This is a genomic window from Bradyrhizobium sp. LTSP849 (assembly GCF_000938255.1).
Classification (GTDB): Bacteria; Pseudomonadota; Alphaproteobacteria; order Rhizobiales; family Xanthobacteraceae; genus Bradyrhizobium.
This window is the reverse complement of sequence record NZ_JYMR01000004.1, coordinates 1-55,969: the sequence shown is the minus strand read 5'-3', so window position 1 is coordinate 55,969 and position 55,969 is coordinate 1. Positions and strand designations below refer to the sequence as shown.

General features: G+C 64.1%; 56 protein-coding genes and 1 other RNA gene (1 of these 57 cut by a window edge). 29 read left to right on the top strand and 28 right to left on the bottom strand.

Going from position 1 to position 55,969, the window contains the following annotated elements; all coding sequences use genetic code 11:
- The 6 genes from cysT to UB31_RS02570 all read left to right on the top strand — a co-directional run.
- Window positions 1-560 carry the 3' portion of a sulfate ABC transporter permease subunit CysT gene (cysT, locus tag UB31_RS02595; protein ID WP_082078384.1) on the top strand. 277 nt of this gene lie to the left of the window's left edge, so only the last 560 of its 837 coding nucleotides appear in the window; the start codon falls outside the window, past its left edge; it ends in the stop codon at window positions 558-560.
- 10 nt (window positions 561-570) lie between these two features.
- Complete coding sequence (cysW, locus tag UB31_RS02590) at window positions 571-1,482, top strand: sulfate ABC transporter permease subunit CysW (protein ID WP_045009697.1); 912 nt, start codon at window positions 571-573, stop codon at window positions 1,480-1,482.
- Complete coding sequence (locus tag UB31_RS02585) at window positions 1,472-2,509, top strand: sulfate/molybdate ABC transporter ATP-binding protein (protein WP_045009696.1); 1,038 nt, start codon at window positions 1,472-1,474, stop codon at window positions 2,507-2,509. The genes cysW and UB31_RS02585 overlap by 11 nt, the downstream gene beginning before the upstream one ends.
- Before the next feature lie 90 nt (window positions 2,510-2,599).
- A complete protein-coding gene (locus UB31_RS02580) occupies window positions 2,600-3,103 on the top strand; it encodes a CAP domain-containing protein (protein WP_045009695.1) in 504 nt (167 codons plus the stop codon).
- A gap of 78 nt (window positions 3,104-3,181) precedes the next feature.
- The gene (locus UB31_RS02575; protein WP_045002544.1) at window positions 3,182-4,360 is read left to right on the top strand and encodes a DUF3734 domain-containing protein; all 1,179 of its coding nucleotides are present in this window, start codon (window positions 3,182-3,184) and stop codon (window positions 4,358-4,360) included.
- A 1-nt stretch (window position 4,361) separates the two neighbouring features.
- Window positions 4,362-5,150, top strand: a complete 789-nt coding sequence (locus tag UB31_RS02570) for a 3-hydroxybutyrate dehydrogenase (RefSeq protein ID WP_045009694.1) — start codon at window positions 4,362-4,364, stop codon at window positions 5,148-5,150.
- Window positions 5,151-5,272: 122 nt separating this feature from the next.
- On the opposite strand, the gene UB31_RS02565 is transcribed toward UB31_RS02570, so the two are convergent.
- From UB31_RS02565 to UB31_RS02555, 3 genes are all read right to left on the bottom strand, one after another.
- Complete coding sequence (locus UB31_RS02565) at window positions 5,273-6,097, bottom strand: sulfite exporter TauE/SafE family protein (RefSeq protein WP_045002546.1); 825 nt, start codon at window positions 6,095-6,097, stop codon at window positions 5,273-5,275.
- Window positions 6,098-6,284: 187 nt separating this feature from the next.
- Window positions 6,285-7,652 carry an oligosaccharide flippase family protein gene (locus UB31_RS02560; RefSeq protein ID WP_045009968.1) on the bottom strand — a complete coding sequence of 456 codons (1,368 nt, stop codon included), beginning with the start codon at window positions 7,650-7,652 and terminating at the stop codon, window positions 6,285-6,287.
- 288 nt (window positions 7,653-7,940) lie between these two features.
- Window positions 7,941-8,780 carry a protein-disulfide reductase DsbD domain-containing protein gene (locus tag UB31_RS02555; protein WP_045002547.1) on the bottom strand — a complete coding sequence of 280 codons (840 nt, stop codon included), beginning with the start codon at window positions 8,778-8,780 and terminating at the stop codon, window positions 7,941-7,943.
- 142 nt (window positions 8,781-8,922) lie between these two features.
- On the opposite strand from UB31_RS02555, the gene UB31_RS02550 reads away from it, so the two are divergent.
- Window positions 8,923-9,567 (top strand): YqgE/AlgH family protein, encoded by a 645-nt coding sequence (locus UB31_RS02550; RefSeq protein ID WP_045002548.1) that lies wholly within the window; start codon window positions 8,923-8,925, stop codon window positions 9,565-9,567.
- A 139-nt stretch (window positions 9,568-9,706) separates the two neighbouring features.
- Here the strand turns inward: UB31_RS02550 and UB31_RS02545 are convergent, their stop codons facing one another.
- Both UB31_RS02545 and UB31_RS02540 read right to left on the bottom strand, forming a co-directional pair.
- Window positions 9,707-10,594 (bottom strand): TauD/TfdA dioxygenase family protein, encoded by an 888-nt coding sequence (locus UB31_RS02545; RefSeq protein ID WP_045002549.1) that lies wholly within the window; start codon window positions 10,592-10,594, stop codon window positions 9,707-9,709.
- 190 nt (window positions 10,595-10,784) lie between these two features.
- Window positions 10,785-11,564 (bottom strand): SDR family NAD(P)-dependent oxidoreductase, encoded by a 780-nt coding sequence (locus tag UB31_RS02540; protein WP_045002550.1) that lies wholly within the window; start codon window positions 11,562-11,564, stop codon window positions 10,785-10,787.
- 99 nt (window positions 11,565-11,663) lie between these two features.
- Between UB31_RS02540 and UB31_RS02535 the strand changes: the two genes are divergently transcribed.
- Entirely contained in the window at window positions 11,664-12,401 is a 738-nt protein-coding gene (locus UB31_RS02535; protein ID WP_045002551.1) for an SDR family NAD(P)-dependent oxidoreductase, read from the top strand.
- A gap of 148 nt (window positions 12,402-12,549) precedes the next feature.
- On the top strand, window positions 12,550-12,924 hold the full coding sequence (locus UB31_RS02530; RefSeq protein ID WP_045002552.1) for a CsbD family protein: 375 nt from the start codon (window positions 12,550-12,552) through the stop codon (window positions 12,922-12,924).
- Window positions 12,925-13,059: 135 nt separating this feature from the next.
- On the opposite strand, the gene UB31_RS02525 is transcribed toward UB31_RS02530, so the two are convergent.
- Both UB31_RS02525 and UB31_RS02520 read right to left on the bottom strand, forming a co-directional pair.
- The gene (locus UB31_RS02525) at window positions 13,060-14,787 is read right to left on the bottom strand and encodes an SGNH/GDSL hydrolase family protein (RefSeq protein WP_045009693.1); all 1,728 of its coding nucleotides are present in this window, start codon (window positions 14,785-14,787) and stop codon (window positions 13,060-13,062) included.
- Between the two features lie 149 nt (window positions 14,788-14,936).
- Window positions 14,937-16,265, bottom strand: a complete 1,329-nt coding sequence (locus UB31_RS02520) for a lytic murein transglycosylase (protein ID WP_502691244.1) — start codon at window positions 16,263-16,265, stop codon at window positions 14,937-14,939.
- A 252-nt stretch (window positions 16,266-16,517) separates the two neighbouring features.
- On the opposite strand from UB31_RS02520, the gene galU reads away from it, so the two are divergent.
- On the top strand, window positions 16,518-17,393 hold the full coding sequence (gene galU, locus UB31_RS02515; RefSeq protein WP_045002555.1) for a UTP--glucose-1-phosphate uridylyltransferase GalU: 876 nt from the start codon (window positions 16,518-16,520) through the stop codon (window positions 17,391-17,393).
- Window positions 17,394-17,576: 183 nt separating this feature from the next.
- On the opposite strand, the gene UB31_RS02510 is transcribed toward galU, so the two are convergent.
- On the bottom strand, window positions 17,577-19,073 hold the full coding sequence (locus UB31_RS02510; protein ID WP_045002556.1) for a GGDEF domain-containing protein: 1,497 nt from the start codon (window positions 19,071-19,073) through the stop codon (window positions 17,577-17,579).
- 146 nt (window positions 19,074-19,219) lie between these two features.
- Here UB31_RS02510 and UB31_RS02505 point away from each other — a divergent pair, with 146 nt between their 5' ends.
- Window positions 19,220-19,501 carry a DUF7662 domain-containing protein gene (locus UB31_RS02505; RefSeq protein WP_045009691.1) on the top strand — a complete coding sequence of 94 codons (282 nt, stop codon included), beginning with the start codon at window positions 19,220-19,222 and terminating at the stop codon, window positions 19,499-19,501.
- Here UB31_RS02505 and UB31_RS02500 read toward each other — a convergent pair.
- Window positions 19,498-22,374, bottom strand: coding sequence for an EAL domain-containing protein (locus UB31_RS02500; RefSeq protein WP_045009690.1), 2,877 nt, complete (start codon window positions 22,372-22,374; stop codon window positions 19,498-19,500). The genes UB31_RS02505 and UB31_RS02500 overlap by 4 nt on opposite strands.
- A 153-nt stretch (window positions 22,375-22,527) precedes the next feature.
- A complete protein-coding gene (locus UB31_RS02495; RefSeq protein ID WP_045009689.1) occupies window positions 22,528-23,526 on the bottom strand; it encodes an NAD(P)H-quinone oxidoreductase in 999 nt (332 codons plus the stop codon).
- 99 nt (window positions 23,527-23,625) lie between these two features.
- On the opposite strand from UB31_RS02495, the gene UB31_RS02490 reads away from it, so the two are divergent.
- Window positions 23,626-23,817, top strand: coding sequence for a DUF1192 domain-containing protein (locus UB31_RS02490; RefSeq protein WP_045002560.1), 192 nt, complete (start codon window positions 23,626-23,628; stop codon window positions 23,815-23,817).
- 560 nt (window positions 23,818-24,377) lie between these two features.
- The gene (gene rcdA / locus UB31_RS02485) at window positions 24,378-24,887 is read left to right on the top strand and encodes a protease adaptor protein RcdA (RefSeq protein ID WP_045002561.1); all 510 of its coding nucleotides are present in this window, start codon (window positions 24,378-24,380) and stop codon (window positions 24,885-24,887) included.
- 196 nt (window positions 24,888-25,083) lie between these two features.
- Here rcdA and rpmE read toward each other — a convergent pair whose 3' ends face one another.
- Window positions 25,084-25,311 carry a 50S ribosomal protein L31 gene (gene rpmE, locus UB31_RS02480; RefSeq protein WP_008137002.1) on the bottom strand — a complete coding sequence of 76 codons (228 nt, stop codon included), beginning with the start codon at window positions 25,309-25,311 and terminating at the stop codon, window positions 25,084-25,086.
- A 200-nt stretch (window positions 25,312-25,511) separates the two neighbouring features.
- Here rpmE and UB31_RS02475 point away from each other — a divergent pair, with 200 nt between their 5' ends.
- Entirely contained in the window at window positions 25,512-27,338 is a 1,827-nt protein-coding gene (locus tag UB31_RS02475) for an ABC transporter ATP-binding protein/permease (protein WP_045002562.1), read from the top strand.
- 43 nt (window positions 27,339-27,381) lie between these two features.
- Here the strand turns inward: UB31_RS02475 and UB31_RS02470 are convergent, their stop codons facing one another.
- On the bottom strand, window positions 27,382-28,098 hold the full coding sequence (locus UB31_RS02470) for an HAD hydrolase-like protein (protein WP_045002563.1): 717 nt from the start codon (window positions 28,096-28,098) through the stop codon (window positions 27,382-27,384).
- Window positions 28,099-28,788 carry a GntR family transcriptional regulator gene (locus UB31_RS02465; protein ID WP_050044713.1) on the bottom strand — a complete coding sequence of 230 codons (690 nt, stop codon included), beginning with the start codon at window positions 28,786-28,788 and terminating at the stop codon, window positions 28,099-28,101.
- Between the two features lie 108 nt (window positions 28,789-28,896).
- On the opposite strand from UB31_RS02465, the gene UB31_RS02460 reads away from it, so the two are divergent.
- A complete protein-coding gene (locus UB31_RS02460) occupies window positions 28,897-30,222 on the top strand; it encodes an MFS transporter (protein ID WP_082078381.1) in 1,326 nt (441 codons plus the stop codon).
- A gap of 87 nt (window positions 30,223-30,309) precedes the next feature.
- On the opposite strand, the gene UB31_RS02455 is transcribed toward UB31_RS02460, so the two are convergent.
- From UB31_RS02455 to UB31_RS02435, 5 genes are all read right to left on the bottom strand, one after another.
- Complete coding sequence (locus UB31_RS02455) at window positions 30,310-30,525, bottom strand: hypothetical protein (protein ID WP_045009688.1); 216 nt, start codon at window positions 30,523-30,525, stop codon at window positions 30,310-30,312.
- A 70-nt stretch (window positions 30,526-30,595) separates the two neighbouring features.
- Window positions 30,596-31,042 (bottom strand): GNAT family N-acetyltransferase, encoded by a 447-nt coding sequence (locus UB31_RS02450; protein ID WP_045009687.1) that lies wholly within the window; start codon window positions 31,040-31,042, stop codon window positions 30,596-30,598.
- The gene (locus tag UB31_RS02445; protein WP_045002566.1) at window positions 31,042-32,070 is read right to left on the bottom strand and encodes a peptidoglycan -binding protein; all 1,029 of its coding nucleotides are present in this window, start codon (window positions 32,068-32,070) and stop codon (window positions 31,042-31,044) included. Before UB31_RS02445 ends, UB31_RS02450 begins: the two co-directional genes overlap by 1 nt.
- Window positions 32,071-32,106: 36 nt before the next feature.
- Window positions 32,107-32,472 carry a VOC family protein gene (locus UB31_RS02440; RefSeq protein WP_045009686.1) on the bottom strand — a complete coding sequence of 122 codons (366 nt, stop codon included), beginning with the start codon at window positions 32,470-32,472 and terminating at the stop codon, window positions 32,107-32,109.
- Window positions 32,473-32,488: 16 nt separating this feature from the next.
- A complete protein-coding gene (locus tag UB31_RS02435; RefSeq protein WP_045009965.1) occupies window positions 32,489-33,511 on the bottom strand; it encodes a hypothetical protein in 1,023 nt (340 codons plus the stop codon).
- A 183-nt stretch (window positions 33,512-33,694) separates the two neighbouring features.
- On the opposite strand from UB31_RS02435, the gene UB31_RS02430 reads away from it, so the two are divergent.
- Both UB31_RS02430 and UB31_RS02425 read left to right on the top strand, forming a co-directional pair.
- Entirely contained in the window at window positions 33,695-34,504 is an 810-nt protein-coding gene (locus UB31_RS02430) for a DUF1295 domain-containing protein (RefSeq protein ID WP_045009685.1), read from the top strand.
- On the top strand, window positions 34,501-35,529 hold the full coding sequence (locus UB31_RS02425) for an SAM-dependent methyltransferase (protein WP_045009684.1): 1,029 nt from the start codon (window positions 34,501-34,503) through the stop codon (window positions 35,527-35,529). Before UB31_RS02430 ends, UB31_RS02425 begins: the two co-directional genes overlap by 4 nt.
- A 56-nt stretch (window positions 35,530-35,585) precedes the next feature.
- Here UB31_RS02425 and UB31_RS40160 read toward each other — a convergent pair whose 3' ends face one another.
- Window positions 35,586-35,762: a DUF2934 domain-containing protein gene (locus tag UB31_RS40160; protein WP_082078380.1), complete on the bottom strand. Its 177-nt coding sequence runs from the start codon at window positions 35,760-35,762 to the stop codon at window positions 35,586-35,588.
- Window positions 35,763-35,890: 128 nt separating this feature from the next.
- Here UB31_RS40160 and UB31_RS02420 point away from each other — a divergent pair, with 128 nt between their 5' ends.
- The 6 genes from UB31_RS02420 to UB31_RS02395 all read left to right on the top strand — a co-directional run bounded on the left by UB31_RS02420 (window position 35,891) and on the right by UB31_RS02395 (window position 43,014).
- On the top strand, window positions 35,891-36,235 hold the full coding sequence (locus UB31_RS02420) for a response regulator (RefSeq protein WP_045009683.1): 345 nt from the start codon (window positions 35,891-35,893) through the stop codon (window positions 36,233-36,235).
- A 284-nt stretch (window positions 36,236-36,519) separates the two neighbouring features.
- Window positions 36,520-37,713, top strand: a complete 1,194-nt coding sequence (locus tag UB31_RS02415) for an efflux RND transporter periplasmic adaptor subunit (RefSeq protein ID WP_156175140.1) — start codon at window positions 36,520-36,522, stop codon at window positions 37,711-37,713.
- 6 nt (window positions 37,714-37,719) lie between these two features.
- Window positions 37,720-40,875, top strand: a complete 3,156-nt coding sequence (locus UB31_RS02410) for a multidrug efflux RND transporter permease subunit (protein ID WP_045009681.1) — start codon at window positions 37,720-37,722, stop codon at window positions 40,873-40,875.
- Window positions 40,876-40,991: 116 nt separating this feature from the next.
- Window positions 40,992-41,243: a hypothetical protein gene (locus tag UB31_RS02405; protein ID WP_045002575.1), complete on the top strand. Its 252-nt coding sequence runs from the start codon at window positions 40,992-40,994 to the stop codon at window positions 41,241-41,243.
- A 392-nt stretch (window positions 41,244-41,635) separates the two neighbouring features.
- Complete coding sequence (locus UB31_RS02400) at window positions 41,636-42,706, top strand: Y4kA family protein (protein WP_156162899.1); 1,071 nt, start codon at window positions 41,636-41,638, stop codon at window positions 42,704-42,706.
- Window positions 42,707-42,720: 14 nt separating this feature from the next.
- Window positions 42,721-43,014 (top strand): site-specific integrase, encoded by a 294-nt coding sequence (locus UB31_RS02395; RefSeq protein WP_045002577.1) that lies wholly within the window; start codon window positions 42,721-42,723, stop codon window positions 43,012-43,014.
- Between the two features lie 15 nt (window positions 43,015-43,029).
- Here the strand turns inward: UB31_RS02395 and UB31_RS02390 are convergent, their stop codons facing one another.
- The 9 genes from UB31_RS02390 to UB31_RS42790 all read right to left on the bottom strand — a co-directional run bounded on the left by UB31_RS02390 (window position 43,030) and on the right by UB31_RS42790 (window position 52,845).
- Window positions 43,030-43,815, bottom strand: a complete 786-nt coding sequence (locus tag UB31_RS02390; RefSeq protein ID WP_045009680.1) for an inositol monophosphatase family protein — start codon at window positions 43,813-43,815, stop codon at window positions 43,030-43,032.
- A gap of 84 nt (window positions 43,816-43,899) precedes the next feature.
- Window positions 43,900-44,988: a tetratricopeptide repeat protein gene (locus tag UB31_RS02385; protein WP_045009679.1), complete on the bottom strand. Its 1,089-nt coding sequence runs from the start codon at window positions 44,986-44,988 to the stop codon at window positions 43,900-43,902.
- An 8-nt stretch (window positions 44,989-44,996) separates the two neighbouring features.
- Window positions 44,997-45,665: a thiamine phosphate synthase gene (locus UB31_RS02380; RefSeq protein ID WP_045002580.1), complete on the bottom strand. Its 669-nt coding sequence runs from the start codon at window positions 45,663-45,665 to the stop codon at window positions 44,997-44,999.
- Between the two features lie 3 nt (window positions 45,666-45,668).
- Window positions 45,669-46,694, bottom strand: a complete 1,026-nt coding sequence (locus tag UB31_RS02375) for a class I fructose-bisphosphate aldolase (RefSeq protein WP_045009678.1) — start codon at window positions 46,692-46,694, stop codon at window positions 45,669-45,671.
- Window positions 46,695-46,930: 236 nt separating this feature from the next.
- Window positions 46,931-47,998 (bottom strand): class II fructose-bisphosphate aldolase, encoded by a 1,068-nt coding sequence (fba, locus tag UB31_RS02370; RefSeq protein ID WP_045009677.1) that lies wholly within the window; start codon window positions 47,996-47,998, stop codon window positions 46,931-46,933.
- A 38-nt stretch (window positions 47,999-48,036) separates the two neighbouring features.
- On the bottom strand, window positions 48,037-49,233 hold the full coding sequence (locus UB31_RS02365) for a phosphoglycerate kinase (RefSeq protein ID WP_045009676.1): 1,197 nt from the start codon (window positions 49,231-49,233) through the stop codon (window positions 48,037-48,039).
- Between the two features lie 149 nt (window positions 49,234-49,382).
- Window positions 49,383-50,390 (bottom strand): type I glyceraldehyde-3-phosphate dehydrogenase, encoded by a 1,008-nt coding sequence (gene gap, locus UB31_RS02360; protein WP_045009675.1) that lies wholly within the window; start codon window positions 50,388-50,390, stop codon window positions 49,383-49,385.
- Between the two features lie 149 nt (window positions 50,391-50,539).
- Complete coding sequence (gene tkt, locus UB31_RS02355; protein ID WP_045009674.1) at window positions 50,540-52,525, bottom strand: transketolase; 1,986 nt, start codon at window positions 52,523-52,525, stop codon at window positions 50,540-50,542.
- A gap of 185 nt (window positions 52,526-52,710) precedes the next feature.
- Window positions 52,711-52,845: a hypothetical protein gene (locus UB31_RS42790; RefSeq protein WP_283806068.1), complete on the bottom strand. Its 135-nt coding sequence runs from the start codon at window positions 52,843-52,845 to the stop codon at window positions 52,711-52,713.
- On the opposite strand from UB31_RS42790, the gene UB31_RS02350 reads away from it, so the two are divergent.
- The 6 genes from UB31_RS02350 to UB31_RS02330 all read left to right on the top strand — a co-directional run.
- On the top strand, window positions 52,814-53,134 hold the full coding sequence (locus UB31_RS02350; RefSeq protein WP_045002587.1) for a DUF4164 domain-containing protein: 321 nt from the start codon (window positions 52,814-52,816) through the stop codon (window positions 53,132-53,134). The two genes, UB31_RS42790 and UB31_RS02350, sit on opposite strands and share 32 nt — an antisense overlap.
- The gene (locus UB31_RS02345; RefSeq protein ID WP_045009673.1) at window positions 53,131-53,514 is read left to right on the top strand and encodes a cell division protein ZapA; all 384 of its coding nucleotides are present in this window, start codon (window positions 53,131-53,133) and stop codon (window positions 53,512-53,514) included. Before UB31_RS02350 ends, UB31_RS02345 begins: the two co-directional genes overlap by 4 nt.
- A gap of 48 nt (window positions 53,515-53,562) precedes the next feature.
- Window positions 53,563-53,722: non-coding RNA, 6S RNA (gene ssrS, locus UB31_RS40040), on the top strand.
- Window positions 53,723-53,906: 184 nt separating this feature from the next.
- Window positions 53,907-54,503, top strand: a complete 597-nt coding sequence (locus UB31_RS02340) for a 5-formyltetrahydrofolate cyclo-ligase (protein WP_045009964.1) — start codon at window positions 53,907-53,909, stop codon at window positions 54,501-54,503.
- Window positions 54,481-55,305 (top strand): TIGR00282 family metallophosphoesterase, encoded by an 825-nt coding sequence (locus UB31_RS02335; RefSeq protein WP_045009672.1) that lies wholly within the window; start codon window positions 54,481-54,483, stop codon window positions 55,303-55,305. Before UB31_RS02340 ends, UB31_RS02335 begins: the two co-directional genes overlap by 23 nt.
- A 104-nt stretch (window positions 55,306-55,409) precedes the next feature.
- On the top strand, window positions 55,410-55,969 hold a 560-nt coding region (locus UB31_RS02330), incomplete at its 3' end, for an IS5/IS1182 family transposase (protein ID WP_045009489.1).

The window sequence follows — 55,969 nt, the reverse complement described above, 5'->3', positions numbered from 1 at the left end:
GCCGGCGGCTGTTCGATGCCATTGTCGACGTGCCGTTCGCGCTGCCGACGGCGGTGGCCGGTGTCGCTCTGACCTCGCTGTTCGCCGAGAAGGGTTGGCTGGGCGCGCCACTTGCGGCGCTCGGCATCAAGGTGGCGTTCACGCCGCTCGGCATCTTCGTCGCCATGATCTTCATAGGCATCCCCTTCGTGGTCCGCACCGTGCAGCCGGTGCTCCAGGATCTCGATCCCGAGATTGAGGAAGCCGCGGGCAGTCTTGGCGCCAGCCGCTGGCAGACCATCATTCGCGTGATCCTGCCGTCGCTCGCGCCTGCGTTGCTCACCGGGCTCGCGCTCGCCTTCGCGCGTGCGGTCGGCGAATACGGCTCGGTGATCTTCATCGCCGGCAATCTGCCGAACGTCTCCGAGATCGCGCCGCTCCTGATCGTGATCCGGCTGTCCGAATTCCGCTATGCTGATGCGACCGCCATCGCGGTCGTCATGCTCGTTGTCTCCTTCGTCATCATCTTTGCCGTGAACCGGTTGCAGCGCTGGGCGCAAAACCGGATTCCGGCGCGTTGAGGTCGAGACGATGACGATGCAAATCGCCGATACGGTCTCGCTTTCCCCGCCCGATGCGAAGGCACGCGCGCATGCGGCAGCTGCGCGCAACAACCTCCGCACCGAGCCCAAAGCGGTGCGCATCGTCATCATCACGCTGGCGATTCTGTTCCTCTCTGTCTTCGTCGTTCTGCCGCTCGTGGTGGTGTTCGCGCAAGCCTTCTCGAAGGGCATCGTCGCCTATCTCGCCGCGCTCGCCGAGCCGGAGGCACTTTCGGCGATCCGGCTGACACTGGTCGTCGCCGCAATCTCGGTCGGTCTCAACCTCATCTTCGGCCTGGTCGCGTCCTGGGCGATTGCAAAATTCGAGTTCAAGGGCAAGACGTTCCTGATCACACTGATCGACCTGCCGTTCTCGGTGAGCCCGGTGATCTCAGGACTCGTCTTCGTGCTGCTGTTCGGCGCGCAGGGCTATTTCGGCGGCTGGCTGCGCGATCATGACATCCAGATCCTGTTCGCGGTGCCCGGCATTGCGCTTGCAACCACCTTCATCACCTTCCCCTTCGTGGCGCGCGCGCTGATCCCCTTGATGCAGGAGCAGGGCACGCAGGAAGAGGAAGCCGCGATCTCGCTCGGCGCCTCCGGCTTGCAGACCTTCTTCCGCGTCACGCTGCCCAACATCAAATGGGGCGTGCTCTACGGTGTGCTGCTCTGCAACGCGCGCGCGATGGGCGAGTTCGGCGCGGTGTCGGTCGTCTCCGGCCATATCCGCGGCGAGACCAACACCATGCCGCTGCTGGTCGAGATCCTCTACAACGAATACCAGTTCGTCGCGGCCTTCGCGATTGCCTCGCTGCTGGCGCTGCTGGCGCTGATCACGCTGATCGCAAAAACCGTTCTCGAAAGTCATCTGGACGAAGGACACGACGCCCGTGACCATTGAAGTCAGGAATCTCGTCAAGAAATTCGGGAGCTTTGCTGCGCTGGACGGTGTCGACCTCAAGGTCGACAACGGCGAATTGCTGGCGCTGCTCGGCCCATCCGGCTCGGGCAAGACCACGCTGCTGCGCATCATCGCGGGGCTCGATTGGCCCGACTCCGGTGAAGTCGCCTTCAACGGCGAAGACGCGCTGGCGCAGGGCGCGCGCGAGCGTCACGTCGGCTTCGTGTTCCAGCACTACGCACTGTTCCGCCACATGACGGTGTTCGAGAACATCGCCTTCGGCCTGCGCGTGCAGCCGCGTGCGATCCGCAAGGACGAGGCGACCATCCGTGTGCGCGTGAAGGAGCTGCTCGATCTCGTGCAGCTCGACTGGCTCGCCGACCGCTATCCGAGCCAGCTCTCCGGTGGCCAGCGCCAGCGTATTGCGCTGGCCCGTGCGCTTGCGATCGAGCCGCGCATCCTCTTGCTCGACGAGCCCTTCGGCGCGCTCGATGCCAAGGTGCGCAAAGAGCTGCGCAAATGGCTACGCTCGCTGCATCACGAGATCAACGTCACCTCGATCTTCGTCACTCATGACCAGGAGGAGGCGCTGGAAGTCGCCAACCGCGTCGTGGTGATGGACAAGGGCAAGATCGAGCAGATCGGTTCGCCCAATGACGTCTATGAGAGCCCGGCGACCGCCTTCGTGCACGGCTTCATCGGCGAATCCATCGAGCTGCCGGTCCAGGTCGAAGGCGGCCTGGTCCGGCTTGGCGATCGGCCGCTCACTCTCGCGGCGGACGGCCTTGCGCCTGGCGCGTCAAAACTGTTCGTACGACGACATGACATGCTGATCGGCCCGCCCGGCAGCGGCGCCTTTGAGGGCGCCGTGCAGCATGTGCGGAATTTCGGTCCGGTGCAGCGGGCCGAAATCGCCTTGCTCGGCGGCGAAACCATCGAGATCGATGCGCCCCGCGACAAGGAACTCCGGGCCGGCGACACGATCGGGCTAAATCCCCGGCGCTACCGGATATTTGCGGGCGCCTGAGTCACCACGACAGCTCGAATTTTCTGCAAAATTCACCTTTCAGCCACGGTTGGTATGCAACAACGGCCCCTCATTTGGGGGCTCCTGTACATGCGCGCTGCGGCCGCGATACTCATTACTTTGCTGCTGGCCGGTTGTGCAGGCAACGAAGCGCCGGTTCAGCAGCCGTCCATGTATGCCGATATGTCCGTCCCGGGCACCAAGCTCGATGCGCAGGCCGCGGCGATCATGATCTCGCAGTACCGCCAGAACAACGGCCTCGGCACCGTCGTCATCGATCCCGACCTGATGCGGCTTGCGGAATCCCAGTCCCAGGCCATGGCGGCGGCCAACAAAATGGACCATGACGTCCGCGCGCCCTTGGCCAAGCGCCTCAGTGCCGGCAACTATCCCGCGACCGTGGCGGTCGAGAACGTCTCGGCCGGCTATCATACGCTGGCGGAAGCGTTTTCCGGCTGGCGCGACTCGCCCCCGCACCGGGCCAACATGCTCAAGAGCGGTGTCACAAAATTGGGCATAGCGGCGGGCTATGCTCCGGGCACCAAGTACAAGGTGTTCTGGACCATGATCCTGGCGTCGACGGACCCCCGATAAGCCAGACTTGATCCCGGGATGCATTGACGCCGCGGCGAACTGTCGCCACGGTCGCTCGCCATCTGCTATTGTTCCCGCATGATTGATCATAACAGCCCGGAATCCGCCAGCGTCCCCGCGAATGCGCAACGTGTCCTGGTGTTACAGGGCGGCGGCGCGCTCGGCTCCTATCAGGCCGGGGGCTATCAGGCCCTGTGCGGCTATGGCTTCGAGCCCGAATGGGTCGCCGGCATCTCGATCGGCGCGGTCAACGCCGCCATTATCGCCGGCAATGAGGGCCACACCCGCGTCAAGCGGCTCAAGGAATTCTGGGAGATGGTCTCGGCGCCGGTGCCGTGGAAGCCGTTCGGCAAGAGCGACCACAGCCGCGAGCTGTTCAACTCCACCAGTGCCGCGCTGATCGCGACCTTCGGCGTGCCGGGCTTCTTCGTCCCGCGCGTCCCGCCCGCGCCGATGTGGCCGCCGGGCCATCCCCAGGCGGAGAGCTATTACGACACCGCACCCCTGAAGAAGACGTTGGAGCGGTTGGTCGATTTCGACCGCATCAACGATCTCAAGACGCGCCTGTCGGTCGGCGCCGTCGGCGTCACCTCGGGCAATTTCAAATATTTCGACAATTACGAGTTCAAGAAACTCGGCAAGAAGATCGGCCCCGAGCACATCATGGCCTCCGGCGCGCTGCCGCCCGGCTTTCCGTCCGTGCTCATCGACGGTGAGCACTATTGGGACGGCGGCATCGCTTCCAACACGCCGCTCGACTTCGTGCTCGATGCGGAGATCGATCGCGACCTCCTGATCTTCCAGGTCGACCTGTTCAGCGCCCGCGGCGATTTCCCGACCTCTCTGCTCGAGGCCGCCGAGCGCGAGAAGGACATCCGCTTTTCCAGCCGCACGCGGATGAACACCGACAAGAACAAGCAGATCCACAACGCCCGCAGGGCGGTGCGCGACCTGATCGGCAAATTGCCGGATTATCTGAAGAACGATCCGTCCGTCGAATACCTGGCGAAAGCGTCGCGCGAAAGCACCGTCACGGTGGTGCATCTGATCTATCGCAGCAAGAACTATGAATCCTCGTCCAAGGACTACGACTTCTCGCATGTCGCCATGGTCGAGCATTGGGAAAGCGGCGTGCGCGACGTGCATTTGTCGATGCGCCACAAGGACTGGCTCGAGCGGCCGCAGTCGGACGAGACCATGGTGACCTACGATCTCACGGGGGACGTCACCGCGCCCCCGCCAAAAAGGAGCGAATAACATGGGTAGTTTGTCAGGCAAGAACGCCGTCGTGACCGGATCGACCAGCGGCATCGGGCTCGCCTATGCGCGCGCCTTCGCCGCCGCCGGCGCCAATGTCGTCATCAACGGCTTCGGCTCGCCCGAGGACATCGAGAAGGAGCGCGCCAAAATCGAATCCGACTTCGGCGTGAAAGCGGTCTACTCGCCTGCCGACATGACCAAGCCCGCCGAGATCGCCGGGATGATCGCACTCGGTGAGAAGTCGTTCGGCTCGGTCGACATCCTCGTCAACAATGCCGGCATCCAGTTCGTCTCGCCGATCGAGGAATTCCCGCCTGAGAAGTGGGACCAGATCATCGCGATCAATCTGTCCTCGGCCTTCCATGCCATCCGCGCCGCCGTTCCCGGCATGAAGAAGAAGGGCTGGGGCCGCATCATCAACACGGCGTCGGCGCACTCGCTGGTCGCCTCGCCCTTCAAGTCGGCTTACGTGTCGGCCAAGCACGGCATCGCCGGCCTGACCAAGACCGTGGCGCTGGAGGTCGCGACCAACAAGATCACCTGCAACTGCATCAGCCCCGGCTATGTCTGGACGCCGCTGGTGGAGAAGCAGATCCCCGACACGATGAAGGCCCGCAATCTCACGCGCGAGCAGGTCATCAACGATGTGCTGCTCGATGCGCAGCCGACCAAGGAGTTCGTCACCTCCGAGCAGGTCGCAGCCCTTGCGCTGTTCCTGTGCGGCGACGACGCCGCGCAGATCACCGGCTCCAACCTCTCGATCGATGGCGGCTGGACCGCCGAGTAGGGCCTCGGACCGTAGGGTGGGCAAAGGCGCGCGAGCGCCGTGCCCACCATCCTTCTCTGATTGAGGAGACGCGGTGGGCACGCTTCGCTTTGCCCACCCTACAAGACGGCGCCGCTTTCCGTTCAATGGCTCCAGGCCAGCGCCGTCACGATCGCGGATGACAGGTTCAATTCCGTGAACATGATCCTGCCGGCGACCACGAACAGGACGCTAGCGAGCGCGAAGCGCAAGACCGTCTCCGGCACGCGCGTCGCGCTGTAGCTGCCGAGGACGATGCCAGGCAGCGAACCGAGCAGCAAAACACCCATCAGGTGCCAGTCGACCGAGCCGAGCATCCAGTGCCCGGTCCCGGCTACCAGCGTCAGCGGAACCGCATGCGCGATGTCGGAGCCGACGATGGTCGCCATCGGCAGGCGCGGATAGAGCAGCAGCAGCACCGTCACGCCGACCGCACCAGCGCCGACGGACGAGATCGAGACCAGCACGCCTAGCACGATTCCGGTGACGACGGTCGCGATTGCCGTGGTGCGCGCATCGACCTGTTCCAGTCGCCGGCGATAGCGCTCCATGAGCGACTTGCGGAAGATCAGCGATGTCGCCGTCAGCATCAGCGCAAAGCACAGCACCAGGTTGACCAAATTGCGCTCGGAATCGGCTCTGAGATCGAGCTTCCACAGCACGAGCAGCGTGAGTGCACTTGCGGGGATGCTGCCGCAGGCGAGCCGCAGCACCGCCGGCCAGTGCACGCTGCGCGACCAGCCGTGCACGACGCTGCCGCCGGTCTTGGTCGCGGCCGCATAGAGCAGGTCGGTTCCGACAGCGGTGGAGGGATGGATGCCGAACAGCAGGATCAGCAGCGGCGTCATCAGCGAGCCGCCTCCCACGCCGGTCATCCCGACAAGCAGGCCGACGCCGAATCCCGAGGCGACGTAGAGTGGATCAATCATGGTCTGGGGAATCTTAGGTTTATCTCATCAGCAGGGCAATATGACGTAGAATAAACTTTCACAGAGATGCAACCGGTTGGACTGAATAAGAAAAATCATACCAATATAGGGGAATGGGCAGTCATTTTGCCCCATTCGCTGGCTTCCTGCGAAACAGTTGTTTCGGGGGGAGCAAGAGGCGGCGTGACTATTTGCCAAACGCCAGCACGTGCAGCCCGAGGCGCTGCCGCACGATCCAGAACAGCAGCACCGTCTCGAAGGTGAGCGAGATCGAGGTCGCGGCCGCGGCGCCGTGGCCGCCGAAGCGCGGCACGAGCGCGATGCAGAGCACGAGGTTCATCAGGAACGCCAGCGCGTAAGCCAGTGCGCAGATCTTCTGTTGGCCGAGCATGTTGAGCAGGCGCTCGACCGGGCCGATCGCGGCGCGCACCACCAGGCCAATCGCGGCGACGAACATGATGTCGTAGCCGATCACGAATTGCGGTCCGAACAGCCACAGCAGCGGCTTGCCGAGCGCGAGCAGCACGGCGGTCGCCGCCAGCGACGGCCAGAACGTCCAGTTGATGGCGTGCGCCACATAGGCCGACAGGCGCGCCTTGTCGCCGAGCGCGTTGTATTCGGCGAAGCGATGCGCGGTCGTCGCCGACATCGCGTAGTGAATGAAGGACACCAGCGCCAGCGTCTTCACCACCGCAAAATAGACGCCGACCTCGTCGGAGGGACGAAATTGCTGGAGCACCAGCACATCGGTGTAGGACAGCAGCAGGTAAAAGCTCTCGACCAGCAGGATCGGCAACGAAACGGCGAGCCAGCCGCTGATGTCATAGGCCTTGGGACCGGGTTCGATATGGTCGGTGAGCTTGCGGTTCAGCACCGCCATCTGCCCGGTCATCGCGATCCACACCGCGCCGGCGCTCGCGACCATCGCGGCGACTGCGCCGAGATGATAGCCGAGCAGGAAGGCGCACGCGGTGATGCCGATGATCAGCGCTTGGCGGATGATGAATTGCGGCATCAGGCCGAGCTGCATCCAGTCATGCGAGCGCGCGATGCCGTCCTGGGTGTTAGCGACAACGAAGGCCGGCAACGTCATGCAGCCGATATAAAGCGGCAGCACCTCGGCCGGATCGATCCAGGGCGAAAGCAGTTTGACGATGCCGGCAAGCGCAAGCGACACCAGCGTGGACACCGCGAAGGTCAGCCAGCGGCTGCCGGAGAGAAAGCCGCGCAGCAGCGCATGCTCGCCGCTGGTGCGGTACTCCGGAATGATTTTTTGCGCGGAAGCCGAGATGCCGAAGTCCATCATGCTGCCGAGCAGCAGCACCCAGGTCCAGACATAGACATAGATGCCGTAGTCGGACGTGCCCATCCAGCGCGCGAGCAGGACCTGCGCGACATAGGCGAGGCCCGCACTGATCACGCGGATGACGAAGATGGTGCCGGCCAGCCGCCGCGTCAGCGACGCTTCGCTCGATCCGCCCGTCAACTTGGCCCGCAGCCGCGCGATCAGGCCGGCCGGTCCGGTCGAGGCAGGTTCTGCATCCATCACGGCCAATTCGAAGAATCCCCAGGCGTCCCGCATGCTGCGGCAGCCATGTGCGGTATCCTTGGGAATTAGCAACCATTCGTTAAGATTCGGTTGGGTGGGTACGCTGCGGCGCCATCCCCGGTGTCGTCCCGGCCTAGTGCGCCATTGCGCACGGGGGGCCGGGACCCATAACCACAGGGAGAAGTTGTGGCGCGAAGCTAGCAACTCCGAATTTTCGCAAAACTATTGCTGCGGAGTATGGGTCCCGGATCTGCGCTCCGCTTCGCTGCGCTTGTCCGGGACGACAGCTCGGGCTCACTCCAAATTCGTATTGAACTCGTACGACTTCTCCGGTCCGACCAGCGTGAACTTCAGCGCTGCGCCGTCGGGCTTGGCGCCTGGCGGCAGCCCGTCGAGCTCGAAGGAGAAGCGTTTCACCCCTGGCGGGCTGTGCTCGACTGGCGCTGGGATCGGCAGTGACCAATCGGGCGTCGGTCCTTCCACGAACAGATTGACGTTGCCTTTATCCGGCGCAACCACATCGACCACCACGTATTTGGCGCCGTCGCGCTTGACGTCGCGGATGGTCAGCGGATTGGGATCGCCGATCGTGGCGGGCTTGGGCACGGTGTCGAGCGCCGCGAACAGTGCGCCGTCCTCGGTCGAGGCGACGCTGTTGAAGCCGAGCTCGGCGCTGGCCTCGACGGGAATGCAGAGCTTTTCGCACACTGCGTAATTGATCTCGGCGCGCAACGTGACCGGCTTGTCGGCCGTCTTGGGAACGATGCGGAGCGGCAGCACGATCTGGTCGTGATAGCCGATCGAATGGCCGCCCGCGCCGTCGTCGAACTTCAGCGGCGCCGGCCACATGATCGTCACCGCCTCGACATTATCCGACTTCGAGAAGTCGAATCGCGGTGGAACGCCGGAATCGCCGGGGCTGCGCCAGTAGGTCTTCCAACCCGGCTGGATCTGGAAGGCAATCCCGCCGAGCAGGACCGCACCGCTGCGCGACCCCGCCAGCAGCCGCACCGCGGAATGTCCGTCGCGCTGCCATGGCGAGGCATCGTCGGCGCGCGCCGCAAGCGCCAGCGACGACGCGAGCAAGGTTGTTGCGACGCCCATCGCCGCACGCAGGGGAACTATGCTGAGCATGGCACGTCTTTACAGGGTCACTCAGGGGCAAACCATTGAATTGCTTGTGATGGATGCACTTGAATCAGCTCTCTGCAAGCCTTGATTTGACAGCGGCCGAGCCCGACATCAGGATAGGAATGGAAACCGGAGTGCTTCACCGATGGCTCCTACTGGCAAAAGGACTGGCGATAGCACCCGGGTCGCGGGCTCGGCGTTTCCCAGTTCGGCCGGGTATCTCGACGGTCGGCTCCTGATCGCGATGCCTGTGATGGGCGATTCCCGCTTCGAGCGCTCGGTGATCTATCTCTGCGCCCATTCGGCGGAGGGGGCGATGGGCATCATCGTCAACCATCCGGCCGGCAGCATCGATTTCCCCGAGCTCCTGGTGCAGCTCGGAATCATCAAGAAGGGTGAGCAGATCAAGCTGCCGGAGAACGCCGAAAGCATGAAGGTGCTGCGCGGCGGCCCGGTCGATACCGGCCGCGGCTTCGTGCTGCATTCCAGCGATTTCTACATCGACAACGCGACGCTGCGGATCGACGACGGCGTCTGCCTCACCGCGACCGTGGACATCCTGCGCGCGATCGCCAAGGGCTCCGGACCCAAGCACGCCATCCTCGCACTCGGCTATGCCGGCTGGGCGCCGGGCCAGCTCGAGACCGAGATCCAGAGCAATGGCTGGCTGCATTGCGACGCGGATGCGGATCTGATCTTCGGCGATGACGTCGATGAAAAGTACGGCCGTGCCTTGCGCAAGATCGGCATCGATCCCGGTATGCTGTCGAACGAGGCCGGGCACGCGTAGCCTCATTCTCCGCTGTCATGCTCCGGCTTGACCGGGGCATCCAGTACGCCGCGGCCGATCGATTCAATCACAAACGTCTCGGAGTACTGGATCGCCCGGTCAAGCCGGGCGATGACCACCTCCGACGGTGGATGACGCGCTACTCCGCCGCCTGCTGCTGCACCGTCGGCTCGGTCCCCGCCACCGTCGCACGCCGCATGTCGCGGGGCTGGGACTGGTCGTAGCGGCGGACGCGGTGCATGGTCTGGCGGTTGTCCCACATCACGAGGTCATGCAGCTTCCATTTGTGGACGTAGACGAACTCTGCTTGCGTTGCGTGCTCGTTGAGGTCCCGCAGCAACAGGCGCCCCTCAGGCACGCTCATGCTGACGATCTTGCCGGCGTGTGATGAGAGATACAGCGACTTGCGGCGATGGACGGGATGGGTCCGCACCAGCCGTTGCAGCACCGGCTTGAACATCGCCTTCTCGTCGTCGGTATATTCGGTGAAGCCAAGCGAACCGCGCGAATACATCAGCGAGTGTTCGCAGACGAGTTCTTCGAGCTCCGCCTTGGTCTCGTCGTCGAGCGCGTCATAGGCTGCGCGCATGTCGGCGAATTCGGTGTTGCCGCCCTTCGGGTTCACCACGCGGGCCGAGAGCAGTGAGAATTTTGCAGGGATCGGACGGAACGAACTGTCGGAGTGCCAGAGGCAGTTGCCGAGATTGAACAGATGCGTGCGGCTGTCCTTGGCCAGCGGCTTGCCGTCCTTGCCGAGATTGGAGACGTCGTTGAGGCCGGACTGGAGCCGGTAGTCCTGCGCCTTGGTCACGGTGCCGCCGCGCGCGTCCTCGCGTTGGCCGAAATTGAGCGCGAAGGCCATCTGCTGCTCGTCGTTGATGTCCTGGTCGTGAAAGACGAGCACCGCGTATTTGTCCATGGCGGACTCGACCTCGCGCGCCTCGCTCTCGGTAAGAGGCTTTCGCAGATCGAGGCCGGAAACCTCGCCGGCAAAATGCGTCTGAAGCTGCCGGATGGCGATCGTCATGGCGTTTCTCCGCGGACCGCGAGCGGTTGGCCCGCTCTGTTGGCGAAAAAGCTACTCCCGCATCCGGCGTTGTCAACGCTGGCTGCGCATAGCAGCCCGTAGCCGGATGGAGCGCAGCGTAATCCGGGGCTCTCACTCCACGGAAAAACCTCCCCGGATTGCGCTTCGCTCCATCCGGGCTACACCTCTCTCACGCGTTGCGCGCCATCAGGCCGCCATCGACCGGGATCACCGCGCCGGTCAGGAACGATGCCGCCGGCAGGCACAGGCTCAGCGTCATATGCGCGACCTCCTCGGGATCGCCGTAGCGGCCGAGTGCGGTGCGGCGCTTGGCGTAGATGGTCTTGTGCTCTTCCGAGATGCGGTCGGTGATGGCGGTGCGGATCGGGCCCGGGCAGATGCAGTTGACGGTGATGCCTTCGCGGCCAAGCTCCACAGCCAGCGAGCGGGTGAGGCTCGCCACGCCACCCTTCGCCGCCGAATAAGGGCTGTGCAGAGCGGTGGCGCCGAGCGCCTCGGTCGAGGCGATGTTGACGATGCGCGGGCTCTTCGATTTGCGCAGGTGCGGAAGGGCAGCGCGGATGATGCGCGGATGCGCCGTCAGCATCACGGCGATGCCTTTTGCCCAGGCGTCCTCGTACGCCTCGTCGTCGATCGCGACGCGGACGGAGATGCCGGCGTTGTTGACGACCACGTCGAGCCCGCCGAAATGCGTCGCGACGTCATTGACGACGCGCTTGATCTCGCCGACGTCGGCGACGTCGAGCTTCCACGCCTTCGCCGTTCCGCCGCTCGCGGCGATCTCCTTCGCAACGGCCAGCGCGCCCTGCTCGTCGTAATCGGTTGCGGCGACGTTCGCGCCCTCAGCGGCGAACACGCGCGCAGTCGCGCGGCCCATGCCGCTCGCAGCGCCGGTGACGAGAACGGTCAGGCCCTTCACAGACCGGCTGAGCTGCTTGAAGTCGGACATGCGGTTTCCTCGCGGAGTGCTTGTTTTTTGTTATGAGATTGACGAGGCTGGCATCGATCCGCAGACAGGTCAAACAAGCAAAATAAAAGGGAGGCCGCGATGGCAAACGAGCTGGATTTCTCAGGCAAGCAGGTGCTGGTCGTCGGCGGGTCCAGCGGCATCGGCAACGGTATCGCACAGACCTTCCGCGCCAAGGGCGCGCATGTCGCGGTTTGCGGCACGCGTGCTCGGCCTGCGGAATATTCGGCGGAGGAAGGTTCTGATCTGACGGGGCTTGCTTATGTGCAGCTCGATGTCAGCAATGCCGGCGCGATCGAAGCGTTCAAGCCGTCCTTCGACAAGCTCGACGTGCTCGTGTTGGCGCAAGGCGCCGTGCTCTATCGCCGCGGCGAATTCGAGATGAGCGGTTTCCGCAAGGTCGTCGAGGTCAATCTGATGAGCCTGATGGCGTGCGCGACAAGGTTTCATTCCATGTTGCGGGATTCGAAGGGATCACTGATCATGGTGTCGTCGACTGCAGCCTATCACTCCACCATGGGCAACCCCGCCTACAACGCGTCGAAGACTGGGGCGGTCGGCTTGACGCGGACGTTGGGTGAGGCCTGGGCCGAGGACGGCATTCGCGTCAACGGCATCGCGCCCGGCCTCGTCGACACCAAGATGACGAAAGTGACGACCGACAATCCCAAGCGGCTCGAAGGCGCATTGTCGCGCATTCCATTGCGGCGATTGGGCACGCCGGCCGACATGGCGGGCGCGGCGCTGTTCCTGGCATCGCCGCTGTCCTCCTACATCATCGGCCAGACATTGGTCGTTGACGGCGGACTCATTCTGTAGCCCGGATGAGCAAAGCGACATCCGGGACTTTTCATGCACCGTTCCCGGGTATCGCTGCGCTCACCCGGGCTACGCACTCATTCTTTCGGCGATTGGAACTGCGCTGCTCCTGATCGGTTACTCCGGCAGACCCCCGAGGAGGATCATCATGGACAAGGATCGGATTGTTGGATCGGCCAAGGAATTCGCTGGCCGTGCGGAAGGTGCCGTCGGTGATCTTGCTGGCGATGCGCAGACACAGGCGTCAGGCAAGGCGCGCGAAGCTGCCGGTACCGTGCAGAATCTCTACGGCCAGGCCAAGGATGCCGTGCGTGACGCCGGCGAGACCGCGGCCGGCTATGCCAAGGATGCCTACGAGAACCCCAGCGACACTTTGCGCGATGGCTCACAGGCGATTTCGCGGAAGGTGCAGGACAATCCGCTTGGCTCACTCCTGATCGCCGGCGGCATCGGTTTTGCGCTCGCTCTGTTGATGTCGCGTCCCGCACGCCGCCCACCGCCGCGCTGGCGCTATTACGGCTGAGCGACGAACCACGCATCTCTCGTGCCCCGGACGCAATGCGGCGTGAAACGCCGCGTTGCAGAGCCGGGGCCCATTCGTTGTGGGTGTTGGTAGAGCTGGGCCCCGGCTCTGCGGCCGGGACAAGAGATCAGTGGCCTACCGGATCACTTCCGCCGATCGTCCGACATTGCCCGGCGGACGCGGGATCGCGGGATTCGGATTGCGCGGCCCCGGTGCCGGCGCCAACTGTCGCGGCGGTGGCTGCGGAGATCCGAAGCCAAAGAAATCGCGCATTGACGGCGTGGCCTGCGCGGGCTGCTGCGGCACCGCGGGCTTCTTCGGCGTCAGCTTTGGCGGCGCGATCGCTGCGGCCGCACCCGGCGTGCCGGGAGCAGCAGCACCACCATCCGGCGTCGTTGCCGCCATCGGCGTATCGCCCTTGGCCTGCTCGCGCCCGACTTCGCGGCGTGGCCAGGCATAATCATCGGCACGGCCCGCGGGCGCCGCCAGCGGCTCGCCCTTCACCAGCGTCTTCGCGGCGAGCGCATCGACGGCAGCGGGACGCGTGCCCGGTCCGCCCAGCAATTGATCGGTCGAGATCGAGGCCGCAACCAGCGGCACGATCGGGCCTGCCAGCGGCCGTGGCGCGGGCTTGCCGGGCTCGGCGCTGGTGTCGGGCGTCGCCGGCTCGCTCGGCAGCGCGATCGGGCCGGAGCGGCCTGCGAGCAGGCGCGTGATCTCGCGCTCAACATAATGCGCGAGCTTGCGCGCGCCGGGCTTGGTGAAATAGACGCCGTCATAGCTGCGGAGCTGACGGATCTGGCCTTCGAAGTCCGGGCCCTTCTGGAGGAAGCGGCCGGCTTCGTCGACAAAGCCGTCCCAGACGTCGACATAGGTGATGCCGGCCTTGGCCGCGCCCTCGCGATAGAGCGAATCCAGGAACAGCATGTCCGCGGTGCCCTTCGGCCCGCGGATCGCAGGCAGGCCGACCCAGAGCACCGGCACGCCCTTGGTCTTGAGGACGGCGGCGAGCTCTTCGATCTTCTTGCTGTAGAGCTCGACCCAGCGGTCGTCGCGGAATTCGTAGAGGCCGTTTGGATTGCGCGCAGTCTTTTCGGGGGCTGCTACCGGCGTGTCGGCGTTGTCGGCATCGTCCTGCGGAAGGTCGGTGTCGGCCGGCTTGTCGTCGGGCTTGGCGGCGGTGTCGGTGCCGTTCGGCTTGGCGTCGCCCGGCTTGCCATCTCCTGGCTTGCCTGGCGGCTTGGCGCGCGCGCCCTTGTCGTTCTTCTTGTCCTTGTCCGAAGCCTTATCCGATGCCTTGTCCGCTTTGTCCGCGACGGGTTCGCGGATCGAGATGCGGTCGTTGAGGCCGAGCATGACGACGATGATTTCGGGCTTCTCGGTTTCCAGGATTCCCTTCGCAGCGGCTGCCCAGTCCGAGGGCTCGCCTTTGGGCTGGTACTTGATCAGGCCGGAGGTGGTCTTGTGCTTGCGGATCACGCCCATGTCGGGCTGCTCGGTGTAGGCGTCTTCCAGGCCGTAGGCGAGCCAGTCCGCCATGGCGTCGCCGATCACCAGCACGTTCTTGTCCGGAATGCCGTCGTGCTTGGTCGGCGCCGGCGCGCGCGAAAAATCCTGGCGCGGGGCCTGCGGCTGTTGCTGCTGGAATGGTGCGAAGAAATCGCCGCCGAACCAGCCACCGTCGCGGCCGCCGCCCCGTTGTTGTGGAGCCTGACGTTGCGGTGGGCCGCCGAAGCCGGGGAAGTTGAAGAACTGCGCCGAAGCGGGTCCCGCGATCAGGACCAGGATCGCAAGCGCCGTCCCCAGCGCGATCAACGGGCCGGTCTCGGTCAGTGCCTTGAACAGGGACTTGTGCTTCGACATGCGATCTCGGGCACGCGCAACGGGGTCTGGAAGTAGCTCAATATAATAACGGAATCAGGCGCCAAACGGGCAAATTCTCTTGCAGATTCTTGGGGCAATACACCGGGGATCGGCCAAAATCCCGCTTCAGGGTTACTTTCGGCGCGATTTTACCGCCCGCGCAGCCGTTCCAGCACGTCCGATGAAGCAAATCCGTCCGCGGGGACCCCGATCGAGGCCTGGAAGCTGCGCAGCGCGTCCCGGGTCTGGCCGCCGAACTGGCCGTCCGGCGTGCCCTTGTAGAAGCCGCGCTGGACCAGCAGCTGCTGGAGTTCCAGCCGCTCGGTGCGGGACAGCTCCCGTTCCTGCCGCGGCCAGGGCTGCACAAAGGGCTGGCCGCCGCGCAGGCGGTCGGCGAAATGGCCGATCGCCATAGCATAGGCCTCAGCCGGATTATATTTCATGATGACCCGGAAGTTCTGCATCATCAGAAAGCCCGGGCCTTGCGCGCCGGCCGGTGCCAGCAAATAGGCTTTCTCCGCCGGATGCGGGAAGGGCTGGTTGGTCGGGCGCTTGAGCCCAAGCTTTTCCCACTGCGCGATCGTCATCGCCTTGGCGCGGTCGGCCAGCATGTAGTTGAAGCCCTGCGGCACCACGACCTCAAAACCCCAGGTCTGGCCGGTCTGCCAGCCGTCCTTCTTCAGATTGTTGGCGGTGGAGGCGATCAGGTCGGTGGGATTGTCGACGACGTCGCGCCGTCCATCGCCATCGCCGTCCACGGCAAAGCGCTTGAACGCGGTCGGCATGAACTGAGTCGGGCCGAACGCGCCGGCCCAGGAGCCGCGCAACTGCTCAGGGCGCAGATCGCCGCGGTTGAGGATTTCCAGCGCCGAGAGGAACTCGTCCTTGAAATAGGCCTGGCGGCGGCCGACGCAGGCAAGCGTCGCGGTCGATTGCAGCACGCTGCGGTCGCCCATCTGCGTTGAATAGTTGGACTCGATGCCCCAGATCGCCGCGATGATATAGCGGTCGACACCATAGGCTTTTTCGGTGGCGTCGAACTGCGCCTTGTATTTGGCGAGGACTTCCTTGCCCTTGGCGAGGCGGTTGTCGTTCACGAGGATGTCGAGATAGTCCCAGATCGACTTGGTGAACTCCGGCTGCGAATCCATCAGGTCCATGATGCGCAGATCAGGCGCGAGCCCTGCGGTGAAGCGCTGAAAATTCTCCTGGGTGATGTTTCGTCGTGCGGCATCAGGCCACATCCCGGCGACGCAATTGTTGAAATTGGAAGCCGCCTCGCGGATTGCCGCGGCGGTCATCAGCGGATGGCCGGAGGCCCCGTCCTCGCCGCTCCAAGGCTGGGCGCCCGCGGGACCGGGGGCGGGTTGCGAGGGGGCCGGGCTCGAGCCAGAGAAAATGCCGCCGAACAGGTTCGACAGGCCATTCTGGGACTGGGCTTGCGCGGCAGGCGGGAACAGCAGGGCGGCCGCAAGCATTGTTGCGCCGGTCCAAGATAAAGCTACCCCTGTCACCAATTGCCTCATGTCCCACCTGTCCGGCCGAAAATCCGCCATCAGGAGGCCTCGTTACGGTTGCCAATATCTTAACAAAGGTGAATTTTTGCTGGTGACCTTTTTCTCAAATTCCCTGGGACGGAGCCCTACAACCGCCTTTGTTGCCGGCTGCAAAACGGCTAGCAAGATGCCATTGCTTCTTTCACGTGCGCCCCAAGGTATTCGATCAATCACATGAAAATCCGCAAAGCCGTATTCCCCGTCGCCGGCCTCGGCACCCGCGTCCTGCCCGCCACCAAGGCGATGCCGAAGGAAATGCTCACCATCGTCGACAAGCCGCTGATCCAGTACGTCTATGACGAGGCGAGGGAAGCCGGCATCGAGCATTTCATCTTCGTCACCGGCCGCAACAAGAATGTCATCGAAGATCATTTCGACCGGATGTTCGAGCTCGACGCGACGCTGGCCGCGCGCGGCAAGAAGGCCGAGCAGGACGTTCTGGCGCAGAACCAGCCCGAAGCCGGCGCCGTCAGCTTCACTCGTCAGCAGGCGCCGCTCGGCCTTGGCCACGCGGTCTGGTGCGCGCGCGACATCGTCGGCAACGAGCCGTTCGCGGTCGTGCTGCCCGACGAGCTCGTGCTCAATTCGCCGGGCTGCCTGAAGCAGATGATTGATACGGCCAACAAGCTCGGCGAAAAGTCCAACGTCATCGCGGTCGAGGCGGTGCCCGATCATCTCACCCATCAATATGGCATCTGTGGCGTGGGGAAACGCACCGGCAAGATGTTTGAGGTCGACGGTATGGTCGAGAAGCCGGCCAAGGGCACCGCGCCCTCCAACCTTTCGATCACCGGCCGCTACATTCTTCAGCCCGAAATCTTCAAGATCCTGGAGACCCAGGAGCGCGGTGCCGGCGGCGAGATCCAGCTCACCGACGCCATGATCGGGCTCGCCAAATCGCAGAAATTCTACGGCGTCGAGTTCGAGGGCGAGCGCCACGATTGCGGCTCCAAGCCCGGCTTCCTCCGCGCCAACATCGCCTACGGCCTGAAGCGGCCTGAGCTGCGCGACGGGTTGATCGCGGAGATGAAGAAGTATCTGGGGCAGTAGCGTCGCCGATGTCGTCCCGGCGAAGGCCGGGACCCATACCGCGTGATCTATCGATTGCGAGCGGTAGGCGTACCGAACTGCGAGTCTTCGCCAAACCACTCCCTGTGGTTATGGGGCCCGGCCTTCGCCGGGACGACACCTGAGGATTTGGTGAGTTGTTCACCGCCCAATCGCAGCGCAGAGCTACGCCACCAGCGACAGCCTCGGAAGGTTTGCCACCACGGACTGGTTGCGGCCGCCGGCTTTTGCGGCATAGAGCGCCTTGTCGGCGGCGGCGACCAGGACCGTCCAGTCCAGGCCGGCGGTGGGAACGAGGCTGGCGATGCCGCAGGAGACGGTCGATCCGGCCCCGTCGTCCGACCAGCCCTGCACCTTGCCGCGGATCATCTCGGCGACCTCAAAGGCCTCTGTGACCGAGGTGTTCGGCAGCAGCACGGCGAATTCCTCGCCGCCATAGCGCGCGGCGCAGTCGCCGGCGCGGCGCACCGAATCGGAGATGCAGATGGCGATGCCGACCAGCACCTGGTCGCCGGCCTGATGACCGAACGTGTCGTTGTAGGCCTTGAAATGATCGGCATCGATCATCAGCAGTGCGATCTGCGTCTTCTGGCGCATGGCGCGGCGCCATTCGATATCGATGACATGGTCGAACTTGCGGCGGTTGCGCAGGCCCGTCAGCGCGTCCGTCGTCGCCATCTCCTCGAGCTTGCTTTCGGCATCGGCGCGGCGGCCGATCTCACGCGCGAGCAGGATCGCCGACCCCAGCACGAACAGGGCGAGCACCAGGATCACGGCGCCGATGCGAAGCGCCTCCCTCTGCCACAGCGCGAACACCGAGCTGAGCGGCTTTCCGGCCACCACGAACAACGGACTGGTCCCGCTGCTGCGGACATAGAGCCGCGGTGTGCCGTCGATCGGTCCCTGTCCGGCGAACGAGCCGCCCACTTTGAGATTGTCGGACTTCCAGACCGGCTGGTCGCCGAGATTCTTGCCGATGATGTCGAGGTCGAACGGCCGCCGCATCATGATGGTGCGGTCGCGCTTGAGCACGGTGATGGTATCCTCGGGATCGAGGCTCAGCCGCTCGAACAGCTCGTGGAAATAGCTGAAGCGGATCGAGCCGGCGACCACTCCCATGAAGCCGCCGTCGGTATCGCTGATGCGGCGGCTCAGCACGATCGAATAGGCGCCGCGGAACAACATCGGCCGGCTGATGAACAGTCCGATGCCGGGGTTGTCACGATGAACCTTGAAATAGTCCTCTTCGGCGCGGTTCTCCAGCAGGGGATCGAGCGTGGAGGCGTCGATGGTCAGCCTGCCGTCGGCATCGAACACCTGGATGGCGCCGAAATGCCGGGCCGTGGTCGCATGATCGAACAGGATGAGGTGGCGGACCGGCTTCGAGACCGAGGCGATCTCGGGCAGCAGCATGTTGCTGGTGACCGCCTTCAGGGACAGGTCGTAGATCTCGATATTGCGGCTGATGTCGGCTTCGATCGTCGTGGCCAGGTTTTCCAGTGTCTGGCGGGCCAACGCCTCCTCGCCGCGACGCATGTCCAGCATCACGTTGACGCAAACGGCGGAAAAGCCGATCACCGTCACGACGGACGAGATGATCAGCAGCTTCGCCGAAATTCGCCACGGCCGGCGGGCCGTGACTTCGCGCCATCCAGACAGCATCCGTTGCTCCCGACATTAGTGGATGCGCCTGAAATCTTGCGTAGTGTTTAAGCCGGGACGGCGCTGCCGCAATGAGTTAAGAATTGGTTTCCGCGAGTCCTGCTTTTGAGCAGATCAGGCCGCGGACAAATGGATAGAGGACGGCGGTGAACGACTACGACGCGTTGCGCGATTACCTGATGCGGCACAAGCAGGCGGAATTCGTGCTGAGCTTTGAGCAGATCGAGGAGATCATCGGCGGGGCTCTGCCGCGCGCGGCGAATCGTGCCTCATGGTGGGACACCTCGCGCAGCCCGGATATTCAGATGCCGCAGCGCGAAGCCTGCCTCTCCGCGGGTTTCAAGGCCACGCGGATGCCGGACGGCCAGACCGTGCGGTTCACGAAGCTGAAGAGTGACCGGCGGCGCCCAACGGTAAAGAGCGACTAGCTCGCCGCTTCCAGCCGCACTTCCGTGAGCAGCCGCATCGCGGCGTCCGCGTCCATCGGCTCGCCGAAGGCAAAGCCCTGCGCGTATTCGCAGCCCAGCTGGTAGAGCTCGACAGCGTCGGAATCGGTCTCGGCGCCTTCCGCCACCACGTCCATGCCGAGATCATGCGCGAGCGCGATGATCGACTTCAGGATCACCGGGCGGGTGCCGCGATTGGTGGTGCGGACGAAGGACTGGTCGATCTTGATGGTGTCGAACGGGAAGCGCTGGAGATAGGCCAGCGACGAATGGCCGGTGCCGAAATCGTCGAGTGATAGTCCGGTGCCGAGCTCGCGGATCCGCGTCAGCATCTGTGCCGCGTGCTCCGGGTTCTCCATCACCAGCGATTCCGTCAGTTCCAGCTTCAGCGTGCCGCGCGCCACCGACGAGCGCGACAGCACGGTGCGGATGTCGTGGATCAGGTCGTGGCGCAGCAGCTGCCGCGAGGAGACGTTGACGCTGGCGAAGATCGGTTCGCGCGAGCGCATCGCGCGCTGCCAGATCGAGAGCTGCTTTGCGGTCTGGTCGAGCACGAACATGCCGAGGTCGATGATCAGGCCGGTCTCTTCCGCGATGGTGATGAATTCCGACGGCGCCATGCGCCCGAGCTTCGGGTGGTCCCAGCGCACCAGCGCCTCGAAGCCCGCGACCGAACGATCCTCCAGCCGCACGATCGGCTGGTACAGGATGGTGAGCTCCTGCCGCTCGATGGCGCGGCGCAGCTCGCTTTCCAGCGTCAGGCGATCGGTTTTTCGCGCGCGCATGGCGGACTTGTAGACGTCGATGCGGTCGCCGCCGATGCGCTTGGAATGGTACATCGCAAGCTCGGCGTCCTTGATGATCTCGTCAGTCAGTTGAACTTGCGGATCAGAAAGGGCGAGCCCGATCGAGGCCGTGAGAAAAATCTCGCGGTCGTTGAAGGCGATCGGCGCGCGGATGGTCTTGCGGATGGTCTCGGCGAAGGCGGTGATGCGGGCAGGGTCCTGCTCGGAGAGCAGGATCAGGCCGAACTGGTCGCCGGCGAGCCGCGCCAGCGTGTCCTGCGGCTTCAGGATGCGGGTGAGGCGGCGGGCGAGCGTCAGCAGGATGGAATCGCCGACCGCGATGCCGACGGAATCGTTGACCTGCTTGAAGCGGTCGAGGTCGATCACCATCAGCGTCGGCCGCAGCGTCGGCATGGTCTTGGCGAAGTGCGCGACCGCGCCTAACCGGTCCATGAACAGTTTGCGGTTGGGCAGGCCGGTGAGGTTGTCATGCACGGAATCGTGCAGCAGGCGCTCCTCGGCGTTGCGCAGCTCAGTGACGTCGGTGAGCGTGCCGACCACGCGTGAGACCTCGCCGTCGGAGCCGACCACGGGACGCGCCTTCAGCGCGAACCACATGAAATGTCCGTCCGGAGTGCGCAGGCGGAAATCCTGAACCAGGCGGCCGCGGCGTTGGTCGAGCACGCTGTCGAGCGCTGCGCGGAAACGGTCCTGGTCGAGCGGGTGCAGCACTTCCAGCCACGACGCGGCCGGGCCTTCCAGCGTGCCGCGCTTGAGGCCGAGCAGGGCTTCGGTCTCGGGGCTGGTGAAAACCTTGTCGGCGGAGACGTCCCAGTCCCAGATCAAATCGCCGGAACCGGCCAGCGCCAGCGCGCGCCGCTCGATGTCAGAGACGACGCCGGTGGTGGCGCCGCCGCCGGCAAAGGCGTGCTGCATGACCGTGAAGCCGATCAGCATCACGATCAACACGAGGCCGCCGAGCAGCGCCGGGCCGACGATGTCGTTGGTGACGGAGCCCGCCACCGTCATGCCGGCCGCGACCACCCAGATCACCAGCAGGAACCAGGTCGGGATCAGCAGCACCGCGCGGTCGAAGCCGTGGGTGGAGAGATAGACGATCAGCGCGAAGCCGGCGAAGGCGATCAGCACCAGCGATATGCGCGCGATGCCGGAGGCCACCGCCGGGTCGAACAAAGCGAGAGCCACCAGCGACCCCAGGAAGGCCAGCCAACCCACCGTGATGTGCGAATAGCGCACATGCCATCGACTGAGGTTGAGATAGGCGAACAGGAACACCAGCAGCGTGGCCGCCAGGATCGCTTCACCCGCCGCGCGCCAGATGCGCTCGGCGTTGTTCGACATGTCGAGGACCTTGCCCCAGAAGCCGAAATCGACGCCGATATAGACCAGCACCGCCCAGGCCAGCGCCGCGGCGGCCGGGAACATGATGCTGCCCTTGACGACGAACAGGATGGTCAGCACCAGCGCAAGCAGACCGGAGATTCCGATCACGATGCCCTGGTAGAGCGTGAAGGAGTTGACCTTGTCCTTGTAGGCTTCCGGCTCCCACAGATAGAGCTGCGGCAGCTTGTCGGTACGCAGTTCCGCGACGAAGGTGATGACGGCACCGGGATCGAGCGTGATGCGGAACACGTCGGCGGTCGGGCTCTCCTGCCGCTCCGGCCGGTCGCCGGTCGAGGGCGTGATGGTCGCGATGCGCGACAGCCCGAGGTCGGGCCACAGCAGGCCCGACGAGACGATGCGGTAATGCGGGGCGACGATCAGGCGGTCGAGCTGGTCGTCGGTGTTGTTGGCGAGCGCGAACACCACCCAGTTCTGGCCGCCTTCGCGGGCGCGCACCTCGATGCGGCGGACGATGCCGTCGGTTCCGGGCGCGGTGGAGACCTGGATGCGGTCGGCGTCGCTGCGCTGGTGCTCGAGCACGCCGGTGAGGTCGATCGCGGGCGCGTCGCCGCGGACGCTGACAGCGTCAAGCGCGCGTGCAGGCGACGCGGCGACAAGAATCATGAGGCCCAGCGCGATGGGCGCGAGGCGCCTGATCAGACGCAAGGTCAATTCTCCGCGTTCGACGCAAACTGTGTGTGCAAGACTGGCACGCAAAGGCGATTTCAGACCGGACCGAAGTGGTTCGGCGCGCAGCGATAGATGCCACGAAAGCGAGGGAAATCAAAGGGTTTCCGCCCAGTCCTGTGGGCCAGCGGCCTAGACCTCCAACACAATTTTGCCAATATGTGCGGAGGTCTCCATGCGCCGGTGTGCGTCGGATGCCTTTTCCAGCGGGAAAGCGCTGTCCATCAGCGGTTTGACGCGGCCTTCGCGCAAAAGCGGCATCACTTTGGCTTCGATCGCGGCCACCATCGCCGCCTTGTCCGCATTACTACGGGGACGCAGCGTCGAGCCGGTATGGGTCAACCGCTTCATCATCACCTTGGCGATGTTGACGGTGACCTTGGGGCCGTTGAGGGTTGCGATCTGCACGATGCGGCCGTCGACCGCGGCGGCGTCATAATTGCGGTCGACATAGTCGCCGGCGACCATGTCGAGGATCAAATTGACGCCGGCCTTGTCGGTCTCCTCCTTGATCACGGCGACGAAGTCTTCGGTCTTGTAGTTGATGGCGCGGTCGGCCCCGAGCTTGAGGCAGGCATCGATCTTGTCCTGCGAGCCGACGGTGACGAACACCTTCGCGCCGAACGCCTTCGCAAGCTGGATTGCCATGGTGCCGATGCCGGAGGAGCCGCCATGGATCAGCAGCGTCTCGCCGGCCTTCAGGCCGCCGCGCTCGAACACATTGTGCCAGACCGTCATCAGGGTTTCCGGCAGCGCGCCGGCTTCCTTCATCGACAGCGACGGCGGCACGCCCATGGCCTGGGCGTCCTGCGCGATGCAGTACTGCGCATAGCCGCCGCCGGCGACGAGCGACATCACCTTGTCGCCGATCTTGTGCCGTTTGGCGTTGCTGCCGATGGCCACCACTTCGCCAGCGATCTCAAGTCCTGGCAGGTCGCTGGCGCCGGGCGGCGGCGGATAGGCGCCGGAGCGCTGCGCCACGTCGGGCCGATTGACGCCGGCGGCCTGCACCTTGACCAGGATCTCGTCGGGCCCGGGCTGCGGAATGCTGCGTTGTTCCGGCACCAGCACCTCCGGTCCGCCGGGCTTGGAGATGGCGACCACCGTCATTTGCGCGGGCAGCTTGTCCATGATGTGTCCTTGAGCGAAGGTGCGGGATGGAACGAGGCCTTTGATTAGCCAGCGCGGTCCACGCTGGCAACCGCTTCTACGCATGCAGGAGGAACGGCGATGGCGACGGAAGACGACGACCGCCCGCGCAAGAAAATCACCCACGAGATCGGACAGGACCTCTCACTGTTGTCGGTCGAGGAACTGACCGAGCGCGTCGCTCTGCTCAAGACCGAGATCGCGAGACTGGAGGAAGCCACCACCAAAAAGCGCGCCTCGCGCGATGCGGCGAATAGCGTCTTCAAGTCGTAGTCGTCTCACCACAGGTGTCGTCCCGGCGAAGGCCGGGACCCATACCGCGTGATCTGTCTATGGGCTTTGACAGCAGTACCGAACGACGAGTCTTCGTCAAACCACTCCCTGTGGTTATGGGCCCCGGCCTTCGCCGGGGCGACGAGAGCCTTGTTCCGCACGCACTCAGCCAGCGGCCGACATGGCTAACGAACCCTCAAAAAAATCGTTCGTTTACTCCCGATTAAGCTTTCGGGTTTATGACTGGAACTGTCCTCGTTTGGACACCGAGTGGCTCCTGTCCACTCTGTTTGACGCCTCCCTGTTATCAACTTTCAAAGCCGCCGGTTTTCCGGCGGCTCTTTTTTTGGTCCAAAGCGTTTTCGAGCGAAGTGGATACCGGTTCGCGTCAAGAAAACGCGTCAAACGAAGAGCCCACTACGGTTGAATTCCGAGGAAAGACCCGCGGAAACCATATCCGCGCTTGCCGCTGGACTCCGCGTCCCGCCCGCGCAATGATTTGTTCATCATAAGCTGGCGCAAAGCCGGACCGGTAAACAGTTGCGTAAGGGGCGTTAACCATGGAACGTTTGCAAGCCGAAGGCGCTCTCGTTCAACTCAGCGAGCGGTTCACCAATTCTGCGGCGTTCGGCGTCCTGTTCCGCGAGGGCATGGACCTGGTCGAAGAGACCGCCGCCTATCTCGACGGCGCCGGCCGCACCGAGGCCAAGGCGCTCGACCGCTCCGTCAGCCTCACCTATGCCACCGAAAGCATGCGCCTCACCACCCGCCTGATGCAGCTCGCCTCATGGCTGCTGCTGCATCGTGCGGTCAAGGAAGGCGAGATGACGCTGGGCCAGGCCAACCGCGAGAAGACCAAGGTCAAGCTCTCGGCCGCCGATCCCGGTGCCGCCGACACCATCGAGAAGCTGCCCTCGCAGTTGCAGGACCTGATCCATCGCTCGATGAGCCTCCAGACCCGCGTGCGCCGCCTCGACACCACCATCCACACTCCGCCGGCCGATCATCCCTCGATCGGCAATCCGCTGGTGCCGCACCTCAACGCGCTGAAGGCGGCGTTCGAGCGGTAAGATCCCCGGTGCCGTAGGGTGGGCAAAGGCGCGTAGCGCCGTGCCCACCATCGGTCTTTCGGGATTGCGACAAGAAGTGGTGGGCAGGCTTCGCTTTGCCCACCCTACGAATCCTCGGCCTTGGTCGGGAGAGCCCGAAAAACAAAAACGCCCCCGGTCTCCCGGGGGCGTTTTCGTTCGCGGCCTTGCGGCCGGATCAATCCTTCTTGAGGAAGCCCGAAAACTTCTTCTGGAAGCGGGAGACGCGGCCGCCGCGATCCAGCATCTGCGCGTTGCCGCCGGTCCAGGCCGGATGCGACTTCGGGTCGATGTCGAGGTTCAGCGTGTCGCCTTCCTTGCCCCAGGTGGAGCGGGTCAGGTACTCGGTTCCGTCGGTCATCACGACCTTAATCGTATGATAATTCGGATGAATCTCGGCTTTCATGGCAATTCCTAGGGCGACCGGCGCCGCTCGCTTGAGTGATGTCGATGACGGATTTGGCGGCTCTATACCCCACGGGGGACCCTAAAACAAGCCATTGTGGGACAAGGAGAACCGGGCGGCCACTTAAGGGACATCCCGGATTTGCCACGACCGATGCTCCGGCCTATCTGGAGCAGACTTCTCTCTTTTGGTCGGATCTCATGAGCGCAGTAGAACGGCTTGAAACCGGGCCCGCAGAGGCCCCGTCGATCGAAGCCGAACTGATGGAGGCGCCGGCGAAGAGCCGCGCCAAGCTGCGGCCGCTGATGGCGCTCGCGCCCTATGTGGCCCGCTACCGCGGCCGCGCGGCGCTCGCCTTCGTCTCGCTGACGGTCGCCGCACTGACCACGCTGCTGGTGCCAGTCGCGGTGCGCCGGATGATCGATTTCGGCCTGACGCCGGAAGGCATCGCCCTGATCAACAGCTACTTCTCGGTCATGATCGCGGTCGTCGCCGTGCTCGCGCTCGCGAGCGCGTCGCGCTACTACCTCGTGATGACGATCGGCGAGCGCATCGTCGCCGATCTGCGCAGTGACGTCTTCGCGCATCTGCTCTCGCTGTCGCCTTCCTTCTTCGATTCCGCGCGCAGCGGCGAGCTGGTGTCGCGGCTTACCGCCGACACCACCCAGATCAAATCCGCCGTCGGCGCTTCCGTCTCGATCGCGCTGCGCAATCTGATGATGTTTTTTGGCGCGGCAGCCATGATGGTGATCACCAGCCCGCGTCTCTCCGGCTTCGTGCTGCTCGCGATCCCGCTGATCGTGCTGCCGCTGGTCGCCTTTGGGCGCTGGGTGCGGCGTCTGTCGCGCAATGCGCAGGATACGCTTGCGGATGCTTCCGCCTATGCGGGCGAGCTGGTCGGCGCGATCCGCACGGTGCAGGCCTACACCAGCGAAGGGCTGGCTGCGAAGCGTTTTGGCGGCGAGGTCGAGCAGGCCTATGAGGCGGCGCGCACCTCGACCCAGGCGCGCGCGGTGCTCACCGCCATCATCATCTTCATCGTGTTCGCAAGCGTGGTCGCGATCCTCTGGATCGGCTCGCATGACGTGCTCACCGGCACGATCACGCCGGGCCGGCTCGGCCAGTTCGTGCTCTATGCCGCGTTCGCTGCCGCCGGCCTCGGCCAGCTCAGCGAAGTCTGGGGCGAGGTCTCGGCGGCTTCCGGCGCTGCCGAACGCCTGTTCGAAATCTTGCATGTGCAGCCCGAGATCGCAGCGCCCGCGTCGCCGCGCGCGCTGCCGGTGCCGGCACGTGGCGAGGTTGGGTTTGATCGCGTCAGCTTCTCTTATCCGGCGCGCCCCGACGTCAATGTGCTGGACGCCGTGTCATTCACGGTGCGCCCCGGCGAGAAGGTCGCGATCGTCGGCCCCTCCGGCGCCGGCAAGAGCACGATCTTTCATCTGCTGCTGCGCTTCTACGATCCGCGGGGCGGCGCGATCTCGCTCGACGGCGTGCCGGTCAGATCGGCCGACCCGCGTGACTTCCGCGCCCGCATCGCGCTGGTGCCGCAGGAATCCAACGTGTTCGCGGCAAGCGCCCGCGAGAACATCCGCTTCGGCCGGCCCGGTGCGACCGATGCCGAGGTCGAGCGTGCGGCCGAGCTCGCGCACGCCGCCGAATTCATCCGCCGCATGCCCGAAGGTTTCGAGACCCCGCTCGGCGAGCGCGGCGTGACGCTCTCAGGCGGCCAGCGCCAGCGCATCGCGATCGCGCGGGCTATCCTGCGTGATGCGCCGCTGCTGCTGCTCGATGAAGCGACCTCCGCGCTCGACGCCGAGAGCGAAACGCTGGTGCAGACCGCACTCGAAGAGCTGATGCGCCACCGCACCACGCTGGTGATCGCGCACCGCCTCGCAACCGTGCTCTCCTGCGACCGCATCCTGGTGATGGACCAGGGCAAGATCGTCGAGCAGGGCACGCATGCGGAGCTCGTGGCGGTGAACGGGCTTTATGCCCGGCTGGCGAGGTTGCAGTTCGAGGGGGCGTGAGGGCGCGTTGGCACGCTGAATGCTCCGGTGTGCATTCGCGTGTCTAGCGTACAGCCGATTTGTGAAGATCGACCAGCTCGGCGAGCGAGTTGACCGTCAGAGACGGATCGGCCGCGGCAGCCAGGGTCGCTCCAGTGCCCTTCTTCCCATGGCGGCGGTTCACCCAAACGGTCGTCAGGTCGATCTGGTTTCCGGGCGCGATATCGTGGTGCTTGCTTTGGGCGACGTGGAGTATTTCTCTCTTCTCGATCCCGTGCCGCGCAGCTTGCTGGATGGCTGCATCGAAATGCGGTTGGCCGGGCTTGTAAGAGCCCACATCTTCCGCCGTGACCGTGAACAGGAACGGCACTTCCAGCATCCTGAGCGTCCCCGCGAGCGAAGAATTGTCGACATTCGAGAGGATGCCGAGCGCGAAGTGCTGGCTGAGATATCGCAGGCTCTCGACGGTGTCCGCGAATGGACGCCAGAACGGCACGGACCGAGCGAACTCGTCCGCACGGGCGGGGTTTTCATCCCAGCCAAACTGTTCCTCGATGTCGCGCCATGAGCGTCGGAGCACTTCGGGATAAAGCAAAGCCGGACGCGTCTGCTGGTGCTTGGCCTGCATGAGAGCGAACGTGCTGACGACGAGATCCGGAGGAACCTGGGACTCCATCTGCAGGAGCCAGGGCTGCACCAGCTTCGATATGGATGTATCCCAGTCGATCAGCGTTCCGTAGCAGTCGAACGTCAGCAGTTTGAATTTGGAGAACGCGAGCATTTACTTTTCTTCCTTGGAAAGCTCTTCCCGATGGAGCTGCGCCTGCACGCGCTTGGTGGAGGCGTCCGTCTGATCGACGATCAAGCGGCAGGCATCTTCGATGTCGCCGTTGCGAATCTTCGAGACGATGAGGAGATGGCTGTCGACCCAGTCGGAGCTGAGGCCGGAATTGGCCCATGCCGGAAGCAGGTAGCGATTGATCCCCTGGTACAGGCCGCCAATTTGCGCCAGCAGACGCGGCCGTTCGGCCCGTTTGTAAAGGCTGCGATGAAACTCCCAGTGTAAATTGGCGCGGTCGAGCGGGTCTGACGCCTGGGCGGCCTTGGCCAGAACGGCTTCGGAATATTGCAGATCGGCAGCGGTGAGCCGTGGCGCCGAGTGGCGAAGCGCATGCGGTTCGAGCAGACAGCGCAACTCGGCGATCTCAAGAAAATCTTGCTCCGAGATCGGAGACACGGTCACACCGCGGTTGGGATGCAGCACCGCCAGCCCATCGGCGATCAGCCGCTGAAGCGCTTCCCGCACCGGGGCGACGCTGACGCCAAACCGCGCGGCAACATCATTTTGCTTGAGCTGTGCGCCGCCGGAGATCGTTCCCAGCAGGATCGCGCGGCGCAACTGCTCGGCGATGAGGTCTGACGTGGAAACCCTTACCGCCGAGATGCCTGCGAGGGCGTCGTATAGCGTCATTCTTGACATTCCTGTCGTATCACGTGATCTTAGATTATCGATAATCGAAGATCGATATGAAATCAAGGGACCATTACAGCCGCGATCGGCCGCGTAAGGAGTTGAAATATGGCGGAAATTTCGGAGATAACGATCATTGCGACCCGCGGGCAGGGCAGCTCGCTCCCCCGGACGGCTCTGGCAGCCACGGTGGGCACCACGATCGAGTGGTACGATTTCCAAGTCTACGGCCTGGCTGCGGCCCTCGTTTTCAATTCGCAGTTCTTCCCGAACTTCGATCCATGGGCCGGCACGCTGCTGTCATTCGCCACTTTCGCCATCGGCTTTCTCGCGCGTCCGATTGGCGCGATTATCTTCGGACACATGGGCGATCGCATCGGTCGCAAGTCGACGCTCATCACAACGTTCTTGCTGACGGGGGTTGCGACCCTCCTTGTCGGATGTCTTCCGAACTACAACGCGATTGGCATATTCGCGCCGATCCTCCTCGTGCTCCTCCGCCTCGTCCAAGGAATCGGCTTGGGCGGCGAATGGGGTGGCGCTGTGCTGGTCATGACCGAAGGCGAGGCGCAAACCCGGCGTGGGCTCCTCGGCAGTCTCCCGCAATTGGGCTCTCCTGCGGGACTAGTGATCGCGACACTGGTCTTTGCCGCAACCACGGCAACCCTGGGCACCGATCAATTTGCCGCGTGGGGCTGGCGACTGCCTTTCCTTTTGAGCATCGTGCTGGTGGTGGTTGGCGCGTTCGCCCGATTCTCGATGCCTGAAAGCCAGGCTTTTTCGAAAGCCAAGCGCACCAACGCGATCGCGGCATTTCCGCTCGCAGAAACGTTGCGGACCCAGTGGCGCGAGGTGTTGCTCGCAGGCGGGCTGTTTCTTGTGACGAGCGGCGGCTTCTACGTCTATGTGACCTTCATGGTCGCTTACGGTTCGACGAATCTTGGCCTGCCCAGGGAGCTGATGCTCAACGGCGTTCTGACATTCGCAATTACCGAGTTGCTGATCATCGTGCCGGTTTGCGCATTCTCCGATCGGATCGGGCGGCGGCCTGTCTTCATGGCGGCTGCGGTCTTCACGATACTGTTCGCATTTCCTCTGTTTTGGCTGGTAAACACGAAGGTCACGTCATTGATCTTCCTCGGCATGGCTATCGGCGGGATATCCAACGGTGTCCTGTTCGGAATCATGGGATCGTTCGGCCCCGAACTTTTCAAGACCAACGTCCGCTACACCGGAGCTTCGCTCGGGTATCAATTGTCAGCCGCACTCGGCGGTGGACTGACGCCTCTGATCGCGACGGCGTTGGTCAAATGGGCTGATGGAAATTATTGGCCGGCGCCTGCCTGGCTCGCAAGCCTCGCCTTGGTGAGCCTGATCGCGGCGATTGTTGCACCTGAAACGCGGTCTCGCTCATTGTCCGACGAGGTCGGTTGAACATCGAAGAGAGTGTGCCTGGAAACGGTCGGGCGCACTCTCAGCTTGCGTGTTTTTGAGTGCTGGTCGTGACCGCGCCAGCGGACATCAGTCGCACTTCGGCGAGAGCGCCGGCACGTTCGGCCACGGCCAGTTCTTCCAGCTCCCGGTCGAATCGACGCAAGCGGATGTAGACGCCGGCGCTGCCCATTTGGAGACCTTGGGCTCGGCGAAGCGCTGGTCGACATAGGTCGTCGACAAATATCCGGCGACGATGACGCCCAGCAGGACCGTAGAACCCTTGGCGAGGTCGCTCAGCCGCATCGATCGCCTCCATCTGCTTGCCATCGCGGCCACGAATAACAGACGCCGCAGGCTCCCGGCGTGACAAGTGTCACGCCCGCCACGCCATCTTCAGCACCGGCCGGCCCGAGGTCGGGTTCACTTCGTCGCCGGCATGCGCAAAGCCATTGCGCTCGTAGAAGCGGATGGCGCGGGTGTTGTCCTTGTTGACGAGCAGCGTGACGCCTGTGGGAGACAGGCGCTTGGCCTCCTCCACTAGCAGCCGCGCTGCATCCGAGCCCCAGTGATCCGGATCGACCACGAGCTGGTCAAGATAGCCTTCGCTATCGATGGTGACGAAGCCGGTCAGCGCGCCGTTCTGCTCTGCGACGACGATCGAGGCTTTCGGCACCAGATCCTTGCGCCAGCGTTCGCGCCACCAGTCCAGCCGCGCGGCGAAGTCGATCTGCGGATAGGCCTGCTGCCAGGTGCGGTGCCAGAGGTCGATCGCGGCCGCTTCGTCGGCGGCCACGTAGGGGCGGAGGTGGAGCGCGCTCACTACCGCTCCGTCAGCTTGAGCTCGATGCGGCGGTTGCGCTTGTAGGCGTCCTCGGTGTTGGCGCTGTCGAGCGGTTGGAATTCGCCAAAGCCGGCGGCGACCAGGCGCTGGGCAGGGACGCCGAGCGTGATGAGATATTGCACCACCGAGATCGCGCGCGCCGCGGACAGGTCCCAGTTCGACTTGAAGTTCGCGCCGCTCACCGGCCGCACGTCTGTGTGGCCGTCGACGCGGAGCACCCAGGCGATCTCGGTCGGGATCTTCTTGTCGAGCTCGATCAGCGCGTTCGCGACGGTGTCGAGCTCGGCGCGGCCCTCCGGCAACAGCGTCGCCTGGCCGGTGTCGAAGAACACTTCGGACTGGAACACGAAGCGGTCGCCGACCACGCGGATGTCGGGGCGGTTGCCGAGAATGGCGCGGAGGCGGCCGAAGAACTCGGAGCGGTAGCGCGACAATTCCTGCACGCGCTGAGCCAAGGCCACGTTGAGACGAGAACCCAGATCGGCGATGCGATTTTGCGATTCCTTGTCGCGCTTCTCGCTAGCGTCGAGTGCCTCTTCGAGTGCTGCCAATTGCCGACGCAGCGCGCTGATCTGCTGGTTCAGCACCTCGATCTGCGCCAGCGCTCGCGCCGAGACCGACTTCTCGGAGTCGAGCGCCTTGCCGAGCTCGGTGCTCTTGCCCTGCGCGTCGTTGCCGGCGGCGGCGAGGCCGTCATAGAGGCCCTTGATGCGATCGCGCTCGCTCTCGGCCGAAGCGAGGCCTGCCTTGAGTGATGAGACCTGGTCGTCGAGGGTGAGCTTGCCGAGCTTTTCCAGCGACAAGAGCTCGTTGAGCTGCGCGATCTTGGCATTGAGCTGCTCCAGCGCCTTGTCCTTGCCGGTGACCTCCTGCGACAGGAAGAACTGCACGACCAAAAACACCGAGAGCAGGAACACGATCGATAGCACCAGCGTCGACAGCGCGTCGACGAATCCGGGCCAGTAATTGAAGCCGGCTTCGCTGCGGCGGCCACGGGCTAGAGCCATTCAAGTGCCTTTGCGTTGTTGTTGTCTGCCCTGGCGTTATGGGAGGTGGCAGACGGCTTCGATGTTGTGTCCGTCCGGATCGAGCACGAATGCTCCGTAGTAGTTTGCATGGTAATGCGGACGCAATCCGGGCGGGCCGTTGTCCTTGCCGCCTGCGGCGATCGCTTCATCGTAGAAGCGCTTCACGGTCGCCCGGTCGGACGCCGCGAAGGCGATATGTGCGCCGGTTTGGGTCGGCTCACGCAGGCCGATCCAGAAGAAGGCCTTTGGACGGATGCCATAGCCGGCGAAGCGCTCGCCTTCGGCGTACAGGCGCGCGATCCCCAGGGGCCGCAAGGCCTGATCGTAGAATGCCTTCGATCTCTCGATATCGGTGATGCCGATGGTGACGTGGTCCAGCATGGCCGCTCTCGATCAGCTAACTCTTTTCCGGCTGGCGTGCGATGCGTTCCAGCAGGCGGCGGATCTCGCGGTTCTGCTCGCCCTGGCCGTCGGCCCATTCGCGGATCATCTGCTGCTCGGTGCGCATGTGCGAGACCAGTGCCTGGATCGCCTCGGCGAGGCTGGCCATCGACGCCGTGGTGCTGCGGCTGGCGGTGCCTTCCTCGAGCACGAGGCGCAGCCGCTCGACCGCGGCCTGGAGCTCGCCGCTCGCAACGCCGCCGCCGCCGCTTGATGCAACGCCCACCTCGCCGCTGCCATATTCGCGCACGGTGGTGGCAAGCCAGTCCTCGAGGTCGGTGTAGAAGCGGTTCTGCGCCTGGCTCGATTGCAAATCGAGGAAGCCGAGGATCAGCGAGCCGGCGAGGCCGAACAGCGAGCTCGAAAACGAGATGCCCATGCCGCCCAGCGGGGCGGCCAGCCCCTCCTTCAGCGTATCGAACAGCGCGCCGGAATCGCCCCCGACCTTGAGCCCGTCGATCACCTTGCCGACCGAACCGACCGTCTCGATCAGGCCCCAGAAGGTGCCGAGCAGGCCGAGGAAGACCAGCAGGCCGGTCATGTAGCGGGAGATGTCGCGGGCCTCGTCCAGGCGGGTTGCGATCGAATCGAGCAGATGCCGCATGGTGGTCTGGGTGATGGTCATCCGCCCGGTGCGCTCGCCGCCCAGGATCATCGCCATCGGTGCCAGCAGTTTCGGGTGCCGGGCCGGCGCCAGGCCGGGATCGGCGATGCGGAAATTGTTGACCCAGGAGACCTCGGGATAGAGCCGGATGACCTGGCGGAACGCCAGGATGATGCCGATGAACATCACGCCGCCGATCAGGGCGTTGAGCCCGGGATTGGCGAAGAAGGCCTGGACGATCTGCTTGTAGAGCACCACACCGACCAGCGCGCACAGCACCAGGAAGACCAGCATCCGCACCAGGAAAACGCTGGGCGAGGATAGTTTTGTGTACTCGGTATCGATGGTGGAGCGGGGCGAGGCGCCTGACGGCATGTCCGGTATCATCCGTTACGAAAGCTTGCTTGCGTCGGCACTATGGCACAGCGCCAGCCCAAAAAAAGCGCCGGATGTGCCGATTTCAGGGCCCGATCGGGAACCCAATCCTGAAACCGCGCTTTGATATCCACGTATTTTGCAAAACTTCGGCATTCCACAGACTTAGCTCGGATTTTTTGCATGGCGATGTTTCTTGGGGGGCTGGCGGCAATCGCGCTCTCGCTCGCGATCCTGATGGCGCTCGCCTGGGGTGTGCGAGAGCACACAGGCAATTCCGGCTGGGTCGATACCATCTGGACCTTTGCGGTGGGGCTGACCGGCGCAGGCGCGGCCCTCTGGCCGCTGGCGGGCGAGGGCCCCAATGCGCGGCAATGGCTGGTCGCTGGCCTCATCGCGCTGTGGTCGATCCGGCTGGGTACGCATATCGCAATCCGTACCAAGGGGATCACCGACGACCCCCGCTATGCCGCCTTTGCCGCCGAGTGGGGCCTCAATGCGCCGCGGCGGATGTTCATTTTCCTGCAAAACCAGGCCTTGGGCTCGGTGCCCCTGGTGTTTGCGATCTTCGTCGCCGCGCACGTCCCTGAGCAGGCTTTGCGCGTTCAGGACGTCCTCGGTGCGGCGATCCTGCTGATCGGAATCGCGGGCGAGGCGCTGGCGGATGCGCAGTTGCGCCGCTTCCGGCATGACCCCGCCAACGAGGGCCGGGTGTGCGACGTTGGGCTGTGGCGCTGGTCGCGCCATCCGAACTACTTTTTCGAATGGCTGGGCTGGCTCGCCTATCCCGTGATCGGCCTCGCGAGCGGATATCCGTGGGGCTGGGCCAGCCTGCTCGCACCAATCTTCATGTACTGGATCCTGGTTCACGTCACCGGCATCCCGCCTCTGGAAGCGCAGATGCTGCGCTCGCGCGGCGAGCGCTACCGCGCCTATCAATCGCGAACCAGCATGTTCTTTCCCCTGCCACCCAGAGAGGGAATGGCCGCATGAGCGTCGTCTCCACGATCATCGGGACTGCCGAACGCGTGCCGCTGCCGGATATCGTGATCCGCGCCGCGATCCAGCGGCTGTGCTCGCGCACCGCGACCCGTCTCGCCGCGCACGACGCGGCCGACGATGCCGCCTTTGCGGGGCGGATGATGCTGCGGCCAATCGCCGAACATGCGGATGCCGCCAACACCCAGCACTACGAAGTGCCGCAAAACTTCTTCGCGCAGGTGCTCGGCCCCAACCGCAAATATTCGTCCTGCTTTTACAAGACCGATGCGAGCACCCTGCAGGAGGCGGAAGAGGAGGCGCTGCGCCAGACCGCCGAGCATGCCGCTCTCGCCGACGGCCAGACCATCCTCGAGCTCGGCTGCGGCTGGGGCTCGCTGTCGCTGTGGATGGCGCGGCAATTCCCGCATGCGAAGATCACGGCCGTGTCGAACTCGCAGTCGCAGCGCGCCTATATCGAGGAGGAGGCGCGGCTGCGCGGCCTGCTCAATTTGCGCGTCGTCACCGCCGACATGAACGTGTTCGCGCCCGAGGGCCAGTTCGACCGCATCGTCTCGGTCGAGATGTTCGAGCACATGATGAACTGGCGCAAGCTGATGTCGCGCGTGCGCGCATGGCTCGCGCCGGAGGGGCGCGTCTTCATGCACATCTTCACCCATCGCGCCGGCTCCTACGCGTTCGACCGCGCCAACCGCGAGGACTGGATCGCGCAGCACTTCTTCACCGGCGGCGTGATGCCGAGCCATCATCTGGTCCGGCAATACGACGACATCTTCGCGATCGAGAAGGAATGGCGCTGGAGCGGCACGCATTATCAGCGCACCGCCAATGACTGGCTCGCCAATTTCGACGCACATCGCGACACGATCGAGGCGAGCTTGCGCAATGTCTATGGCGAGGACACCGCATTGTGGATGCGCCGCTGGCGCTGGTTCTTCCTCGCGACCGCGGGCCTGTTCGGCTATGCCGACGGAACGGAGTGGGGGGTGAGCCACTACCGGATGAAGGCGGCAGGCTAGGGCGCACTGATTTCCGCGCCGAGGATCAGGCGTATGAGGTCCGTGGTGCTCCGGTGCTAGACCGGCAAATTATCGGTCATGCCGGGCGGCACCTCACCCTGTTCAGACCGCTCGGCGACCAGCTCCTTTTCGGCCTCATACCAGAGCTTGTCCATCTTGCCATTGGGTTCGCCCGCAGCCTTCCAAAGCTCATAGGCGCGCTTGCGGATCTCTTCCTCGCTTAAACCTGCCATGCGTGGCCTCCCTGATCTCTCGGGCTCCAAGCCGCGAATGCGCTGAGAGTTCCGTTGTCGGGCCACTTGCTCTCGGAACGGTCGGAAAGGGTGCGCGTTGATCCCACGGCGAAAGAGAAGGTCCGCCGATGAGTCGCACGGTACTGGTTGTAGACGATGACGCTGGCGTGCTCGAAGTGGTCGCGGGCATGCTGGAGGAGCTCGGCTGTGAGGCGATCAGCGCTACGAGCGGCTGCGAAGCTCTGGATCAGCTCAGGCGAAATGATCGGATATCGGTCCTGATCACAGATATCAACATGCCCGGCATGGACGGGCATGAGTTGGCCGAGCGCGCGACGCGTCTTCGCCCGGAGTTAAAAGTCCTCCAACTGTCTGGTCGCGAGCGTCGGCGTGACGGCTTTCCAATGATCAGAAAGCCATTCACCGCGGAGGATTTGGTGCACACCATGCAGCGAACGACAGGCGTTTGCTGAAAGCGCTCAATCCCTCGACGCAGTTGATCGCATTCATCGTGGCTCCCGTCCCGTTGCGATGTTCTGTCGCAGTACGCCGCGACGGAACCTGACACACAATCCGGTGAAGCTCCAAAAGCGGCCTGAACTCAGCGCGATAGGGCGTGTGACATTGAGCCGCCTGCGCGATGCGTTGCGTCGCAACAAGTCCATTCTATCTTGATCGCATCGGTCGCGCCGAATGGCTTAGAACGGGCTTGCCGCGACGTGTGATCAGTTTCAACAATTTCGGGGCACCCTATTTCATGTCAGGACTTCGTGCGCGATCGGTTTGCGTTGCTATGATGCTCGCGGCCTTTGCGCCGCTGCTCGGTGCTTGCGACGAATCCAGCTCCGCCGTCTCCGCCGCCCAGTCCACCGATCCGGATGTCAGCATCGTCATCGTCAAGCCGCAGGCCCGCGCCGTGGTGCGTGAGTTGCCGGGCCGGATATCGCCGACGCGCGTCGCCGAAGTCCGCCCTCGCGTGTCCGGCATCGTGGTCGAGCGGCTGTTCCGTCAGGGCAGCGAGGTGAAGGCGGGCGATGCGCTCTACCGCATCGATCCGCGTCCGTTCGAGGTCGAGGTGATGGCCAACGACGCTGCGGTCGCCAAGGCCGAGGCGGCGTTGATGCAGGCGCAGCAGCAGGCGCGCCGCATCGCGACGCTCACCAGCCAGCGTGCCGCGCCCGAAGCCGAGAACGAAAAGACGATCGCTGCCGAGCTGCAGGCCCGGGCGGAAGTCGAGGGCCGCAAGGCCGATCTCGCGCGGGCAAAACTCAATCTCGACTATGCCACCGTGCGCGCGCCGATCGACGGCGTGGTCGGCGCTGCCCTGGTCAGCGAGGGCGCACTCGCGGTCCAGAACGAGACCAATCTCGCCACGGTGCAGCAGCTCGATCCGATCTATGCCGACTTCACCCAGTCGGTGACCGAGCTCAACCAGCTCCGCCGCGCCCTCGAGAGCGGCGACCTCGATCGCATCGAGGCCGATGCCGTCAAGGTGCGCCTCGTGCTCGACGACAACACCGTCTATTCGCTCGACGGCAAGCTGCTGTTCTCCGAGGCCAAGGTCGATGCCCATACCGGCCAGGTGACGCTGCGTGGCGAGTTTCCCAATCCCAAACGTGAGCTGTTGCCGGGCATGTATGTCCGCGTCCGCCTCGATCAGGGTCTTGATTCCGACGCGATCGCGGTGCCGCAGCAGGCGGTGCAGCGTAATGGCGGCGGCGGCAGCGAAGTGTTCGTCGTCAAGGACGACAACCGCATCGCAGTGCAGCCGGTGCGCACCGGCTCGGTGCAGGACGGCATCTGGTTTGTCACCGAGGGCCTGAAGGCGGGCGACAAGGTCGTGGTCGAAGGTTTTCAGAAGTTTGCAGCCGGCGACAAGGTCAAGCCGCAATCCTGGTCGGAAGCCGATGCGACCGCCGACAATCGTCACGCTCAGAAGCTCACGCGGTAACGCATCATGGCCAGCTTCTTTATCGACAGGCCGATCTTCGCCTGGGTCGTTGCGCTGTTCATCTGTCTGATCGGCGCGATCTCGATCCCGCTGCTGCCGGTCGCGCAATATCCGATCATCGCGCCGCCCTCGATCTCGATCTCGACGAGTTATCCGGGCGCGTCGCCTGAGAACCTCTACAACAGCGTCACCCGGTTGATCGAGGAGGAGCTCAACGGCGCCTCCGGCATCCTCAATTTCGAATCGACCAGCGACTCGCTCGGCCAGGTCGAGATCACGGCTAACTTCGTGCCGGGCACCGACACCAGCGCGGCTTCGGTCGAGGTGCAGAACCGCATCAAGCGCGTCGAAGCGCGCCTGCCGCGCGCGGTGATCCAGCAGGGCATCTTGATCGAGGAAGCCTCCAGCGCGGTGCTCCAGATCATCACGCTGAACTCGACCGACGGCAGCCTCGATGAGGTTGGGCTGGGCGACTTCATGATCCGCAACGTGCTCGGCGAAATCCGCCGCATTCCCGGCGTCGGCCGTGCCACGCTCTATTCGACCGAGCGCAGTCTTCGTGTGTGGGTCGATCCGGCCAAGCTCGTCGGCTATGGGCTCACCGCCGACGACGTCAACAAGGCGATTGCTGCGCAGAACGCGCAGGTCGCCTCCGGCAGCATCGGCGCCGAGCCGTCGACGGGCAGCCAGCGCACCTCAGCACTCGTGCTGGTCAAGGGCCAGTTGTCCTCGCCGGATGAATTCGGCGCCATCATCCTGCGCGCCAATGCCGATGGTTCGACCGTGCGGCTGCGCGACGTCGCGCGCGTCGAGGTTGGCGGCCTCAGCTACCAGTTCAACACCCGCCTGAACGGCAAGCCGACCGCCGGTCTCTCCGTGCTGATGTCGCCGACCGGCAATGCGCTCGCAACCGCGAGCGCGGTCGAGGAGAAGATGAAGGAGCTGTCGCGCTTCTTCCCGGCCAATATCGGCTACGAGATCCCCTACAACATCACCCCCGTGGTCGAGGCCTCGATCAAGAAGGTGCTGACGACACTGTTAGAGGCCGTGGTGCTGGTGTTCGTGGTGATGTTCCTGTTCTTGCAGAACATCCGCTACACCATCATTCCGACCATCGTGGTGCCGGTGGCGCTGTTGGGCGCCTGTACCACGCTGCTGCTCGCCGGCTATTCCATCAACATGCTGTCGATGTTCGGCATGGTGCTGGCGGTCGGCATCCTCGTCGACGACGCCATCGTCGTGGTCGAGAACGTCGAGCGCATCATGGCCGAGGAGGGCCTGCCGCCGAAGGATGCGACGCGCAAGGCGATGTCGCAGATCACCGGCGCCATCATCGGCATCACCCTGGTGCTGATGGCGGTGTTCGTGCCGATGGCGTTCTTCCCGGGTTCGGTCGGCATCATCTATCGCCAGTTCTCGGTGACCATGGTCGCCGCGATCGGTTTCTCCGCGTTCCTGGCGCTGTCGCTGACGCCGGCGCTGTGCGCGACTTTGCTCAAGCCCGTCACGGCGGGGCACGGCCATGCCAAGAAGGGCGTGTTCGGCTGGTTCAACCGCATGCTCGAAGGCGGCAAGGAAGGTTATTCCCGCACGGTCGGTTTCTCGCTGAAGCGCACCGGACGCTTGATGCTGGTTTATGTGGCGCTGCTCGCGGGCCTGTCCTGGGCGTTCGTCAATCTGCCCGGCGGCTTCCTGCCCGTCGACGACCAGGGCTTCGTCACCACAGACGTGCAGACGCCGTCGGATTCGTCCTATGGCCGCACCGAAGCCGTGATCGAGAAGGTCGAAAAATATCTGGCGCAGCGGCCGGGCGTCGACAACGTCACCTTCCTCACCGGCTTCAGCTTTTCCGGCCAGGGCATGAACACCGCACAGGCCTTCATCACGCTGAAGGACTGGTCGGAGCGCGGGCCGAAGGAGTCGGCGGCTGCTGTTGTCGCCGACATCAACCGCGATTTGTCGTCGTCGATCCGCGACGCCAAGATCTCCGCGCTCCAGCCGCCGCCGATCGACAATCTCGGCAACTCCTCGGGCTTCTCGTTCCGGCTTCAGGACCGTGGTCAGAAGGGCTATCCGGCGCTGATGCGCGCCGCCGACCAGCTGATCGCGGACGCCAATGCGAGCGCGGTGCTCCAGAAGGTCTATGTCGAGGGCCTGCCCGAAGCGGGCGTGGTCAATCTCGTGATCGACCGCGAGAAGGCCGGCGCGTTCGGCGTCACCTTCGAGGACATCAACAACACGATCTCGACCAATCTCGGCTCGAACTACATCAACGACTTCCCGAACCGTGGCCGCATGCAGCGCGTCGTGGTGCAGGCCGATAGCCGCGATCGCATGAAGACCGAGGACATCCTCAACTACAACGTCAAGAACAGCCATGGCCAGCTCGTGCCGTTCTCGTCGTTCGCCACGATCGAATGGGCGCGCGGCCCGACGCAGATCGCCGGCTTCAACTATTATCCGGCGGTACGCATCTCCGGCGAGGCCAAGCCCGGCTTCACCTCGGGCGACGCCATCGCCGAGATGGAGCGGCTTGCGGGGAAATTGCCGCGCGGCTTCGGCTATGAATGGACCGGCCAATCGCTCCAGGAAAAGCTGTCGGGCTCGCAGGCGCCGTTCCTGCTGGCGCTGTCGGTGTTCGTGGTGTTCCTGTGTCTGGCCGCGCTCTACGAGAGCTGGACCATTCCGCTCGCGGTGCTCTTGACCGTGCCGCTCGGCATCGTCGGCGCGGTGGTTGCGGCGATGCTGCGCGGCCTGCCCAACGACGTCTATTTCACTGTTGGCCTGATCACCATCATTGGACTTGCCGCCAAGGACGCGATCCTGATCATCGAATTCGCCAAGGACCTGCGGAAAGAAGGCAAGCCGCTGGTGGACGCCACCATCGAGGCCTGCCGCCTCCGTTTTCGCCCGATCCTGATGACCGGCCTCGCCTTCATCTGCGGCGTGCTGCCGATGGCGATCGCCCACGGCGCCGGCGGCGCCAGCCAGCAATCGCTCGGCACCGTCGTGATGGGCGGCATGATCGCGGTGGTGATTCTGGCGCTGCTGATGGTGCCGGTGTTCTTCGTGTCGGTGCAGCGCGTGCTGGCGGGGGATCGGGAGAAGGTGGCGAAGGCGGAGGGCGAGGCGTATGGGCCGCCGGCGCCGGTGAAGTCATAAAGGCTGGCGCACTCCGCGCGAGAATCCTTACGAAAGCTTCACGTTCCCTGACGGAACCCAACGCCGGCAAATGTGTTTGCACGCCGGGTTAGGGGTTCCACGGAGAAATCGCAGAAATGCTGAAGAAAATCCTTTCCGCTGCCGCTGTCGGCACCGGGGTGCTGATGATGTCGACCTTTACCGCATCGGCGGCGATCGTGTGTCAGGGCCACACCTGCTGGCATACGCATGAGGCCTACGACTTCCCCCACGAAGCGGGTGTCGTCGTTCATGAGGACAATTGGAAGTCGGGACCGCACGAAAAATTTGCTTTCAAGGAGCACGAGGGCCGAGGCTATTGGCGCGGTCACAAATGGGTGGCGTGGTAATCGCTGCACCAGATAAGACCGGAGGCCGCGATTTTGCGGCCTCCATTCCTTTGGTCTCACGCAACGACATTCAGTTCTGGCACGACGTGAGGAAAGCTTCTCCTGCTTCCTCAAAATCCTCAACTCGCCGTGCACGAATTCATTCCCGCATCCAACGTCGCCCGTGACCAGCGCGTCGCCCGGGGCTTTGATGCCGCTGACTGTCCCGCCGCGCCGGCGCGAGCGGCGTAAGATATTGCATGCTGGCCCAGCGCATAGCGCGCGAACTTCGCTGCCGCACAAAAGGCCCGGATGGTAATTCGATCCTCCTGGGTGGTTTGCGCAAAAGATTCAACTTTCGGTGGATTTGATTCCGTGCATAATCGCTCTGGGGAATATTTCAGGGGGCGGTCATGTTGGCGCGAGATTTCGCGAATTGCCGACGCGCAATTGCTGTTGTCCTTTGCGCTTTGATTATCAGCGGATGCGCGATTCATCCGTTGCCGGACGATACGGCTCACATATCGACATACAACATCGTCAGGCAAATCCGCTGCGAGACGCGTCAGGCGGTCATCGAATCTCTTCGCAATTTCCTGTTGGATCCAAAGGACCGGCAGGTCATTTCGGTGCCTGGTGGCCGAACATTTCAGAAGGTCGATGATAATTCCTATGGATACGCTGTGACGACATTTGATGAGTACGAGGTCGATAAAGCTTCGATCGCTAAATTTGATCCGAGAAAACTTACCGGCTTCGCGCGATACGTCGTCGATGTCCTGCTTGCCACCGGCGTTGCCTACAATTTCGACCTGACCGGGTACGAGCAGAACAATATCGATCCTGAAATCAATTTCATCCGTCCGCTGCCCGTCTCGACCCAGGTGCAGTTGGGGCTCAAAGGAAATTTCGATCGATACCGCCAGAATGAGCGGTCGTTCACGATTACCGACAATTTCTACGGTCTGATCAAGAACGTTCCCGAATCCTACTGCACCAACTCCATTGTCGAAGCCAACATCATCTATCCGATCTACGGCAAAGTTGGCGTCCACAAGATGGTCTATGATTTTATGTTGCTGGCCTTCTTCGGAAACCTCACCGGAGACGGAAGTAAAGATTTCATCAGCCTCAGCGCGAGCGCGCCACCTACGATGGTCGACCAGCTCGAATTCCAGACCACGATTGGAGGGTCGGCGACGCCCAAGGTGGTTTTCGCCCCGATCGGGCCGGCGTTCCAGGTCTCCGATGCGACCCTCGGTGTTTCAGCCATGCGAAGGGACACCCATAAGCTCACCATGGGCCTCTACCTCGATAAGGGTGGCGCCAAGGAGGTCAAGAATGTCCGTACTGCCTTGTTCGACGGCTTCTCGGGCTTTCTGATTACGGCGACCGGAGGACGAGCGGAGCTCGGCGCTGCGAGAGCGGTTGAGCAATTCCTGCAACAGAAGATATTCAGGCCGACAATAGTTATTCAACAGTGACGATGGAGGAATAGATGGCCAAGAAAGCAGTCAAGAAGGGCGCGAAGAAGAGCAAGACGGTCGCGCCGGCGACGGTTCATATCCATGCGAAGAGCTTGGAGAGCCTCAAGAAGGCAGCCCGCAAGGCGGGACTTGCAAAAGATTTCAAAAGTGCGATCGGAAAAACCAAGAAGGCGGTATTCGTTCAGGTCAACCGGAACAATTTCGACAAACTCAAGGAGCTCGCCGGGCACGAGAAGCTCGCGACGCCTCACTCGCTATCGAACTGCGATTGCGATCCGAATGATCCGTTTTGCTTCTGCATGTAGTGGAGGACAGGACCCCTACTTCCGCAGCACCTTCACCAATTCCCCGTGCACAAACTCATTCCCGCACACGACGTCACCCGTCACCACTGCGTCGCCCGGGGTGTCGATGTCGCTCACCGTGCCGCCCGCTTCGCGCACCATGATCAGGCCGGCGGCGATGTCCCAGGATTGCAGATTGCGCTCCCAGTAGCCGTCGAGGCGGCCGGCGGCGACGAAGGCGAGGTCGAGGGAGGCGGCGCCGAAGCGGCGCAGCCCTGCGACGCGGTCCTGGATCGCGGTCATCTCGCGGCGGAATTCCTCGTGGTCGCCGCGGCCGAGATGGGGCAGGCCGCAGGCCACCACGCATTCGTTGAGCTGGCGACGGCCGGCCACGCGCAGGCGCTGGTCGTTGAGAAAGGCACCCTTGCCGCGCTCGGCGATGTAGAGCTCGTCATTGGCGGGATTGTAGATCACGCCGGCGATGATCGTGCCTTCGCGCGACAGCCCGATCGAGATCGCAAATTGCGGGATGCCGTGCAGGAAGTTGGTGGTGCCGTCGAGGGGATCGACGATCCAGGTGTGGCTCTTGTCGCCGCCCTCGCGCATGCCGCCTTCCTCGCCGATGAAGCCGTAGCCGGGCCGCGCCTTGGCGAGATCCTGGTAGAGAATCTCTTCGGCACGCTTGTCGGCGAGCGAGACGAAATTCGCCGGCCCCTTCAGCGAGACTTGCAAATGCTCGATCTCGCCGAGATCGCGCTTGAGGCTGCGGCCGGCGCGGCGCGCGGCCTTGACCATGACGTTGATAGTGGCGGAATACAGCATGAGCTCTGGTCTTGATCGGGGGAAGGGGCGCGAAATCGCGCCATTTGAGGGGATTGGGTGCCCCGCGAGGGGCCAAACGTCAAGTCATTTGGTCCCGAGCCATTTCTTGGCGGCGGCCTCGGCCTTGGCCCTATCGTCGGCGGGCAGATCGGCGAGCTGCTTGTCGAGCTCCGGATCGCCCTTGCCGGCGGTTTTGGCCACCAGGTGCCATTTGAACCCCTCGACCTTATCCGTGGTCGCGCCCATGCCGTTGATCAGGACCCAGGCCAGCCGGTTCTGCGCAATCGCGCTGCCCTGGCGTGACGCCTTGCGGAGCAGCGCCACGGCCGCCGGCTGGTTCTTTGGCGTGCCGGTGCCGTTGAACAGCGCGATGGCATATTCGACCTCGGCATCGACATTGTCCGCCAGTGACGCCGCCTGGAGCAGCCGTACCGCCTTGTCGGCGTCCTTCGGCACGCCGGAGCCTTCCTTGTAGAAGGTCGCGAGCGCGTATTGCGCTTCGGGAAGCCCGGCATCGGCGGCCTGGCGTAGCAGCTCGGCGGAACGCTTAACGTCCTGCGGCAGGGTCTGGCCGTCGAGATAGAGCAAAGCGAGATTATAGGCGGCCTTGGGCTCGCCGAGTTTTGCGGAGGAGGCCATCAGCTTGACCGCCTCGCCCTTGTCGACGGGGCCGCCGCGGCCGGCGATGCGCATCATGGCGAGCGCGAACATCGCCTCGCGGTCGCCGGCATCTGAAGCGCGCTTGTACCATTCGACCGCCTTGGCGTAGTCGCGCCTTATGCCCATGGCGTTGGAATAGAGCTCCCCCAGCATGGTCATGGCCTTGGCATCGCCGGTCTTGGCGCGCGCAGTGGCGAGGTCGAACGCGGTCTTGTACTGGCCACGCTGATAGGCGCCGAACACCAGATCGACGTTGGAATTGTCGGTCGCCGGCGCGGGGATCACGGTCGCGGCCGGGCTCGGCGAGGCGGACGGCTTTGGCGCCGGCGCGGCTTCCTTTTTCCTGGTGATCGTGTGCGGCGCGGTCTTTGGTTTTTCCTTTGCCGCTTCCTTGGGTTTCTGCTTTTCGGTCGGCGGGCTCGGAATCGCAGCCGGCGGCATGATCTGGAGCTGCGCCGCCGCAGGCGCCGTCAAGAGCAGCGCGGCCAGACAGGTGATGCGCGAAAGCTTCATCTCGGGCGCTAGCTCTGGCCCACGGCGAGAGCCGCATGAGCCTTCTTGATCGCGGCGTCGGCCTCGACCAGCGCGGCCTTGGGCCCGCGTGGATCGGCCCAGATGAACTCGCCGACCAGCACGAAATCGGCGCCGCTGGCGGCGAAGTCGTGGGCCTCATCGAGCGAGGTGGCAAAGCCGACGCAGGGCGGCTCGAACAGCTCCGCCCACCAGTCCAGCCGCTCGGCGATGGCTTGCGACGACGGCCGCTGGCCCTTCGCATCGGGCTCGCCGAACAGCACGTAATCGGCGCCGATCTCGCCAGCGTTCATGGATTCGTGCCGCGTCTCAAGCCCGCCGACGCCGGCGATGCGATCGGGCTTGAGCGACGGCATCGCCTCTTCCAGCGCCGCGATGTTTGCCAGATGTGCGCCGTCGGCGCCGCCGCGCGCGACGAGCTCAGGATGGCCATCGATGAGGAGGGCTGCGCCCGCATTCTGCACCACCGGCGCCAAGGCCTTGATGCGCGAGATCATGGTGCGCTGGTCGGTCTCCGTCAGCTGCACCAGCACGGCCGCGACATCGGCGGAGGCGAGCAGGCCTGGCAACTCGGCCACCAGCGAGGCGGGATCATCGACCCGCGGCGTCGCGAGATAGAGGCGCGGCGCCGGGCGCGGTGGAGGCGATTTGTTCGACAAGATCTAGGCTGCTTTCTTTTCCAGGCTGCTTTGCCATTCGCCTTTGGAAGCGAGGCCATTCATACGCGCGCGATGACTGAAAGCGTTTTGTCCAGCCGTAACGTTCTCGGCCTTGCCGGACCAGGCCTTTTGCGGCGCGGCTTGCAGCGCGCGGCCGTAGGAGAAGGTCAGGCCCCAGGGCAGCGGGCCGAGCTTGTGCATGGCGTTGAGATGCGCAGTTGCTTCCTCATCCGACTGCCCGCCGGAGAGGAAGGCGATGCCTGGCACTGCCGCCGGCACGCACGCCTTCAGCAGCCGCAACGTCTTCTCGGCGACCTCCTCGACGGAGGCCTGCTTTGCGCACTTCTTTCCGGAGATCGCCATGTTCGGCTTCAGCACCATGCCTTCGAGCGCGACGCGCTGCACGCGCAATTCCTGAAACGTCTTGTTGAGCACGCGTTGCGTCACCTCATAGCAGCGGTCGATATCGTGATCGCCGTCCATCAGCACCTCCGGCTCGACGATCGGCACGATTTGCGCGGCCTGGCACAGCGCAGCATAGCGCGCCAGCGCGTGGGCGTTGACGCCGATCGCGGTCATCGAAGGGATACCGCTGCCGATGTCGATCACGGCACGCCATTTGGCGAAGCGCGCGCCGCGCTCGTAGTATTTCGTCAGGCGCTCGGCGAGCTTGTCGAGCCCGACGGTGACGAGCTCGCCCGGGCACATCGGCAAGGCTTGCGTGCCTTCGTCGACCTTGATGCCGGGGATGGCGCCGCTGCTCTCGATCAGCTTGACCAGCGGCGTGCCGTCCTTCGCGTCCTGCCAGATCGTCTCGTCATAGAGGATCACGCCGGAAATGTACTGGTTCATGGCGTCCTTCGACCGGAACAGCATCTCGCGATAGTCGCGGCGGCTACTTTCGGTCGATTCCACGCCGATCGCGTCAAACCGCTTCTTGATGGTGCCGGAGGATTCGTCGGCGGCAAGGAGGCCCTTGCCGGGTGCGACCATGGCGGTCGCGATCCTGTTGAGCTCAGTCAGATTCATCGAGAGGTCCTCCCAAAACGATTCTGCCTTGCCTGCGAAAATAGACCGTTCTCGGGCAATTGCCGAGTTAACGTTCGTCGCAAGGTAAAGCCGTACTCTGGCATTCCGGGATGCGCCAAAAGGCGCAGGCCCGGAATCCATAACCCCAGGCTGTGGTTATGGATTCTCAGATGCGCAATTGCGCATCATAGCCCACGCTTCGCGTGCCCGGAATGACGGGAGAGGGTGCGCGATCGCTAAGCGACCTTGGGGTCGAGCTCGCCCTTGGCGTAGCGCTTGGCCATGTCGGCGGGCGTCAGGACCTTCTTGAACTTGGAGGCCTGGCCTGCGGTATTGAACTCCTGGAGCCGCTGCTTGCACAGCTTGACCATGGCTTCCATGGCGGGCTTCAGGTACTTGCGCGGATCGAACTCTTCCGGATTGTCCTTCAGCACCTTCCGGATCTGGCCGGTCATCGCCATGCGGTTGTCGGTGTCGATGTTGATCTTGCGCACGCCGTTCTTGATGCCGCGCTGGATCTCGGCGACCGGCACGCCCCAGGTCGGTTTCATCTTGCCGCCATAGGCGTTGATGATGTCCTGGAGGTCCTGCGGCACCGACGACGAGCCGTGCATGACAAGGTGCGTGTTCGGCAGCTTGCGGTGAATCTCTTCGATCACCTTCATGGCGAGGATGTCGCCGTCCGGCTTGCGGGTGAACTTGTAGGCGCCATGCGAGGTGCCCATCGCGATCGCGAGCGCGTCGACCTGGGTCTCCTGGACGAACTTCACGGCCTCGTCCGGATTGGTCAGGAGCTGGTCGTGACTCAGCTTGCCCTCGGCGCCGTGGCCGTCTTCCTTGTCGCCCATGCCGGTCTCGAGCGAGCCGAGCACGCCGAGCTCGCCCTCGACCGAGATGCCGCCGAGATGGGCCATGTCGGTCACGGTCTTGGTGACGCCGACATTGTAGCCCCAGTCGCCGGGGGTTTTGCCGTCGGCCTTCAGCGAGCCGTCCATCATCACCGAGGTGAAGCCGGCCTGGATCGCGGTCATGCAGGTCGCCGGCTCGTTGCCGTGGTCGAGATGCACGCAGACCGGGATGTGCGGATAGATCTCGGTGACCGCGTCCATCATGTGCTTGAGCATGATGTCGTTGGCGTAGGAGCGTGCTCCGCGCGAGGCCTGGATGATGACGGGCGCATCGACCTGGTTGGCCGCGTCCATGATCGCCAGCGCCTGCTCCATGTTGTTGATGTTGAAGGCCGGTACGCCGTAATCGTGTTCCGCCGCATGATCGAGCAATTGACGCAACGTGATCCGAGCCATCTGTATCTTTCTCCCGTTTGGGCCAGTTCGGCCGCTATCTACTTGGTGCGCAAGACCTCGACACCGGGCAGGGGCTTGCCTTCCATCCATTCAAGAAATGCGCCACCTGCGGTCGAGACATAGGTGAATTGACCGGCCACATGGGCCTGGTTGAGGGCCGCGACCGTGTCGCCGCCGCCCGCGATGGAGATCAGCTTCTTGGCCTTGGTGCGCTCGGCGGCATGCTTGGCGGCCGCCATCGTGCCGCGGTCGAATGGCTGCATCTCGAAGGCGCCGAGTGGTCCGTTCCAGACCAGCGTGGCGGCATCGTCGATCGCGGCATGGATGCGGACGATCGATTGCGGGCCGACGTCGAGGATCATGCCGTCGGCCGGGATCGCATCGAGGCCGTAAGCATGCGACGGCGCATTGGCCGCGAAATGATAGGCGACGGTGGCGTCCACCGGCAGGATGATGGCGCAGTTGGCGGCCTCGGCCTTCTCCATGATGCGGAGCGCAGTCGGGGCGAGATCCTTCTCGGCCAGCGACTTGCCGACACCAACGCCCTGGGCGTGCAGGAAGGTGTTGGCCATGCCGCCGCCGATCACCAGCGCGTCGACCTTGGTGACGAGGTTTTCCAGCAGGTCGATCTTGGTCGAGACCTTGGCGCCGCCGATGATCGCGATGACCGGCTTGGTCGGCGACCCCAGCGCCTTCTCCAGCGCCACCAACTCGGCCTGCATGGTGCGGCCGGCATAGGCCGGCAGCTTGTGGCCGAGGCCTTCGGTCGAGGCGTGAGCGCGGTGCGCCGCGGAGAACGCGTCATTGACCCAGATGTCACCGAGCTTTGCGAGCTCCGCGACAAAGGCCGGATCGTTCTTTTCTTCCTCTTTGTGGAAGCGGGTGTTTTCCAGGCACAGGATGTCGCCGTCCTTCAGCGCCGCCACAGCAGTCGCCGCAGGCGCGCCAATGCAATCGTCGGCGAAGGCGACCGGCTTGTTCACGACCTTGGACAGCGCTTCCGCAACGGGCTTGAGCGAGTCCTTGGCATCGCGGCCCTTCGGTCGGCCGAAATGCGCCAGCAGGATGACCTTGCCGCCCTTGCCCGAGATTTCGGTGATGGTCGGCGCCACGCGCTCGAGCCGGGTCGCGTCGCTGACGCGCCCGTTGTCCATGGGCACGTTGAGATCGACGCGCAGCAGCACGCGCTTGCCCTTCACGTCGACGTCGTCGAGGGTGCGGAATGATTTCGTCATTGGAAGGCCCTTGTCCCGGGCGCACTGCGGCGCGTAGCGCCGCTGTGCAGAACCGGGACCCACCTTGCGGCGAGTCCCGCGGTTGAATGGGTCCCGGCTCTGCGACGCAGCGTTTCACGCTGCATTGCGTCCGGGACACGAGAGCGTTGTTAGATCACCTTCGACAGCGCGACGGCGGTGTCGGCCATGCGGTTCGAGAAGCCCCACTCGTTGTCATACCAGGCCATCACGCGCACCAGCGTGCCGTTCTGCACCTTGGTCTGGTCCATGTGGAACGTGGCCGAGTGCGGATCGTGATTGAAGTCGATCGAGACGTTGGGCGCGGTGGTGAAGCCGAGGATGCCCTTGAGCTGCTGCTCGGAGGCGCGCTTCATCGCCTCGTTGATTTCCTTCGGGTCGGTGGCGCGCTTGGCGACGATCTTGAGATCAATCACCGAGACGTTCGGGGTCGGCACGCGGATGGAGACGCCGTCGAGCTTGCCCTTCAGTTCCGGCAGCACCAGGCCGATCGCCTTGGCAGCGCCCGTGGAGGTCGGGATCATCGACATCGCCGCCGCGCGGCCGCGATAGAGATCCTTGTGCATGGTGTCGAGCGTCGGCTGGTCGCCGGTATAGGCGTGGATCGTGGTCATGAAGCCGGTCTCGATGCCGACGGTATCGTTCAGGACCTTGGCAACCGGCGCGAGGCAGTTGGTGGTGCAGGAGCCGTTGGAGACGACGAGATGCTCCTTGGTCAGCACGTGGTGGTTGACGCCGTAGACGATGGTGGCGTCGGCGCCGTCGGCGGGCGCCGAGACCAGCACGCGCTTGGCGCCGGCGGTCAGATGCGCGGAGGCCTTGTCCTTCGAGGTGAAGATGCCGGTGCACTCCATCGCGATGTCGATGCCGAGATCCTTCCAGGGCAGCTTCGAGGGATCACGCTCGGCGGTCACCTTGATCTTGTTGCTGCCAAGGCTGATCGAGTCACCATCGACGGTCACGGTGCCGGGGAAACGGCCGTGAACGGAATCGAAGCGGAGCAGATGGGCGTTGGTCTCGACCGGGCCGAGGTCGTTGATGCCGACCACCTCGATGTCCTTGCGGCCGGACTCTGCGATCGCCCGCAGGACGTTGCGACCGATGCGGCCAAAACCGTTGATTCCAACGCGGACTACCATCTTTCGTCTCCTTCAATGACCGTTGTCATCCCGCCGGACGCGCGGCTAACGCGTCAGCGAGGGTTTTTTAGGGCGGACGCCCGGTTCGGCCGGGCGGAGCTTGATCATATGAGGAATTACGTAGTCCTTTTTTTTGGCAAGCTCAACTCTCAGGAAACGCGCTTCAGGACAGCGTTAACCGCGGCCTCGGCGGTAATGCCGAAGTGCTTGTAAAGGTCCTTGGCCGGCGCGCTTGCGCCGAAGGAATGCATGCCGATAAATTCGCCATCCTGGCCGATCACGGCATCCCAGCCCCAGCGCACGGCGGCCTCGATCGCGACCTTCACCGGCGCGTTGCCGATGATGGCGGCGCGCTTGGCTTCTGGTTGCGCTAACAACAGCTCGAGCGAGGGCACCGAGACCACCCGCGACGCGATGCCGCGCTCGGCGAGCTGCTTCTGGGCGGCGACCGCGATCTCGACCTCGGAGCCCGAGGCGAACAGCGATACCTTGGCCTCGCCCTGGGCCGCGACCAGCTCGTAGGCGCCTTGCTGGCAAGGGCTTTCGTTCGGCGCATTGGTGCGCAGTTGCGGCAGGTTCTGCCGTGTCAGGACGAGCACTGTCGGCCCGTCGATGCGATTGAGAGCGAGCTCCCAGCACTCGGCAACCTCGATGGAATCGCAGGGGCGGAACACGCGCATGTTGGGAATGGCGCGCAGCGCTGCGAGATGCTCGACCGGCTGATGGGTCGGGCCGTCTTCGCCGAGACCGATGGAATCGTGGGTCATCACATAGACGACGCCGGTGCCCATCAGCGCGGCGAGGCGCATCGCCGGCCGTGCATAGTCCGTGAACACCAGGAAGGTCGCGCCGTTCGGCGCGAAGCCGCCGTGCAGGAAGATGCCGTTCATGGCGGCACACATGCCGTGCTCGCGGATGCCGTAATGGATGAAGCGGCCCTTCGGCGTCTTGGCCGAGAAGCCGGTCGCCGACTTCGCCTTGTTGTTGTTGGAGCCGGTGAGGTCGGCCGAGCCGGCCAGGAATTCCATCGGCATGGCGCCGGCAATGACTTCGATCACGGCTTCCGAGGATTTGCGGGTCGCCGCAACCATCGGCTTTTCCAGCAGCTCCTTCTTGTAGGCGCGCACCGCCTTTGCGAGCGCGGCCGGACGCTCATGGCGCAGGCGGCGCTCGAACTCGGCGCGCTTGCGGCTGCCGAGCTCACCGAGCCGTCCCTCCCATTCCTGCCGTGCGGCTACGCCGCGGCTGCCTGCCGCGCGCCAGGCCTTGAGCACGTCGTCCGGCACCGAGAACGGCTCGAGCGAGATGCCGAGATTTTCCTTGGCCGCCTTGAGCTCGTCGGCGCCGAGCGCCTCGCCGTGCGCCTTCGCGGTGCCGGCCTTGTGCGGCGCGCCGTAGCCGATGGTGGTGCGGCAGGCGATCAGCGTCGGCTTGCTGGATTTCTTGGCGCGGGTGATGGCGGCTGCGATCGCGGCCTGGTCCTGTCCGTCGATCTTCTCGGCGGCCCAGCCGCAAGCCTTGAATCGCTTCACCTGGTCGACGGAATCGGAGATCGAGGTCGGGCCGTCGATCGAGATGCCGTTGTCGTCGTACAGCACGATCATCTTGTTGAGCTTCCAGTGCCCGGCCGTCGCGATCGCTTCCTGCGACACGCCCTCCATCAGGTCGCCGTCGGAGGCGATCACATAGGTGTGGTGGTCGACGATCTTCTTGCCGAACTCGGCGGCGAGCATCTTCTCGGCGAGCGCCATGCCGACCGCGGTGGAAATGCCCTGGCCGAGCGGGCCGGTGGTGGTCTCGATGCCCTTGGTGTGGAAGTTCTCGGGGTGGCCGGGCGTCAGCGAGCCGAGCTGGCGGAACTGCTTGAGCTGGTCCAGCGTCATGTCCGCATTGCCGGTGAGATACAGCAGCGCGTAGAGCAGCATCGAGCCGTGACCGGCGGAGAGCACGAAGCGGTCGCGGTCGGGCCAGTCGATTGCGGCGGCGTCGAATTTCAGGAATTGCGTGAACAGCACCGTGGCCATGTCGGCGGCGCCCATCGGCAGGCCGGGATGGCCGGACTTCGCCTTCTCGACGGCATCCATTGCGAGGCCGCGGATCGCGTTGGCCATACGGGTGTGGTCGACCTGCGTCATGTCTGAAATCCGTCTGAAATGAGGCGCTTGGCGACGGTGTACGCCCGCGCGGGAAGGAGCCTTTCGGCCACTGAAGGTCGGGGCTGAAATAGCACCTCGGTTCCGGGAGTCCAAGGCAATCAAACGCCGGTTTGGCCGTAAAAGTTGCTTAGCAGTGCATAGTTTCGCGGCGGCGTTGCGCTTCGCTAGCTTGCCACGTAAATTTCTGCTTCTAACCGCTTGCCGAACCGAGTCTTTTGCCGGCCGGTAAGCCCCGTTTCAAAGGCCACAAGGTCCGCCGCTGACTGCATGAACGATCGCGTTTCCAACAGTTCCGCCATGACGGAGTCCTCGGCCGTCGAGATCGAGATTGCGACCCGCAGGCTCATGGCAGCGCTCGACTCGCTCGAGAGCGCGGTCGAGCGGCGGCGCGATGCCGATCGCGACGAGAACGAGCTCGCGACGCGAATCCAGGCGCTGGGCGCAGACCGCTCGCGGCTTGCCGACGAGCTCGATGGCGCGCTGGTGAAGGCGCGCAAGCTCGAGCGCACCAACCGCGAGATCTCCGATCGGCTGGATTCCGCGATCGTCACGATACGCTCGGTACTTGATACCGGAGAGGATGGATGAGCCACATCAACGTCACCATCAACGGCCGGCAATACCGCATGGCCTGCGAGGAGGGCCAGGAGGTGCGGCTGCTGAAGCTCGCCGAAAGCCTGGAGACGCGGATCCAGTCGCTGCGCGGAAAATTCGGCGAGATCGGCGATGCGCGGCTCACCGTGATGGCGGCGCTGACCGTCTGCGACGAGCTGCTGGACGCCGGCAACCGCATCCGCACCATGGAGCAGGAGATGAGCGAGCTGCGGGATTTCCGCAATGCCGCCGTCGAGCGCGCCCGGATGACCCAGACCGCGGTGGTGAATGCGCTGAACTCTGCCGCCGAGCGCATCGAGAAGTCGACCCAGGTCCTGAACCGGACCGTCGGCAACGGGATCGCCATCGGCTGACCGTTCACCGGGCTGGTGATTCGTCAGTATCGTTGTTACATTGCCCAAGCGAGGCTGCGACGCGCGTCCGGAGCCATATATCCCCGGGGCCTTATCGATCCTTTAGGGAACTGTCCCTGGCCGGGCCCGTGGGCCCGGACATATGGTGCCCACCTACTTTCGTAGGGAACTCCGGGATCGCCGCTTCAACGGCGTTTGCGGCTTCGCACTTTGTTTTCTTCCGGTTCGTGCCTGTCGAAATTGCGTCCCCGGCATGCTTACGGTTCAATTTCGGTGTCATGCCCCGCGCAGGCGGGGCATCCAGTACGCCGCGGCGTTCGAGTGTGAACACCATCGCCTCTGGAATACTGGATCACCCGCCTTCGCGGGTGATGACGACGGAGACCCAGCGCATGTCCAACTCCAAAGCCGAACTCCGCGCCAAAGCCCTCGCTAAACGCGACGCGCTGAGCGAGAAGAAGCGCACCGCCTCCGCCACCAAGCTCGCCAAGCGCGGGCTGCCGTTCAAGCTGCTGCCGGGCAGCATCGTCTCCGGCTATTCGCCGATCCGCAGCGAGATCGACCCAGTGCCGCTAATGAGGATGCTCGCCGAGGAGGGCGCGCGGCTTGCGCTGCCTTGCGTCACCGCGCGCGGCCAGGCGCTGGTCTTCCGCATCTGGCATCCGAACGACCGGCTGATGCTCGGCCCGCTCGGCATTCCCGAACCGTCGCCGGCAGCGGCCGAGATCATGCCCGACATCATGCTGACGCCGCTCGCGGCCTTCGACCGGCTCGGCCATCGCATCGGCTACGGTGCGGGACATTACGATTTCACCTTTGCACACCTGCGCAAGACCAAGCAGATCGTCGGGATCGGGCTTGCTTTTGCAGCGCAAGAGATCGAAGCCGTTCCGGCACTATCCCACGACGTCGCGCTGGATTATGTGCTAACGGAATCGGACGTGTTTGATTTCCGGAGCTCTGAAGTTGCGCATTCTCTTCGTGGGTGATGTCGTCGGCCGTGCGGGACGCAATGCCATCGCCGAATATCTGCCCGGCATGGTCAAGGACTGGTCGCTCGATTTCGTCGTCGTCAACGGCGAGAATTCCGCCGGCGGCTTTGGCATCACGGAAGCGATCTACCAGGAGTTTCTCGACGCCGGCGCCGACGCGGTGACGCTCGGCAACCATTCCTGGGACCAGCGCGAGGCGCTGGTGTTCATCGAGCGCGCCGAGCGCCTGGTGCGGCCCGCAAACTATCCGCGCGGCACGCCCGGCCGTGGAGCTGCGCTGGTCGAGACCAAGAACGGCAAGCATGCGCTCGTCGTCAACGCGCTTGGCCGCGTCTTCATGACGCCGTTCGACGATCCCTTTGCCGCACTCGAGCGCGAGCTCGGCGCCTGTCCGCTCGGCATTGCGGCGGACGCCATCGTCGTCGACTTCCATTGCGAGGCGACCAGCGAGAAGCAGGGCATCGGCTTCTTCTGCGACGGCCGCGCCAGCCTCGTCGTCGGCACCCACACCCATGTGCCGACCGCCGATCACCAGATCCTCACCGGCGGCACCGCCTACATGACCGACGCCGGAATGACCGGCGACTACGACTCCATCATCGGCATGCAGAAGGAAGAGCCGCTGCGCAGGTTCACGTCGGGGATTCCATCGGGGAGGTTCGAGCCGGCAGCCGGTATCGCGACGCTCAGCGGTGTTGCGGTGGAGACGGATGATGCGACGGGCCTCGCGCTGCGGATTGCGCCGGTGCGCGCAGGTGGCCGGCTGGAGCCGGCGACGCCGAAGTTCTGGTTGAGCTGAAATCTCGGGCGGCATCGTCGGTGCACCCTCTCCCCTTGCGAGGGCTTTGCATAATCGGCTGCACGTGATTCTTTGAATCATGGCTGATTCTAGCGAGGGGAGCCATGGTTGAGCGCAATGTCGGTCAGATGAGCTTGGCGGATGGCCTGGTTCGGGCACCGCGAAGCAGCATCCTGGATGAGGTGGAGGCTGTTGTGGATTGGGCGCCGCTGCGCTCGCTGCTTGGCAAGCGGGGCGGCGATGGTGCCGGCAACAGCAGCTATCCGGCGGAAGTCTTGCTTCGCTGCTTGCTCGCCGGGATCTGGCACAATCTGTCTGATCCCGCGCTGGAAGCGGCCATTGCAGACCGGTTGTCGTTCCGCCGCTTTGTTGGTCTGAGCCTGCACGATCAGACCCCGGATCACACGACATTGTGGCGGTTTCGGCAGGAACTCGCCAAGGACGGTCTGATCGAGAAGATCTTCACTGAGATCAATCGGCAGTTGGAGGCCAAGAAGCTGATCCTCAAGCAGGGAACGCTGGTCGACGCCTCGTTAATCGCGGCACGAGCCACTCCGCCCCGCAAGGCACGCAAGGATGGCGAGGATACGCCACCCAAACCATCTGCGGATCGCGATGCTCGCTGGGGCCGGAAAGGCAAAAAGAGCGTGTTCGGCTATAAAAT

Coding starts and splice junctions, on each gene's coding strand:
- tkt (WP_045009674.1), bottom strand. CDS start 52,525: ATGACGCAGGTCGACCACACCCGTATGGCCAACGCGATCCGCGGCCTC.
- UB31_RS02405 (WP_045002575.1), top strand. CDS start 40,992: ATGCTGAAGAAAATCCTTTCCGCTGCCGCTGTCGGCACCGGGGTGCTG.
- UB31_RS02365 (WP_045009676.1), bottom strand. CDS start 49,233: ATGACGAAATCATTCCGCACCCTCGACGACGTCGACGTGAAGGGCAAG.
- UB31_RS02540 (WP_045002550.1), bottom strand. CDS start 11,564: ATGTCCGACTTCAAGCAGCTCAGCCGGTCTGTGAAGGGCCTGACCGTT.
- UB31_RS40160 (WP_082078380.1), bottom strand. CDS start 35,762: ATGGCAGGTTTAAGCGAGGAAGAGATCCGCAAGCGCGCCTATGAGCTT.
- UB31_RS02425 (WP_045009684.1), top strand. CDS start 34,501: ATGAGCGTCGTCTCCACGATCATCGGGACTGCCGAACGCGTGCCGCTG.
- UB31_RS42790 (WP_283806068.1), bottom strand. CDS start 52,845: ATGGCGGAACTGTTGGAAACGCGATCGTTCATGCAGTCAGCGGCGGAC.
- UB31_RS02575 (WP_045002544.1), top strand. CDS start 3,182: ATGATTGATCATAACAGCCCGGAATCCGCCAGCGTCCCCGCGAATGCG.
- rcdA (WP_045002561.1), top strand. CDS start 24,378: ATGGAACGTTTGCAAGCCGAAGGCGCTCTCGTTCAACTCAGCGAGCGG.
- UB31_RS02375 (WP_045009678.1), bottom strand. CDS start 46,694: ATGAATCTGACTGAGCTCAACAGGATCGCGACCGCCATGGTCGCACCC.
- UB31_RS02435 (WP_045009965.1), bottom strand. CDS start 33,511: ATGCCGTCAGGCGCCTCGCCCCGCTCCACCATCGATACCGAGTACACA.
- UB31_RS02460 (WP_082078381.1), top strand. CDS start 28,897: ATGGCGGAAATTTCGGAGATAACGATCATTGCGACCCGCGGGCAGGGC.
- galU (WP_045002555.1), top strand. CDS start 16,518: ATGAAAATCCGCAAAGCCGTATTCCCCGTCGCCGGCCTCGGCACCCGC.
- UB31_RS02545 (WP_045002549.1), bottom strand. CDS start 10,594: ATGACGATCGCCATCCGGCAGCTTCAGACGCATTTTGCCGGCGAGGTT.
- UB31_RS02385 (WP_045009679.1), bottom strand. CDS start 44,988: ATGAAGCTTTCGCGCATCACCTGTCTGGCCGCGCTGCTCTTGACGGCG.
- rpmE (WP_008137002.1), bottom strand. CDS start 25,311: ATGAAAGCCGAGATTCATCCGAATTATCATACGATTAAGGTCGTGATG.
- UB31_RS02470 (WP_045002563.1), bottom strand. CDS start 28,098: ATGCTCGCGTTCTCCAAATTCAAACTGCTGACGTTCGACTGCTACGGA.
- UB31_RS02550 (WP_045002548.1), top strand. CDS start 8,923: ATGGCTCCTACTGGCAAAAGGACTGGCGATAGCACCCGGGTCGCGGGC.
- UB31_RS02415 (WP_156175140.1), top strand. CDS start 36,520: ATGTCAGGACTTCGTGCGCGATCGGTTTGCGTTGCTATGATGCTCGCG.
- UB31_RS02440 (WP_045009686.1), bottom strand. CDS start 32,472: ATGCTGGACCACGTCACCATCGGCATCACCGATATCGAGAGATCGAAG.
- UB31_RS02510 (WP_045002556.1), bottom strand. CDS start 19,073: ATGCTGTCTGGATGGCGCGAAGTCACGGCCCGCCGGCCGTGGCGAATT.
- UB31_RS02555 (WP_045002547.1), bottom strand. CDS start 8,780: ATGCTCAGCATAGTTCCCCTGCGTGCGGCGATGGGCGTCGCAACAACC.
- UB31_RS02400 (WP_156162899.1), top strand. CDS start 41,636: ATGTTGGCGCGAGATTTCGCGAATTGCCGACGCGCAATTGCTGTTGTC.
- UB31_RS02350 (WP_045002587.1), top strand. CDS start 52,814: ATGAACGATCGCGTTTCCAACAGTTCCGCCATGACGGAGTCCTCGGCC.
- UB31_RS02410 (WP_045009681.1), top strand. CDS start 37,720: ATGGCCAGCTTCTTTATCGACAGGCCGATCTTCGCCTGGGTCGTTGCG.
- UB31_RS02565 (WP_045002546.1), bottom strand. CDS start 6,097: ATGATTGATCCACTCTACGTCGCCTCGGGATTCGGCGTCGGCCTGCTT.
- UB31_RS02535 (WP_045002551.1), top strand. CDS start 11,664: ATGGCAAACGAGCTGGATTTCTCAGGCAAGCAGGTGCTGGTCGTCGGC.
- UB31_RS02520 (WP_502691244.1), bottom strand. CDS start 16,265: ATGCTTGCGGCCGCCCTGCTGTTCCCGCCTGCCGCGCAAGCCCAGTCC.
- UB31_RS02525 (WP_045009693.1), bottom strand. CDS start 14,787: ATGTCGAAGCACAAGTCCCTGTTCAAGGCACTGACCGAGACCGGCCCG.
- UB31_RS02475 (WP_045002562.1), top strand. CDS start 25,512: ATGAGCGCAGTAGAACGGCTTGAAACCGGGCCCGCAGAGGCCCCGTCG.
- UB31_RS02395 (WP_045002577.1), top strand. CDS start 42,721: ATGGCCAAGAAAGCAGTCAAGAAGGGCGCGAAGAAGAGCAAGACGGTC.
- UB31_RS02420 (WP_045009683.1), top strand. CDS start 35,891: ATGAGTCGCACGGTACTGGTTGTAGACGATGACGCTGGCGTGCTCGAA.
- UB31_RS02490 (WP_045002560.1), top strand. CDS start 23,626: ATGGCGACGGAAGACGACGACCGCCCGCGCAAGAAAATCACCCACGAG.
- UB31_RS02530 (WP_045002552.1), top strand. CDS start 12,550: ATGGACAAGGATCGGATTGTTGGATCGGCCAAGGAATTCGCTGGCCGT.
- UB31_RS02345 (WP_045009673.1), top strand. CDS start 53,131: ATGAGCCACATCAACGTCACCATCAACGGCCGGCAATACCGCATGGCC.
- UB31_RS02445 (WP_045002566.1), bottom strand. CDS start 32,070: ATGGCTCTAGCCCGTGGCCGCCGCAGCGAAGCCGGCTTCAATTACTGG.
- UB31_RS02390 (WP_045009680.1), bottom strand. CDS start 43,815: ATGCTGTATTCCGCCACTATCAACGTCATGGTCAAGGCCGCGCGCCGC.
- UB31_RS02465 (WP_050044713.1), bottom strand. CDS start 28,788: ATGACGCTATACGACGCCCTCGCAGGCATCTCGGCGGTAAGGGTTTCC.
- cysW (WP_045009697.1), top strand. CDS start 571: ATGACGATGCAAATCGCCGATACGGTCTCGCTTTCCCCGCCCGATGCG.
- UB31_RS02455 (WP_045009688.1), bottom strand. CDS start 30,525: ATGCGGCTGAGCGACCTCGCCAAGGGTTCTACGGTCCTGCTGGGCGTC.
- UB31_RS02570 (WP_045009694.1), top strand. CDS start 4,362: ATGGGTAGTTTGTCAGGCAAGAACGCCGTCGTGACCGGATCGACCAGC.
- gap (WP_045009675.1), bottom strand. CDS start 50,390: ATGGTAGTCCGCGTTGGAATCAACGGTTTTGGCCGCATCGGTCGCAAC.
- UB31_RS02495 (WP_045009689.1), bottom strand. CDS start 23,526: ATGGACAAGCTGCCCGCGCAAATGACGGTGGTCGCCATCTCCAAGCCC.
- UB31_RS02340 (WP_045009964.1), top strand. CDS start 53,907: ATGTCCAACTCCAAAGCCGAACTCCGCGCCAAAGCCCTCGCTAAACGC.
- UB31_RS02430 (WP_045009685.1), top strand. CDS start 33,695: ATGGCGATGTTTCTTGGGGGGCTGGCGGCAATCGCGCTCTCGCTCGCG.
- UB31_RS02580 (WP_045009695.1), top strand. CDS start 2,600: ATGCGCGCTGCGGCCGCGATACTCATTACTTTGCTGCTGGCCGGTTGT.
- fba (WP_045009677.1), bottom strand. CDS start 47,998: ATGGCTCGGATCACGTTGCGTCAATTGCTCGATCATGCGGCGGAACAC.